Source organism: Bradyrhizobium sp. USDA 4538 (assembly GCF_024171045.1).
GTDB classification, from domain to species: domain Bacteria; phylum Pseudomonadota; class Alphaproteobacteria; order Rhizobiales; family Xanthobacteraceae; genus Bradyrhizobium; species Bradyrhizobium australafricanum.
Genome location: NZ_JALJZE010000001.1, coordinates 2586038 through 2643097, shown reverse-complemented (window position 1 = coordinate 2643097; position 57060 = coordinate 2586038). Strand labels below are relative to the sequence as shown.

The following is a 57060-nucleotide window of genomic DNA, read 5'->3' as shown; positions in this document are numbered from 1 at the left end:
GTTGCGAAAATTCCGGCAGTTTTTCTCGAAAATATCAGCGATCCCCGCCTGATCGAGCGGATCGCGGCCGAGACCGGCGCCCGGGTCGGCGGCACCCTGTATTCGGACGGTTTGACGGCCGAAAAGGGCGATGCACCCACTTACATTGATATGGTCAGGCACAATATAAAGGCCCTGATCAGCGCGCTCGCCGAGTAGGGCAGGGGCCTCCCTGCCTGGATTGAGCGCGGCCCCAAGTTCCTTCGGAGTTGTTATGGCTGAAGCTTCGCAAAAAATTCCTGTGACCGTGCTGACGGGCTATCTCGGCGCCGGCAAGACCACGCTGTTGAACCGCATCCTGTCGGAAAACCACGGCAAGAAATACGCCGTCATCGTCAACGAATTCGGCGAGATCGGCATCGACAACGACCTCATTATCGGCGCCGATGAGGAAGTGTTCGAGATGAACAATGGCTGCGTCTGCTGCACGGTGCGCGGCGACCTCGTCCGCATCATGGACGGCCTGATGAAGCGCAAGGGCAAGTTCGACGCCATCATCGTCGAGACCACCGGCCTTGCCGATCCCGCGCCGGTCGCGCAGACCTTCTTCGTCGACGAGGACGTGCAGAAGAACGCCCGGCTCGACGCGGTCGTGACCGTCGCCGATGCCAAATGGCTGAGTGACCGCCTCAAGGACGCGCCGGAAGCCAAGAACCAGATCGCGTTCGCCGACGTCATCGTGCTGAACAAGACCGACCTGGTCTCCAAGCCCGAGCTCGCCGAGGTCGAAGCCCGCATCCGCGGCATCAATCCCTATGCCAAGCTGCACCGCACCGAGCGTTGCCAGGTCGGGCTGACCGACGTGCTGGAGCGCGGCGCGTTCGATCTCGACCGCATCCTGGAGATCGAGCCGGATTTCCTCGAGGCCGGCGACGATCACGACCATGATCACGATCATCATCACCATGATCATAATCACCACCACCATGATCACGAGCACGGCCATGCCGGGTTGAAGCATTATCACGACGAGGACATGCAATCGCTGTCGCTGCGTTCGGAGAAGCCGCTCGACCCGACCAAGTTCATGCCCTGGCTGCAGCAGCTCGTCGCCACCGAGGGCCAGAAGATCCTGCGCTCGAAGGGCATCCTCGCCTTCACCGGCGATGACGACCGCTACGTGTTCCAGGGCGTCCACATGATGCTGGAGGGCGACCATCAGCGGAAATGGAAGGACGGCGAGAAGCGCGAGAGCCGCGTCGTGTTCATCGGTCGCGAACTGCCCGAGCAGGCGATCCGCGACGGCTTCGAGCAGTGCATCACCACGTGATGAAAGAGTTCGATCCGGGCGAGGCCCCTTCTTCCATCGTTTCGATCACCGACCGCGTCAAGCCGCTGCCGCTCGGCGCGGCGGTGAGCTCGGTGCATTTCCTCGGCGACCGCGCGTTCTTCGTCGGCTCCGAGGAGGGCGTTGCGATCGCGACCGCCGACGGCGAGATCACGCGGACGCAGACGCATTTCGGCGCCATCCTGTGCGCCGCCTCCGACGGTAAGCGGCTCGTCACCGGCGGTGACGACGGCAAGCTGATCGCGATCGACGCCAAGGGCGAGACCTCTGTCATTGCGACCGACGCCAAGCGGCGCTGGATCGACAACGTCGCCCTGCACAGCGACGGCACGCTGGCATGGTCGGCGGGCAAGACCGCGTTCGTGCGCAATCCGAAGGGCGAGGAAAAAACCTTCGAGGTACCGTCGACCGTCGGCGGGCTAGCCTTTGCGCCGAAGGGCCTGCGGCTTGCGATCGCGCATTACAACGGCGTGACCTTGTGGTTTCCCAACATGGCGGCCAATCCGGAGTTTCTGGAATGGGCCGGCTCGCATCTCGCCGTCATGTTCAGCCCGGACAACAAATTCCTCGTCACCGCGATGCACGAGCCCGCGATGCATGGCTGGCGGCTCGCCGACAACCGGCATATGCGGATGAGCGGCTATCCCGGCCGCGTGCGCTCGATGTCATGGAGCGTCGGCGGCAAGGGGCTCGCGACCTCGGGCGCCGACACCGTGATCGTCTGGCCGTTCACCAGCAAGGACGGCCCGATGGGCAAGGAGCCGGCGATGCTGGCGCCGATGCCGGCGCGGGTCGCCGTGGTCGCCTGCCATCCGAAGAACGACATCATGGCGGTCGGCTATGCCGACGGCACCGTGCTGATGGTCCGCCTCGAGGACGGCGCCGAGATCCTGGTGCGCCGGAACGCCGGCACGGCGGTGTCGGCGCTCGGATGGAATGCCAAGGGCACGCTGCTCGCCTTCGGCACGGAAGATTGTGACGCGGGCATCGTGGAAATGTAAGAGATCGCGGCAGACGAAGCGTTTTCGAGCGAAGTGAGTACCGGTTCGCATGAAGAAAACGCGTCAAAAGACGAAGCTCGCGCCGGGGCCGCAGCGTCATGCGATTTCTCACCACGTTCCAGCTCGCCGACTTCATCGACACGCTGGTCAGCCTGACCACGGCCTTTGTATTCGGCACCCTGATCGGCGCTGAGCGGCAGTACCGACAGCGCACCGCGGGTCTGCGCACCAATGTGCTGGTCGCGGTCGGCGCTGCCGCCTTCGTCGACCTCGCGATGCATCTGGCCGGCGCCGACGGCGCGGTGCGGGTGATCGCCTATGTGGTGTCGGGGATCGGCTTCCTCGGCGCCGGCGTCATCATGAAGCAGGGCATGGACGTGCGCGGCCTCAACACCGCGGCCACGCTATGGGCCTCGGCCGCGGTCGGCTCCTGCGCCGGTGCCGACCTCGTGGCGCAGGCGGCGGCGCTGACCGTGTTCGTGATCGCCGGCAACACGCTGCTGCGTCCGCTGGTCAACGCCATCAACCGCATCCCGCTGAACGAGAAGGCCTCGGAGGCGACCTACTACTTCAAGCTCGCGGTCACTCCCGAGGCATTGCCCGACATGCGCGACCGCCTGGTCGAGAAGCTGGAGGCAGCGAACTACCCTGTTGCCGATGTCGACGTGGTCGAGGCCGGCGACGACTTCCTCGAGATCGTGGCGACGCTGGTCTCGACCGCGGTCGAACCCAACGAGTTGAATGCCGTGGTGGTCGACCTGCAGCATCAGCCCGGCGTGCGGCACGCGACCTGGGAGGTCAGCACCACGGATTGAGCCGAGGTTCCCGCAGGCACCGCTTCGGAACCATGCCGTGGCGGGATCGTTGACCCCGCGGACAAGGCGCAGGTGAACGAGATGGCTGTGGATCGGACCAGGTTGCGAATCGACATGCTGATCGCCTCGACGCTGGTGGCAGCGGGCGTTGCGATCGCGGTGCTTTCGCTGCACGCGATCAATGCCGCTCCGCCGCAGGAGATCGCGCAGGCGACCCAGCCGCTGCAACCGACGCCGACGCCCGAGCCGCAGCAGACGGCGCCGCCGGCCGAGTCGAAGCCGGGCGGCGAGCGGCCGACCACGCCGGCGCCGCAGCCCGCGCGTCCCGACGATGAGGCACGGAAGTCCGGCGCCAAGCCGGTGCTGCCGCCCGCGCCCGCGGAGAAGACCGCGCCGCCGATCGAGAAAAAGTAAGCGCGCCGCGGCCCGCATTGTGACGCGGATTTGACGGACGCTGCCGATTATACGGTCTCGCCTCCGCCGCCGGCGCCCTCCATAATCTGTCGTCTCGCCAACGACAGATGGGGCCTGCCATGAAGATCGAGGACGTCCGGCGCACCGCCTATTCGATGCCGCTCACCAACCCGTCGTTTCCGCCGGGCCCCTACCGGTTCTTCGACCGCGAATATTTCATCATCACCTACAAGACCGACCCGGAAGCGCTCGCCGCCGTGGTGCCGGAGCCGCTCGAGGTCGCCGAGCCTGTCGTGAAGTACGAGTTCATCCGCATGCCGGACTCGACCGGCTTCGGCGACTACACCGAGACCGGGCAGGTGATCCCGGTGCGCTTCAGGGGCGAGGAGGGCGCCTACACCCACGCGATGTATCTCGACGACGAAGGCCCGATCGCCGGCGGCCGCGAGCTGTGGGGATTTCCGAAGAAGCTCGCAAAGCCCAAGATCGAGGTCGAGAGCGATGTGCTGGTCGGCTCGCTGCATTACGGCTCGGTGCTCTGCGCCTCCGCCACCATGGGCTACAAGCATCGCAGGGTCGATCACGACACCGTCTTGAAGTCGATGACGGCGCCGAACTTCATTCTGAAGATCATCCCGCATGTCGACGGCAGCCCGCGGATCTGCGAGCTGGTGCGGTTTCATCTGGAAGACATCACGCTGAAGGAGGCCTGGACCGGCCCCGCCGCGCTCGGCCTGTTTCCGCACGCGCTGTGCGACGTCGCCCGCCTGCCGGTGCGCGAGGTGGTCTCGGCGCTGCATTTCAAGGCAGACCTGACCCTCGGCCTCGGCTCGGTCGCGTTCGACTACATGGCGAGATGACGAAGTCATTCCGGGGCAGCGATAAACCATGGTGCGCACTCGCGCACCTGCGAATCTCGCGCAACAATTTCGAGATCCCGGGTCTGCGCGCCGAAGCGCGCATCCCGGGATGACCTTTCGGGTCAGCGCACCAGAATATTCTTGAACTGCCAGGGATCGCTGGTGTCGATGTCTTCCGGAAACAGTCCCGGACGATCCGTCAGCGGGGTCCAGTCGGTGTAGAAACCCTTCACCGGGCCGAGATACGGCAGCTGAATTTCCAAGAGACGATCGAAGTCCATCTCGTCGGCCTCGACGATGCCTTCGTTCGGGTTTTCCAGCGCCCACACCATGCCGCCGAGCACGGCGGACGTCACCTGCAGGCCGGTGGCGTTCTGATAGGGCGCGAGCTTGCGGGTCTCCTCGATGGAGAGCTGCGAGCCGTACCAGTAGGCATTGTTGTCATGGCCGAACAGCAGCACGCCGAGCTCGTCGATGCCGTCGACGATCTCGTTCTCATCGAGGATGTGGTGCTTTTCCTGCATCTTCGCTGCGCGGCCGAACATTTCATGCAGCGACAGCACGGCGTCATCGGCCGGGTGATAGGCATAGTGGCAGGTCGGCCGATAGATCGCCGTGCCCGATGCGTCACGCACCGTGAAGTAATCGGCGATCGAGATCGACTCGTTGTGGGTGACGAGGAAGCCATACTGCGCGCCGCGGGTCGGGCACCAGGTGCGCACGCGCGTGTTGGCGCCGGGCTGCATCAGATAGATGGCGGCGCCGCAGCCGGCTTCGTGGGTGTGCGCATTCTCGGGCATCCATTTCTCATGGGTGCCCCAGCCGAGTTCGGACGGCTGCACGCCTTCCGACAGGAAACCTTCCACCGACCAGGTGTTGACGAAGACGTCAGGCTCCTTCGGCGATTTGGAGCGCTGGGTGTCGCGTTCGGCGATGTGGATGCCCTTCACGCCGGCCTGTCGCATCAAGTCCGCCCATTCGGCCTTGGTCTTCGGCTTCGGGGCATTGAGCTTCAGATCCGCGGCGACGTTGAGCAGCGCCTGCTTGACGAAGAATGAGACCATGCCGGGATTGGCGCCACAGCAGGAGACGGCCGTCGTCGAGCCTGCGGGGCGCGCCTTCTTGGCGGCCAGCGTCACTTCGCGAAGCGCGTAGTTGGAGCGCGCTTCCGGGCCCTTCGACGAATCGAAATAGAAGCCGAGCCAGGGCTCGTTGACGGTGTCGATGTAGAGAGCGCCGAGTTCGTTGCAGAGCTCCATGATGTCGGTCGAGCCGGTATCGACCGACAGATTGACGCAAAAGCCCTGGCCGCCGCCTTCAGTGAGCAGCGGGCTCAGCAGGTCGCGATAATTGTCCTTGGTCACGGCCTTCTGGATGAATTTGACGTTGTGCTTCTCGCAATGCGCCTTGCGGCCCTCGTCCTTGGGGTCGATCACGGTGACGCGCGACTTGTCGTAGTCGAGATGCCGCTCGATCAAAGGCAGCGTGCCTTTGCCGATCGAGCCGAAGCCGATCATGACAATGGGACCTGTGATCTTCGCGTAGATCTGCGAGGCGGGGCTCATCATTTTCTCCAGGAGAGTGCCTAGCGGCGGACAGAGTGGATCAGGGGGTGCGACGCTTCGCGGTGACTTCGATCTCGACCTTCATCTCGGGCTTGTAGAGCCCCGCGACGATCAGCATCGTTGCGGCCGGGCGGATGTCGCCGAGGACCTCGCCACAGACCGCGAAATGGGCATCCACGTCACGGGCGTCGGTGAGGTAGTAGGTCGCGCGGACGATGTCGGCCATCGCAAAGCCTCCCTCCTTGAGGGCGGCCTCGATGGTCTTGAAGCAGTTCCGTGACTGGCTCGTGACATCTGCCGGCATGGTCATCGTGGCGTAGTCATAGCCGGTGGTTCCTGCGACGAAGGCGAAGTCGCCATCGATCACGGCACGGCTGTAGCCGGCGGTCTTCTCAAAGGGCGAGCCGGTGGAAATCAGGCGGCGGGACATGTTGGACCTCGACTGAAAATGGCTTTGCGCGGGGTTTACGGGCATTTTCGGCGCCCGCGCAACCCCTTGGTTCAGGCCTGGCGCGGGCGGCGTTAGCGGGACTGCTGCGTGGCGTCCGGCGGCGATGGCGGCGTGCCGGTCCAGCGCCGGACCAGGATATCCCTGACGATCATCACCGAGATCAGAATAAGCATGACCGTGGTGACGAGGCCGCGCCAACGCGGGCGCGCGCCATCGGTGATGGGAAGGTGCTCCGACATGGCGGCCCGCCTTACGCCGCGTGCGGCACGGCGAGCGGTGCCTTCCGGGTCCGGGATCGCGTCCGCGATGCCTTGGCCTCGGGCAGCGGCGCGCCGGTCGGCGTGATCATGCCCCAGGCGCCATCCAGCGCGCCCGCGACAAGCTCGACGCCGAGCAGCCGCTCGCGCTCGAATGTGCCCGGCAGCGACAACTCGCCGGTCTTGGCCGCGGTGAAGCCGAAGCGGGCGTAGTAGGGCGCATCGCCAAGCAGGATCACGGCGCCGTGGCCGCGCGCCTTGGCGACCGCCAGCGCACGCTGCATCAGCGCGGCGCCGACGCCGAGGCCGCGGCAGTCGTCATCGACTGCCAGCGGCCCCAGCATCAGCGCGCTGCGGCCCCCCGCGCTGACGTGCCACGACCGCACGGTTCCAACCAGCCGGCCGTCCTGGCGCACGGCCGCAAGGCTCAGGCCTTCGGCGGGCGCGCGTCCGTCGCGCAGGCGCTGGCAGGTGCGCGTATGGCGATTACAGCCAAAGCAGGCATCCAGCAGCGCTTCGCGTGCGACGACGTCCGAGCCACGCTCCGCACGGATCGCGAACGGGGCGGCATCTCGGATGAGGGCAACGGGGGTGTTCCGTTTTGCAGTCATGGCACGTCAGTCCCCGCTTGCAACGGCATGTCGTACGCCGCGGCAAGCGTCGTTCAGGAAAATCAAAAATGATCGGGGAGGAGCCGGCGGGGCCGGCTCCCGGTTTATCAGGCCTCGAAAAGGAGGCGGGTCAGATGTGGTAGGTCTTCAGCGGCGGAATGCCGTTGAACGCCACCGACGAGTAGGTCGACGTATAGGCGCCGGTGCCTTCGATCAGCAGCTTGTCGCCGATCTCGAGCGTCACCGGGAGCGGATACGGCAGCTTCTCGTACAGCACGTCGGCGCTGTCGCAGGTCGGGCCCGCGAGCACGCACGGCGTCATGTCCGCCCCGTCATGCGGGGTGCGGATGGCGTAGCGGATCGACTCGTCCATCGTCTCGGCGAGACCGCCGAACTTGCCGATGTCGAGATAGACCCAGCGCACCTCGTCCTCGTCGCTCTTCTTCGAGATCAGAACGACTTCGGTCTCGATGATTCCAGCATTGCCGACCATGCCGCGGCCCGGCTCGATGATCGTCTCCGGAATCTGGTTGCCGAAATGCTTGCGCAGCGCGCGGAAGATCGACCGGCCATATTGCAGGACCGGAGGAACGTCCTTGAGGTACTTGGTCGGGAAGCCGCCGCCCATGTTGACCATGGTGAGGTTGATCCCGCGCTCGGCGCAGTCACGGAACACGGTCGACGCCATCGCGAGCGCGCGGTCCCACGCCTTCACCTTGCGCTGCTGCGAGCCGACATGGAACGAGATGCCGCACGGCTCCAGGCCCAGGCGCTTGGCGAGGTCGAGCACGTCGACCGCCATCTCCGGGTCGCAGCCGAACTTGCGCGACAGCGGCCACTCGGCGCCGGCGCAGTCATAGAGGATGCGGCAGAACACCTTGGCGCCGGGGGCGGCGCGGGCGATCTTCTCGACCTCGGCGGCGCAATCGACCGCGAACAGGCGAATGCCGAGCGCGAAGGCACGCGCGATGTCGCGCTCCTTCTTGATCGTGTTGCCAAAGGAGATGCGGTCCGGCGTCGCACCGGCGGCCAGCGCCATCTCGATCTCCGCAACTGTCGCGGTGTCGAAGCAGGAGCCGAGCGAGGCCAGCAGCGACAGCACTTCGGGCGCAGGATTGGCCTTCACCGCGTAGAACACGCGGCTGTCCGGCAGCACCTTGGCGAAGGTCTGGTAATTGTCGCGCACGACTTCGAGGTCGACGACGAGGCACGGCTCGGTGTCGAGTCCATCCTGGCGGCGGTGGCGCAGGAATTCCTGGATACGTTCAGTCATGGCACTCTCCAACGGCCCCAGCGACGGGATCCGCATCAACGTGACGTCGGGTAAGAGCGCTTCGGCCACATCGCGCGATGGAGGCGCGTTGAGGCCAAGAGACTCAAACCAGACTGTGCTGCCGTGGATTGGTTGGGAGAGTTTCCCGCCCGATCACCTGGCAATGAAGGACAAGCCTTTTCAGTAGCCCGGGCCGGCGTTGGACCGCCGGTAGAGACCAAAAAAGCCCGATCCGTCGTTGCTTTAAGTCGCGTCCCCCGTTGAGAGCGGGGTGCGCCGGTTCGCCTCCGGCTGCCAGTCACGGTTGCAAAGAGTGGTGAGACCTTCAACGGCATCCCTGGAGAGAGATGCTGGTCGCCTCGTGTCCTGATGGACGTAAGCGACCCTCGGTTCTTCCACCCCTTGGCGGCTGTCCGGCCTCTTGTCCGGATACCTACCGACTGACACACGACCACAGGCACGTGCGAAATTGGGCAAGGCAGGAAATAAGTCTTTTGACTTCGTGGCGCAAGAATTTTTTTGCGATAGCGGCAAATTTCCCTAACGCGTGCTTGCGATGTCGCGCGCAGCACGCGTCGGACGCGCTGAAGATGAACGGCTGTTAAGAATGACTAACGAAGCGTGTGTGCGTTTTAGCCTTGTGCCGCAGTGCTTTCTTGAATCGCTCAAACTCACGCGCGACGCGTGAACGGCTCGACGCGCTGAGCTGCGCGGATGAAGGCGATCATGATCAGCACGCCGATGCCGAACAGCACCGCCTGCAGGATGTGCGCGGCGACGTCGTCGAGCCCGAGCAGAATCGCGAGCGCCCAGCCGCCGGCGAACGCCGCGCCGAACACTTCTGCGCCGATCAGGATCGCCGCCGAGATCACGGTGATGACGCTTGGCCAGGCGATGGTGCGGTTGCCTGAGGTGGAGGGCTGCATGGTCATGAAATAGGTCCTGTTCAGGGGGCGCAATCTCTCCGAAAAGTGCCCATCTATCAAGCGCAAAAGGCCCAAAAATGCCGTATCGCGTGATATAGATTGGGCAGCATTTTCAAGGCGAAAAACGGGACATTCGATGTCAGAAACCAGCGCAGACGCCAAGGCTCAGGCTCTTGCCAACCCCCTCCTGAAGGCATGGCAGACGCCGCTCGAGACGCCGCCGTTCGCCGAGATCAAGCCGGAGCATTTCCTGCCCGCCTTCGAGCAGGCCTTCGCCGATCATTCCGCGGAAGTGACTGCGATCACCCACGATCCGGCGCTGCCCGACTTCGACAACACCATCACTGCGCTGGAGCGCTCCGGCAAGCTGCTGTCGAAGGTCTCGGCGGTGTTCTACGACCTGGTCTCGGCGCATTCGAGCCCGGCGATCCTGGAGATCGACAAGGAGGTGTCGCCCCGGATGGCGCGGCACTGGAATCCGATCATGATGAACGCTGTGCTGTTTGGCCGCATCGCCATGCTGCACGAGAAGCGCGCCTCCCTCGGCCTGACTGGCGAGCAGATGCGGCTGCTGGAACGTACCTACACCCGCTTCCGCCGCTCCGGCGCCGGCCTCGACGATGCGGCAAAGGCCCGCATGGCCGAGATTAACGAGCGCCTCGCCCATCTCGGCACCTCGTTCAGCCATCATCTGCTCGGCGACGAGCAGGAGTGGTTCATGGAGCTCGGCGAGGCCGACCGCGCCGGCCTCTCCGACACATTTGTGGCGGCTGCCAAGGCTGCGGCGGAAGAGCGCGGCATGCAAGGCAAGGCGATCGTGACGCTGTCGCGCTCCTCGGTCGAGCCGTTCCTGCAGAGCTCGTCGCGGCGCGACCTGCGCGAGAAGGTCTACAAGGCCTTCACGGCGCGCGGCGACAATGGCAACGCCAACGACAACAACGCGACCATCGTGGAGATCCTCAGGCTGCGCGAGGAGACCGCCAAGATCCTGGGCTTCCCCACCTACGCCGCCTACCGCCTCGAGGATTCCATGGCCAAGACGCCGGAGGCCGTACGCGGCCTCTTGGAGCGGGTCTGGAAGCCGGCGCGAGCACGGGCGCTCGCCGACCGCGACGCGCTGCAGGCGCTGATCGCGGAGGAGGGCGGCAATTTCACCCTGACGTCCTGGGACTGGCGCTATTACGCCGAGAAGCTGCGCCAGCGCCGCGCCAATTTCGACGATTCCGCGATCAAGCCCTATCTGGTGCTCGACCACATGATCGAGGCTGCGTTCGACTGCGCCACCCGCCTGTTCGGCGTCACCTTCGAGGAGCGCAAGGATATCCCGGTGTGGCACCCGGACGTCCGGGTCTGGGAGGTCAAGGGCCGCGACGGCCAGCACAAGGCGCTGTTCTACGGCGACTACTTCGCGCGGCCCTCGAAGCGCTCCGGCGCCTGGATGACCTCGCTGCGCGACCAGCAGAAGCTCGACGGTGCCGTCGCGCCGCTGGTCATCAATGTCTGCAACTTCGCCAAGGGCGCCGATGGCGCGCCGTCGCTGCTGTCGCCCGACGACGCGCGGACCCTGTTCCACGAGTTCGGCCATGGCCTGCACGGCATGCTGTCCAACGTGACCTATCCGTCACTGTCCGGAACCAGCGTGTTCACCGACTTCGTCGAGCTGCCCTCGCAGCTCTATGAGCACTGGCAGGAGCGGCCCGAGGTGCTGCAGCGCTTCGCCCGCCACTACCAGACCGGGGAGGCGCTCCCGGACGATTTGCTCAAGCGCTTCCTCGCCGCGCGCAAGTTCAACCAGGGCTTTGCCACCGTGGAGTTCGTCTCCTCGGCGCTGGTCGACCTCGAATTCCACACCCAGCCGGCGGCGGCGAGCTGGGATGTCCGCGCCTTCGAACAGAAGGAGCTCGAGAAGATCGGCATGCCCGCCGAAATCTCGCTGCGGCACCGGCCGACCCAGTTCGGCCATATCTTCTCCGGCGACCACTATGCGTCGGGCTACTACAGCTACATGTGGTCGGAGGTGATGGACGCCGACGCCTTCGGCGCCTTCGAGGAGGCCGGCGACATCTTCGATCCCGCGACCGCCAAGCGGCTGCATGACGACATCTATTCGTCGGGCGGCTCGCGCGATCCGGAGGAGGCCTATGTCGCCTTCCGCGGCCGCGAGCCCGAGCCGGACGCGCTGCTGCGCCGCCGTGGCCTGCTCGAAACGCCTGAGGCGGCCTGAGGTGCGGCCGTCGTTGAACCGGCTGATCGGCTGGCTCGTGCTTGCGGTGTCCGTCGTGCTCGGCACGGCGGCCGCCGAGGCCCATCCGCATGTCTGGATCGTCGCCAGGAGCGAGCTGATCTACGCGCCCGACGGCAACATCACGGGGGTCCGGCACGCCTGGACGTTTGACGACATGTTCTCGACCTACGCGCTGCAGGGCATCGAGACCAAGGTGAAGGGCGCCTACAGCCGCGAGGAGCTGGCGCCGCTGGCGCAGACCAATGTCGAATCGCTGAAGGAATACGCCTACTTCACCTTCGCCAAGGGCGACGGCAAGAAGCAGAAGTTCACCGAGCCGGTCGACTATTTCCTCGAATACAAGGATTCGGCGCTGACGCTGCACTTCACCTTGCCGGTGAAGACGCCGTTCAAGGCCAGGCAGCTCGCGCTCGAAGTGTTCGACCCGACCTATTTCATCGACTTCCAGTATGCCGAGAAGGAGCCGGTCAAGCTGGTCGGCGCCGCGGCGGGCTGCAAGATGCAGTTCGAACGGCCGAATAGCGACGGCACCGCAGCCGCGCAGAAGCTCGGCGAGCAGACCTTTCTCGACGGCGGCAACGGCAATTTCGGCATGATGTTCGCCAACAAGGTCTCGGTGGAGTGCCCATGACGCCGACCGTCTCGCGCATGACGCGCGGCCTCGTCGTCACAGCCGCCGTGGTCGCTGCAATAGCATTGCTTGATGGCGCCGTTCATGCGCTGCTGGCGCAAAATCCGTTCGGCGCGCCGCGCGCGGCGGAGCCGCAGGGCGGCCTGGTCGGCTGGCTGCTGGCGAAACAGTCGGAGTTTTACCGCGAGATCTCCCAGACCATCCGCGCCGCGAAATCCGACGGTTCGGCGGTCTGGACGCTGCTTGCGATCTCCTTTGCCTACGGAATCTTCCATGCCGCCGGCCCCGGCCACGGCAAGGCGGTGATCTCGTCCTACATGGTCGCCAATCGCGAGACCGCGCGGCGCGGCATCGTGCTGTCGTTCGCCTCGGCGCTGATGCAGTCGGTGGTCGCCGTTCTGATCGTGGGCATCTGTGCCTGGCTGCTCAACGCGACCGCGAAGACGATGTGCGGGGCGGAGAAGGCGATCGAGATCGCAAGCTACGCGCTGATCGCGGCGTTCGGCGCCCGGCTGGTGTGGGTCAAGGGCGGCAGCTTCTTCCGCGCCCTGCAGGCGCCGCGGCCGGCGCTGGCGATGGCCGGCGCGCATCATCACGACCACCATGATCACGATCACCACGACCACCGCCATGATCACCATCACCGTCACGCGCATGACGATCACGGGCATCATCATGATCACGGTCACGATCACGGGCATGACGCGCAGCACGTCCGTGACGAGCATTGCGGCCATTCGCACGGGCCGACGCCGGCCGAGCTCGCCGGTCCCGGCGGCTGGCGGCGGGGGCTCGGCGCGATCCTCACGGTCGGGATCCGGCCCTGCTCGGGCGCGATCCTGGTGCTGGTGTTCGCGCTGGCGCAGGGCCTGTTCTGGGCCGGCATTGCCGCGACCTTCGTGATGGGGCTCGGCACCGCCATCACGGTGGCGGCGATCGCGCTGGTCGCGGTGTCGGCGCGCGGCGTGGCCGAGCGGCTGAGCGCGGCGCGCGACGGCGGCGGCATGGTGATCATGCGCGGCCTGGAGTTCGCCGCCGCGGGCCTCGTGCTGCTGTTCGGGCTCGGGCTATTGTTCGGCTACGTCGCGGCCGAGCGCGCGACGTGCCTTTGAAGTCACCTCGCCCCGCTTGCGGGGAGAGGTCGAAATTCGCGTGCGCGAATTTCGGGTGAGGGGGAGTCTCCGCACGCTCGCTTCCATCGAATTTGCGGAGACGGCCCCTCACCCCAGCCCTCTCCCCGTAAGAACGGGGAGAGGGAGAAGAAACAGGCTCAACTCGTCAGATAGCCCCTGATCGCCGGCAGCAGGAAGATCGCGATGTTGATCGCGAAACCGATGCTCCAGAGGATCGAGCGCAGCGTCGGGCGGTTGCCGATATAAGTGAAGACGTAGGCGATCCGCACGATCAGGAACAGCACGGCAAGCTCGTCGATCAGCCGCAGCGGGCCGACGCGGAATTCGGCGAGCAGCACGGCGAAGGCGAAGAACGGGAAGGCTTCGATGCCGTTCTGGTGCGCGCCGAGCGCCCGCGAGCGGATCGGATCGTCGTAGAAGTCGGGATCGCGCGGTCTGGCATTGTCGAAGCTACGGAAGCCGGTCCACTTCACCGATACGATCGTCAGCAGCGAGAGCATCAGCGTCCCGAAGACGCACCATTCGGCGATCGTCATGGTTCCCCCTTATTCCGCACGGGAACGTAGCCAACCCGCACTCGGCTTGACAAGGTTGGAGCAACGCGCGAAGCCCAAAGCTCCCAGGCGAAGGATATCTAGCGCAAGGCCATGAGCACGGTGATCCCCTTCGAGAGCGCGAAGCCTGCCGGGGCGCCGAAGCCGGAACGCGTCGGCGTGCTGCTGGTCAATCTCGGCACGCCCGATACGGCGGATGCCGCCGGCGTGCGGGTCTACCTCAAGGAATTCCTGTCCGATCCGCGGGTGATCGAGGATCAGGGCCTGCTCTGGAAGCTGATCCTCAACGGCATCATCCTGCGGGTCCGTCCGGCCCGCAAGGCGCGCGACTATCTGAAGATCTGGAACACCGAGAAGAACGAGTCGCCGCTGAAGACCATCACGCGCTCGCAGGCCGACAAGCTGGCGGAGGCGATCGCCGATCACGACCACGTCGTGGTCGACTGGGCGATGCGCTACGGCAACCCTTCGATCAAGGAGCGCATCGAGGCGCTGGCGGCGCAGGGCTGCGGTCGGCTCCTGGTGGTGCCGCTCTATCCGCAATATTCCGCCGCGACGTCGGCGACCGTCTGCGACGAGGCGTTTCGCGTGCTGGCCGGCATGCGCGCGCAGCCGATCCTGCGGGTGACGCCGCCTTACTACGACGATCCCGACTACATCGAGGCGCTCGCGGTCTCGATCAATGCGCATCTCGCGGCATTGCCGTTCCAGCCCGAGATCATCGTCGCCTCGTTCCACGGCATGCCGAAGGAATATGTCGACAAGGGCGATCCGTATCAGGCGCAATGCATCGCCACGACCAATGCGCTGCGCAAGCGGCTCGGGCTCGATGCCGACAAGCTGATCCTCACCTTCCAGTCGCGCTTCGGCAAGGCCGAGTGGCTGCAGCCTTATACCGACAAGACCGTCGAGAAGCTGGCCAAGGACGGCGTGCGGCGCATTGCCGTGGTCACGCCCGGCTTCTCCGCCGATTGCCTGGAGACCCTGGAGGAGATCGCGCAGGAGAATGCCGAGATCTTCCGGCACAATGGCGGCGAGCAGTTTGCGGCAATCCCGTGCCTCAACGACAGTGACGGCGGCATGGACGTGATCCGCCAGCTCGTGCTGCGCGAGCTGCAAGGCTGGATCTAAGGAGGCTGGATTTGATTGTTAACGATCCGTGACACCTGGCACGGGCATTCGTTGGCATCTGGTCATCCGACAGCAGCTTCCTATGTGCTAGGGAGAACAACAGCCGGCTGAACCGGCGGAGCGGTCCTGCCGACCAATGCACGACCGTGACTGGCGACGGTCTCGCCGGCCCTGGAGGACTTTATGACTGGCTTCGACGTTTTCGCGATCGCGTTTGTTCTTCTCGTCATCGTTACGCTGTTCGCCGGGATCAAGACCGTTCCGCAGGGTTTTGACTGGACCATCGAGCGGTTCGGCAAATACACCCGCACGCTGTCGCCCGGCCTCAATCTGATCGTGCCGTATTTCGACCGCATCGGGCGCAAGATCAACATGATGGAGCAGGTGATCGACATCCCCGAGCAGGAGGTGATCACCAAGGACAACGCCACCGTGACGGTGGACGGCGTCGCGTTCTATCAGGTGTTCGATGCCGCCAAGGCGAGCTACGAGGTCGCCAATCTCAACCAGGCGATCACCGTCCTGACCATGACCAACATCCGCTCGGTGATGGGCTCGATGGATCTCGACCAGGTGCTGTCGCATCGCGACGAGATCAACGAACGCCTGCTGCGCGTGGTCGACGCCGCGGTGTCGCCCTGGGGCGTCAAGGTCAACCGCATCGAGATCAAGGACATCGTGCCGCCGGCCGACCTCGTCGAGGCGATGGGCCGGCAGATGAAGGCCGAGCGCGTCAAGCGCGCCGACATCTTGCAGGCCGAGGGCCAGCGGCAATCCGAAATCCTGCGCGCCGAGGGCGCCAAGCAGGGCCAGATCCTGCAGGCCGAGGGCCGCCGCGAGGCCGCCTTCCGCGATGCCGAGGCGCGCGAGCGGCTCGCCGAGGCCGAGGCCAAGGCGACCCAGATGGTGTCGGAATCGATCGCCAAGGGCGACGTCGCCGCGCTGAACTATTTCATCGCCGACAAGTACATCAAGGCGTTCGGCCAGCTCGCGGAATCGCCGAACCAGAAGGTCTTGATGCTGCCGATCGAAACCTCGAGCGTGCTCGGCTCTCTGGCCGGCATCGGCGAGATCGCCCGCGCCACCTTCGGCGAGAGTGCGGCGTCCGCTACGGCCGCAGCACGGCGTGGCGGCTCGGTGCCGCCGGCCGGCCCGACGGCGCCGCCTCCGGTGCCGCCGCAGCGGTGAGGGCGTGACGGCGTCGCGCCCGCAATGGTAGAGGTCACGTCATGGCCGAGATGTTTTCGACATTGGGTACCTGGAACTGGCTGATCTTCGGCTTCATCCTGATGGCGCTGGAGCTTGCGGCGCCCGGGGTTTTCCTGTTCTGGCTCGGGCTCGCGGCACTGCTGGTCGGCCTGCTGTCGTTCGCCTTCACGCCGTCCTGGCAGATACAGCTCCTGATGTTCGCAGTGTTCGCCGCCCTGGCGGTGCCGGCATGGCGGCATTTCGCGAAGGGCGCGACGGCGGCAAGCAAGACCAATCCCTTCCTCAACCGCCGCAACGAAGCCCTGGTCGGCCGCGAATTCACGCTGGAGAAGCCGATCGTTGACGGTTCAGGCACGGTGCGGATCGACGATACGGTGTGGCGCGTCGCCGGCCCCGATGCGCCGGCCGGCAGCCGGGTGAAGGTCGTCCGCGCCGACGGCGCCAGCCTGACGGTGGCGATCGCTTAGTCTGGCCTGAGCCATCGACGACGACTCGGCCCCGAGCGTCGGATGCTGCTTCGGGCGAGTAATCCGTAGCCCGGGTGAGCCAACGGGTCGCGCGCATGCGCGCCCGATGACAGGCTCCGCGATACCCGGGGAAACCGGTCCCGCATGTCGCTCCGCTCATGCGGGCTACACACTGACGGCCGCCGAGGTCTAGCTGCCGCCCTGCTTGCTCCAGCGCTCGGCGAAGCGGTTGAGCGGCGTGAATGTCGCAAATAGCTCGCGGCCGAGCGCGGTGAGGCCGTAACCATCCTCCGTCAGCTCGACGAAGCCGGCCTCGCGCAGCTCCGTCAATCGCGTCTGCAGGATCGTCGGCGAGGCCTCGTCGCAGGCCGTGCGCAGCGCGCGCGAGGTCAGCGCGCCCTCGCGCAGCTCCCAGATGATGCGCAAGGTCCAGCGCCGTCCCAATAGATCGAGCAGCGCCATGATCGGGCGGCCGGTCCGCGAGCCGCGGACGCCGGGTCTTGTGATTGGGCCCTGCTTCGGCATGTCGCGAATTCCTTTCGAATTCCTCTTGCGAGTCGCTACAGATATTGTAGCATATCGCTACATTAAATGTAGCAACGGGATCAGCCCATGTCACGCCTCGCGCCGCTCGATCCGCCCTATCCGGCGGACGTTCAACAGCATTTCGATCGCATCATGCGCGGCAAGCCACCGCTGGTACTGTTCCGCGTGATGGCCGGCCATCCGCGCGCCTGGGAGAAGTTTCGCGGCGGCAGCCTATTGGACCGCGGGCCGCTTCCCTTGCGGGCGCGGGAGATCGTGATCGACCGCACCTGTGCGCTCAATGCCTGCGAATATGAATGGGGCGTCCACGTCACGGCGTTCGGCGCGGCCGCCGAACTGACGGAGCAGCAGGTCCACGCCACCGTGCGCGGTGCGGCCGATGCCGGCTGCTGGTCGCAGGCCGAACAGGCAATGATCGCGGTAGTCGACGCGCTGCATGCCCGCGCGACATTGAGTGAGGAGGAATTCGCGGCGCTGTCGGCGCACTACGATGAGGACCAGATCCTGGAGATCATCCTCTTGTGCGGCTTCTACCGCACGGTCTCCTACCTCGCCAACGCGCTGGCCCTGCCGCTGGAGGAAACCGCGGCGCGGTTTCCGAGGTAATCATCGTCATTGCGAGGAGCGAAGCGACGAAGCAATCCATTTCTCGCAAGAGGAGAGATGGATTGCTTCGCTTCGCTCGCAATGACGGGGGAAGCTTGCGCTACGCCACGCCGGCGCGCAGCAGATCGTGCAGATGGATGATGCCGACCGGCTTCTTGGCGTCGGTCACGATCAGCGTCGTGATCTTCGAGGCGTTGAGCAGTTCCAGCACTTCGCCGGCCAGCGTGTCGCGGCTGATCGTCTTCGGCGTCCTGGTCATGACCTCGTCGACCGACAGCGTCAAAAGGTCGGGGCGCATCTGCCGGCGCAGATCGCCGTCGGTGACGATGCCGACGAGATGGCCGTGGCGGTCGACGATGCCGACGCAGCCAAAACCCTTGGAGGTCATCTCGACCAGCGCATCCGACATCTTGGTGCCGAGCGGCTTCAGCGGCAGCGCGTCGCCGCCATGCATCAGGTCGCGGGCATATTTCAGGAGCGCGCCGAGCTTGCCGCCCGGATGCAGCACGCTGAAATCGGTCGAGGTGAAGCCGCGGCCCTCGAGCAGCGCGATCGCCAGCGCATCGCCGAGCGCCAGCATCATCAGCGAGGACGTGGTCGGCGCCAGATTGTGCGGGCAGGCCTCGCGGGCCTTCGGCAGCGTCAGCTGCACGTCGGCGGCCTTGCTCAGCGTCGAGTCCTTGTCGGCCGTCATCGCGATCAGCGGAATGCCGAAGCGGGCGGCATAGGCGATCAGGTTGCGCATCTCCGGCTGCTCGCCGGACCATGACAGCGCCAGGATCACGTCATCGATCGTGATCATGCCGAGATCGCCATGACTCGCTTCGGCGGCGTGCACGAAGAACGCCGGCGTGCCGGTCGAGGCAAAGGTCGCGGCGATCTTGCGCCCGATATGGCCGGACTTGCCGAGCCCGGTGACGATCAGTCGTCCCTTGGCATTGCCGATCAACTCGGACGCGGCCGCGAACGGCGCGCCGAGGTCGGACTTCAGTGCCGCGGAGAGGGCTGCGACGCCGCTTGCTTCGGCATCGAGGGTGCGGAGCGCCGATTGAACGGCGCCGTCATCGGGGCCGGATGATTTGGTCATCAGCGGTTTCGGTTTGGCCATTTAGGATTCCAAGGGAGGGTTTTGCACCCGGGCGTCTCCCTTAGCACGTTCGATTCCGCGATGCGACGCGCGGCGGCCGATCCTCAACGGCTCATTAACCATAATTGTTTTAACTCCATTAACGACGTTTTCCGCCGCCCGGCGGAGTGCGTCCGACAAGTATTTGAATTCGTTGGAGTTTTTCCATCGTGTTGCGGCGGCCAGCAAGCGGCCCAAACCGGCGTGGACGCCTTGTCCGCGCGGTTTTGCCATGTCCGGCCGTGACCGCTCTGGCGCTGACCGTGACCACAGGGCTCGCTGCGGCCCAGACCGTGACGCCCGATCTGTTCAGTCCCAATCGCCAGAGCCAGGTGATCACACAGGATTCGCCGCTGCGCCGGACCACGGCCGACGCCATGGATCCGCTCAACGGCCTGAGGCTGCCCGACGCCGATCGCGATCGCCGTTCCTCCTCGTCTTCATCGACATCAACATCGACGACGCGGATCGGGCAGGTCCCGACCTACGGGCTCCCCGCGGCGAACGGCGCCTCGACGTCGGGTTACGACTCGCTCAACCGCAAGCGCCAGAAGCCGAAATACTATCCGGGTCAGGCCAAACCGAAGCCGCCGGCAGGACCCGGCTCGTCGCAGCCGACGCCGGTGCCATTGAACGGCACGGGGCAGCTGCGGCTGTCGATCCCGCCCTCGGAGACCGCCAACAAGACGCCGCTGCCGCCGGCGATGGCCGGTACCATCGTCGGCCAGCCGCCGCGCAAGCGGCTCAGGATCGACGACGATCCGTTCGGCGCGGTCGGCGACTACGCCGGCTCGTTCATGGTCAAGACCGCGGTCGAGGCGATGGCCGGCTACGACACCAATCCGGGCCGGCTCTACTCGCCGCAGGGCAGGGCGTTCTATATGGTCGCGCCGGAATTCCTCGCGGTCTCCGACTGGGAGCGTCACGCCGTCGTCGCCGATTTGCGGGGCTCCTTCACCGGCTATGGCTCCGGACTGACGCCGAACGCCGATGGTACGCCGCTATCGGCGCCGCTCGACATAGACCGTCCGAACTTCACCGGTCATATCGACGGCCGGCTCGACGTCTCCAAATACACGCATCTGCTGGGACAGGCCCGCCTGCTGGTCTCGACCGACAATCCCGGCAGTCCGAACGTGCAGGCCGGCCTCGCCAGATATCCGATCTACACCACGGTCGGCGGCACCTTCGGCATCGACCAGAATTTCAACCGCATGCAGGTCTCGCTCGGCGGCACCGTCGACCGCACCGACTATCAATGGTCGAAGCTCACCGACGGCACCTCTTCGTCGAACGACGACCGCAACTTCACCCAATACGGCGGCGTCGGCCGTGTCAGCTATGAGCTCAATCCGGCCGTGAAGCCCTTTGTCGAAGTCGAGGGCGACAGCCGCTTCCATGATCTCTATCTCGACCGCAACGGTTACGCGCGCAATTCGTCGGGCGGTTATGCCAAGGTCGGCACATCGTTCGAGTTCACCCGGCTGTTGTTCGGTGAGATCTCGATCGGCTATGCCATGCGCGACTATGTCGACCCGCGGCTTAGCCGACTCGAAGGCCTGCTCACCACGGCCTCGCTGACCTGGACCGCGACGCCGCTGACCACGGCAAAGTTCTATTCCGACACCCAGATCGGCGAGACCACGCTGCCCGGCACCTCGGGCGTGCTGTCGCGCACCTACACCGTCGAGGTCGATCACGACTTCCGCCGCTGGCTGACCGGCATCGGCAAATTCACCTACGGCACGCTCGATTACCAGGGCGACAACCGCACCGACAAGATCTACGTGTTGTCGGGCGACCTGATCTACAAGCTGACCCGCAGCCTCTGGATCAAGGGCACGCTGAGCCGGAACTGGCTGGATTCGAATCAGCCGGGACAGAGCTCGGCGTCGACGGTGGTGATGCTGGGCGTGCGGGTGCAGAATTAGCGGTGAGGATGCGCGAGTCGCATCTCAAATGAGGTGTCGTGCTCCGCGAAGGCGGGCACCCAGTACGCCGCGGCCTGTCCGTTCAAGCCTTGACGTCTCTGGAATACTGGATCGCCCGCTTTCGCGGGCGATGACAGTTCAGTGTGTGGCTGCAGTGGCGTGGCGGCTGACGCGCTTACCCCGGCAGATCGGTCTTCCCCATCAGGAAGGTGTCGATCGAGCGCGCGCACAGGCGGCCTTCTCGGATCGCCCAGACCACGAGCGACTGGCCGCGGCGCATGTCGCCGGCTGAGAAGATCTTCGCGCGCGAGGTCTGGTAGTCGTGCAGAGAGGCGCGGACGTTGCCGCGCTGATCGAGCTCGACGCCCAGCGTCTTGAGCAGGCCCTCGTGCACCGGATGGACGAAGCCCATCGCCAGCAGCACGAGCTCGGCGTCGAGCGTGAACTCGGTGCCGGGCAGCGGCTTGAACTTATCGTCGACCTTGACGCAATGCAGCTTCGTCACCTTGCCGTCGACGCCTTCGAACTTCGTCGTCAGCACGGCGAATTCGCGCACCGCGCCTTCGGCCTGGCTCGACGACGTGCGCATCTTCAGCGGCCAGTTCGGCCAGGTCACGCCCTTGTTCTCGTGCTCGGGCGGCGCCGGCATGATCTCGAGCTGGGTCACCGACTTTGCGCCTTGCCGGAACGAGGTGCCGATGCAGTCCGAGCCGGTATCGCCGCCGCCGATCACGACGACATGCTTGCCGCCGGCGAGGATGTCGGCGGCACCGTTCAGCGGCTCGCCGGAGACGCGGCGGTTCTGCTGCGGCAGGAAGTCCATCGCGAAGTGGATGCCGGAAAGCTCGCGGCCGGGAATCGGCAGGTCGCGCGGGGCTTCCGCGCCGCCGGTCAGCGCCACGGCGTCATACTGCTTGGCGAGCTCTTGCGGATCGATCGCACCGGGCGTCGAGCCGCCCACGGCCTTGCCGTAGTGGAAGGTGACGCCCTCGGCTTCCATCTGCGCCACGCGGCGATCGATGATGCCCTTCTCCATCTTGAAGTCGGGAATGCCGTAGCGCAGCAGGCCGCCGGCCTTGGCGAACTTCTCGTAGACGTGCACCTCATGGCCGGCGCGCGCGAGCTGCTGCGCGGCGGCCATGCCGGCGGGACCCGAGCCGATCACGGCGACCTTCTTGCCGGTCTTCTGCGCGGCGATTTCCGGCTTCAGCCAGCCATTGTCCCAGGCGCGGTCGACGATCGCGCATTCGATGGTCTTGATGGTGACCGGGTTGTCGTCGATGTTGAGCGTGCAGGACGCCTCGCACGGCGCCGGGCAGATGCGGCCGGTGAACTCGGGGAAATTGTTGGTCGAGTGCAGGTTGCGCGAGGCTTCTTCCCAGTTGCCCTGATAGACGAGGTCGTTGAAATCGGGGATCTGGTTGTTGACCGGGCAGCCCGGCGTGCCCGGCGCGGTCGAGCCCGTGCCGTGGCAATAGGGGATGCCGCAATTCATGCAGCGCGCAGCCTGGTCGCGCGTGTCCTTCTCGCTCAGCGGAATGACGAATTCCCTGAAGTTCTTGAGTCGATCGGCGACCGGCTCGTACTTGCGGTCATGCCGCTCGATCTCGAGAAAACCTGTGATCTTACCCATTGAAACCCGATGCCCCTGCATCATGTGTTCGTCTGTTCTGTTTGACCCTCATCCTGAGGAGCGGCGCGTGCGCCGCGTTTCGAAGGATGGAGGCCCGTGTGGCGGCCTCATGGTTCGAGACGGCGCTGCGCGCCTCCTCACCATGAGGGTCTTTCAGGCTTACGCGCCGATCGCGATCTTCGGCTCGGCGTCGGCGTTGGCCTTCATTTCCTTCAGCGCGCGGCGGTACTCCACCGGCATCACCTTGCGGAATTTCGGCAGCCAGCTCTTCCAGTCGGCGAGGATCTCCGCCGCCTTCTTCGAACCGGTCAGCTTGGCGTGACGCGTGATCAGGACGTGCAGCCGCTCCACATCGGAGTCGAGCAGGTTCTGGAACACGTCGACCCGGCCATGCGCCTCGAGATCGCCGGAGTGGTGGTAGGTGTCGGCGTTGATCATCTCCTCCGACAGCACCGGCTCGAGCTCGACCATCGAAAGATTGCAGAGCTTGTCGAAGTCGCCGGCCTCGTCCAGCACATAGGCGATGCCGCCGGACATGCCGGCCGCGAAGTTGCGTCCGGTCTTGCCGAGCACCACGACGATGCCGCCGGTCATGTATTCGCAGCAATGATCGCCGGCGCCCTCGACGACCGCGACCGCGCCGGAGTTGCGCACCGCGAAGCGCTCGCCGGCGATGCCGCGGAAGTAGCACTCGCCCGCGATCGCGCCGTACATCACGGTGTTGCCGACGATGATCGACTCTTCCGGCACGATGCCGGAGATCTTCGGCGGCTTGACGATGATGCAGCCGCCCGAGAGGCCCTTGCCGACATAGTCGTTGCCTTCACCCTCGAGCTCGAAGGTGACGCCCTTGGCGAGCCAGGCGCCGAACGCCTGTCCCGCCGTGCCCTTCAGGCCGACATGGATGGTGTCGAGCGGAAGACCGGCATGGCCGTAGATCTTGGCCACCGCGCCCGACAGCATCGCGCCGGCGGAGCGGTCGGTGTTGTTGATCTCTTCCTCGATCTTGACCGGGGCGCCGCGATCGAGCGCGGCCTGCGCCTTCTCGATCAGCCGGCGGTCGAGCACGGCTTCCAGATGGTGGTTCTGGCTCTCCGAGTGATAGATCGTCTGGCCCGTCTCCTCCTTCTGCCGCACGAACAGCTTGGAGAAATCGAGGCCCTTGGCCTTCCAGTGCGAGACCAGCGCGGTCTGGTCCAGCATTTGGACCTGGCCGACCATCTCGTCGAACGTCTTGTAGCCGAGCTGCGCCATGATCTCGCGGACTTCCTCAGCGACGAAGAAGAAGTAGTTGATGACGTGCTCGGGCTGGCCGGTGAAGCGCTTGCGCAGCACCGGATCCTGGGTCGCGACGCCGACCGGGCAGGTGTTGAGGTGGCACTTGCGCATCATGATGCAGCCCGCCGCGATCAGGGGGGCGGTGGCGAAGCCGAACTCGTCGGCCCCGAGCAGCGCGCCGATCACGACGTCACGGCCGGTGCGGAAGCCGCCATCGACCTGGACCGCGATGCGGCTGCGCAGCTGCTGGCGCACCAGCGTCTGATGGGTCTCGGCAAGACCGATCTCCCACGGCGAGCCGGCATGCTTGATCGAGGTCAGCGGCGAGGCACCGGTGCCGCCCTCGAAGCCCGCGATCGTGACATGGTCGGCGCGCGCCTTGGCGACGCCTGCGGCAACCGTGCCGACGCCGACCTCCGACACCAGCTTCACCGAGACCTGGCCGTCCGGATTGACGTTCTTGAGGTCGTAGATCAGCTGAGCGAGGTCTTCGATCGAGTAGATGTCGTGATGCGGCGGCGGCGAGATCAGGCCGACGCCCGGCGTCGAATGCCGGACGCGGGCAATCGTCGCGTCGACCTTGTGGCCGGGCAGCTGGCCGCCTTCGCCGGGCTTGGCGCCCTGCGCCATCTTGATCTGCATCATGTCGGAGTTGACGAGGTATTCCGTCGTCACGCCGAACCGGCCCGAGGCGACCTGCTTGATCGCCGAGCGCATCGAGTCGCCGTTGGGCATCGGCTTGAAGCGATCGGACTCCTCGCCGCCTTCGCCGGTGTTCGACTTGCCGCCGATCCGGTTCATCGCGATCGCGAGCGTGGTGTGCGCCTCGCGCGAGATCGAGCCGAACGACATCGCGCCGGTCGAGAACCGCTTGACGATGTCCTTGGCCGGCTCGACGTCCTCGAGCTTGACCGGCTTGCGCTTGTCGTCCTCGGCGCCCTTGATCCGGAACAGGCCGCGCAGCGTCAAGAGACGCTCGGACTGCTCGTTGAGGATCTTGGCGAACGCCCGGTAGCGCTCCTGCGAATTGCCGCGCACGGCATGCTGCAGCGTCGAGACCGATTCCGCGGTCCAGGCGTGGTCCTCGCCGCGGGTGCGGTAGGCATATTCGCCGCCGACATCGAGCGCGCTCTTGTAGATCTGGCCGTCGCCGAACGCGTCGGTGTGGCGCCGCACGGTCTCCTCGGCGATCTCGCCGAGGCCGACGCCCTCGATGCGGGTGTGGGTGCCGGCGAAATACTTGGCGACGAAGTCCGCCTTCAGGCCGACCGCGTCGAAGATCTGCGCGCCGCAATAGGACTGGTAGGTCGAGATGCCCATCTTGGACATCACCTTGAGCAGGCCCTTGCCGATCGACTTGATGTAGCGCTTGACGATCTCGTAGTCGTCGAGCGCGCCGGGCAGCCGGTCCTTCATCGCGAGGATGGTTTCGAACGCGAGATAGGGGTTGATCGCTTCGGCGCCGTAGCCGGCGAGGCAGGCGAAGTGATGCACCTCGCGCGGCTCACCGGATTCCACGACGAGGCCGACCGAGGTGCGCAGGCCGGTGCGGATCAGGTGATGATGCACGGCGGCGCAGGCCAGCAGCGACGGGATCGGAATCCGGTCGGTGCCGGTCATGCGGTCCGACAGGATGATGATGTTGATGCCCTCGCGCACCGCGCCCTCGGCGCGTGCGCAGAGCTCGTCGAGCACCTGCTCCATGCCCGCCGCGCCGAACCCGGCGTGGAAGGTGGTGTCGAGCGTGCGCGACTTGAAATGGGTCTCGGCGACGTCGGAGATCGAACGGATCTTTTCCAGATCGGCGTCGGTCAGGATCGGCTGCCGCACCTCGAGGCGCTTGGTCGAGGCGACGCCCTGCAGGTCGAACAGGTTCGGCCGCGGCCCGATGATCGAGACGAGGCTCATGACGATTTCCTCGCGGATCGGATCGATCGGCGGGTTCGTCACCTGCGCGAAGTTCTGCTTGAAGTAGGTGAACAGCTGCTTCGGCTTGTCGGACAGCGCCGAGATCGGCGTGTCGTTGCCCATCGAGCCCGCGGCTTCCTCGCCGGTGGCCGCCATCGGCGTCATCAGGATCGCGATGTCTTCCTGGCTGTAGCCGAACGCCTGCTGCCGATCGAGCAGCGGCAGGTTGGAGCGCACGCCCTTGGCCGGCGCATCCGGCAGCTCCTCGAGCTGGATCTGGGTGCGATGCAGCCAGTCGCTGTAGGGATGGCTCTTGGCGAGGTCGGCCTTGATCTCGTCGTCGGGAATCAGGCGGCCCTGCTCGAGGTCGACGAGCAGCATCTTGCCGGGCTGCAGCCGCCACTTGGTGACGATCTGGTCCTCCGGAATCTTCAGCACGCCCATTTCGGACGCCATCACGATGCGGTCGTCCTTGGTGACGAGGTAGCGCGCCGGGCGCAGGCCGTTGCGATCGAGCGTGGCGCCGATCTTGCGGCCGTCGGTGAAGGCGATCGCGGCCGGGCCGTCCCACGGCTCCATCAGCGCGGCATGATATTCGTAGAAGGCGCGGCGCTGCTCATCCATCAGGGGATTGCCGGCCCAGGCTTCCGGAATCATCATCATCACGGCGTGTGGCAGCGAGTAACCGCCCTGCACCAGGAATTCGAGCGCGTTGTCGAAGCAGGCGGTGTCGCTCTGGCCTTCATAGGAGATCGGCCACAGGCGGCTGATGTCCTTGCCGTAGAGCTCCGAATGCACGGACGCCTGCCGAGCCGCCATCCAGTTGACGTTGCCGCGCAGCGTGTTGATCTCGCCGTTATGGGCGATCATCCGGTACGGATGCGCCAGCGACCAGGTCGGGAAGGTGTTGGTCGAGAAGCGTTGATGCACCAGCGCCAGCGCGCTGTCGAAGTCGGCCTCATGCAGGTCGGGATAGTACTTGCCGAGTTGGTCGGCGAGGAACATGCCCTTGTAGATCACGGTGCGGCACGACAGCGAGCACGGATAGTAGCCCGCCATGCCGCGGTCGCGGCGCTGATAGATCGCCTGCGAGATCGACTTGCGCAGGATGTAGAGGTGGCGCTCGAAATCGTCCTCGGTCTTGGCCGCACCATTGCGGCCGATGAAGACCTGCATGTGGTAGGGCTCGGTCGGCTTCACGGTGACACCGAGCGAGGAATTGTCGCTGGGCACATCGCGCCAGCCGAGCAGCTTGAAGCCCTCGTTCTTGATCTCGTCGGCGATGATGCTCTTGATCACGTTCCGCCACGCGGCATCGCGCGGCATGAACAGCGCGCCGATGGCGTATTCGCCGGGCTGCGGCAGCTTGAAGCCGAGCTCTGCGGTCTTGCGCGCGAAGAAGGCGTGCGGGATCTGCACCAGGATGCCGGCGCCGTCACCGGCGCGCGGGTCGGCGCCGACGGCGCCGCGATGCTCGAGGTTGCACAGGATGTTCAGCGCGTCGGAGACGATCTGGTGCGACTTCTGGCCCTTGATGTTGGCGATGAAGCCGACGCCGCAGGAATCCTTTTCCAGGCTCGGATCAAACAGGCCTTCGGCTTCCGGGCGCCAAGTATGCAACTCACGCGCGGGCTCGGCGGCTTTCGAGTCCGCGGTCGCCGACAGCGTTCCTGCCACGATGTTTTCGCGCTCGAATTCCGACCCGCTCATGTGTCCTCTCCCTTTCGTAAGGGCCCCACCATATTTGGCGCACCTTGGACGTTGCGGCACCCACCGGGCCACCGCTCGTCCGCCGCGAGCCGCATTTTCCTAAATTCAGACGACGGGCGTTTCAACGTCCCCTGAGGGACGGCCCTGCCTGCAGCATTCTCGGAGCTCGGGGCGCCGAGGTCTCGTTGCAATCCCTATGCCGGGATGGCCTCGAAATTGAGACAGCTTTACTGTCCTAACTTAGACCTTGCCAAATTTTTGTCTATCACACAAGCGCGAGGAAGTCCTCGCCCGCATGCTCGGATCGAACGGCTCGGCGGGCATGAGGCGCCCCCGATTCGAAGCAAACACGCCGTGATCTGGCCCAAGGAGGGACCAAGGACCGCCGAATTTGAAACTGAAGTTTTGCCCCGGGCAAGCCGGCAAGAGAGCGGAAACGCTCCAGGGCGGGGCAGACAGGAGTTACGGCGATGAAGTTGTTCACAGGTTCGGTTGCTGCCGCCGCCCTCGCGCTCAGCGCAGCCTCGGCCGAGGCCCAGCTGGCGACGTCCGCCCGGATCGGCAGCCCGCTTCTGGTCAGGGTATCCGACATGGACGGGCCCTATGCCGCCATGCCCGAGGTTCCGCCGCCGCCGCGCTTTGGCCGGGTCCCGAGCCTGTTGCCGCCGGTCGAGGTCTATACCGTGCTCCGCGAGAACGGCTATCTGCCACTTGGCGCGCCCCGGCAGCGCGGGTTCGTCTACACGATCTCGGTGATCGACCAGGGCGGCGACGACGGCCGGCTGGTGATCGATGCCCGTGACGGGCACATCATCCGCTTCACGCCGGCCTCCCGGCTCGGCGACAATTACGAAGAGGAAATGAGCGCGACCGATGGTCCCGTCGGGCCGATGCCGCGGCCGATCCAGGCCCGGGTGCCGCGCCCGCCACTCCCGATCCCGCATGTTGCCAGCCGCGTGCCGGTGCCGAAGCGGAACCCGCTGGGGGCCAAGGCCCAGGTTCCGGCGGCTCAGGTTCCGGCGACCCAGACTCCGGCGGCTGCCCAAGCGCCGGCGGCAGCCCAGGCTCCGGCCCCGGCGGCCCAGGCCGCCGTCCCGCAGGCGGCCACGCCGCAGCCTGCTCAGGCAGCCACACCCGCGACGGCCGAGCAGGCCGCAGCCCCGAAGCCGGCTGAGGCCCAGGCTGCGCCGCAAGCCGTCCAGCAAGCCGAGGCTCCGACCGTCGGTCAGGGTGCTCCGCCGCCGGCGCCCGCGCCCGCGATCCTGCCGACCCAGGCAATGCCCAAGGTGCAGGGATTGGAGTGAGATCCGTAGCCCGGATGGGGAGCGAAATCCGGGGACGTTCCCGGCGGCACGACCCTCCCGGATTGCGCTTCGCTTCATCCGGGCTACGGACTGACGGCAACAAAAAACGCCCCGGTTTCCCGGGGCGTTTTCGCGATCAGCCAATATCTGCTGACGCGGGGTTTGTTGCTTAGGCGGCGACCTTGCCGCCCGAGCCGTCAACGACCTGCGGAGCCTTCTCGCCCCCGCCGATCGGAATGCTGCGGGGCTTCTTGGCCTCGGGAATCTCGCGGACGAGATCGACGTGGAGCAGACCGTTCTCGAGCGAAGCGTTTTTCACCTGCACGAAGTCGGCAAGCTGGAAGACGCGCTCGAAGGCGCGGGAGGCGATGCCGCGATAGAGCACTTCGGCGCCGTTGCCGGAGTTCTCGTTGGCGGTTTTCTCGCCCTTGATCGTCAGCGTGTTCTCCTTCGCGACGATCGAAAGCTCGGCCTGCGAGAAGCCGGAGACTGCAACGCTGATCCGGTAAGCATTCTCGCCGGTGCGCTCGATGTTGTAGGGGGGATAGCCGGGGCTGCCGTCCGAGGTCACCTGATCGAGCAGGTTGAAGAGGCGGTCGAAGCCGACGGTGGAACGATAAAACGGAGTGAGGTCGTAGCTACGCATAGGAATAGTCCTCCATTGAGCGACTGTTTCAGTTACCCGCCCGCCATCGGGCCGGGCTTAGATGTGTGCAGCCTGATGTTTCGGTTCCGAAGCACTGGTAGCGGCCTGCACGAAGGTGATATGGGAGGGGTCACGTCGCGTTCAAGAGGCGGAAACCGCGTCGCATTTTTCGGCGCCGGCGTCCTTGATCTCCACCCTGTCTCACCACTCCGGTCCCCTTCATGACGCTCGTCTCGATTCCCGCCAACCCGGTTCCGGACGACGTTGTCAGTGGCACCATCAAGACACCAGACGGGGCCGAGCTGCGCTTTGCGCGCTGGGCGCCGCCGCCCGGCCGCAAGGGCACGGTCTGCGTGTTCGGCGGGCGCGGCGAGATGATCGAAAAATATTTCGAGACCGTGCGCGATCTGCGCGACCGCGGCTTTGCGGTGGCGATGATCGACTGGCGCGGGCAGGGCCACTCGTCGCGGCGGCTGCGCGATCCCCGCAAGGGCTATGTGCGCGACTTCGCCGACTACGAGGTCGACGTCGAGACCTTCGTGCAGCAGGTGGTGCTGCCGGATTGCCCGCCGCCCTATTTCGCGCTGGCGCATTCGATGGGCGGTGCGGTGATGCTGCGCCTCGCGCATGCCGGCAAGCGCTGGTTCGACCGCATGGTGCTGTCGGCGCCGATGATCGACCTGCCGCGCCGCCGCGTGTCGTTCTTCCCGAGCGCGCTGCTTCGGATCATGCGGCTGGCCGGGCAGGGCGGCCGCTATGTTCCCGGCGGCAGCGACGAACTGGTCGGCCTCGCGCCCTTCATCGGCAATCCCGTGACCAGCGATCCGGTGCGCCATGCCCGCAACTCGGCGATCCTGGAAGAAGATCCGACGCTCGGCATCGCGGCGCCGACGATCGCCTGGGCCGACACCGCGTTCACCGCGATGCGCACCTTCCGCGGCACGTCGTATCCGTCGGAAATCCGCCAGCCGATCCTGATGCTGGCGGCGAGCAATGACGAGGTGGTGTCGACGGCCGCGATCGAGGAGTTCGCTTATCACTTGCGCGCCGGCTCGCATCTCGTGATCGCCGGCTCCAAGCACGAGATCCTGCAGGAGCAGGACCGCTACCGCGGCCAATTCTGGGCGGCGTTCGATGCGTTCGTGCCGGGCACGCCGCTGTTCAAGTGAAACATGGCGTTTTCGAGCGAAGGGGAAACCGGTTCGCGTGAAGAAAACGCGTCCAACAAAAATCTAGCGCTGTAGCAGCGCGACGATCCGGTCAGGAAAGCGCTTGTCCACGAACAGCGTCCTGACCTCGGCGACGCTGAGATAGCGGTTCTTGCCTTCGCCCTTGCCCATGATGTCGAGCAGCACCGGCCACTCGCCGAGCATCAAGAGCGGATAGTAGCAGTGCAGGATGCCGTAGGACGGCGGATGCTCGTCCTTGGCGCGCTGGAAGTTCGCCGCCATGAACGTCTTGATCTCGGCGGCCGACAGCCCGCGTTCGACGCTGCCGTCGGGTGCCTTGTAGTCGCTGCCGAAGGTCGCGAGCCGCGCGATCTCGTCCTCATGGACCACCGCGTGCTGGTCGAGGATGCGCGAGCCGGCGCCGTGCTTGTCGAGCGGGCCGTTGCGCAGCGCGTCGAGAATGGCGCCCTGGAACAGGCTGCGCAGCTGGCTGAAAGGACCGAGGCCGTTGGCGATCTGCGCCACCATGAAGATCTTCGCCCGCGCGGTGAATCCCTCGAACCCGGTCTTGCCGGTTGCGCGCCCGATGGTCCCGGTCAGTTCAGGCAGCGGCACGATATGGCCGCCGACATAGTTGCCGGCGACGAGCGCCCGCAGGAACGGGCAGGGATTGTCGGGGGAAATCTGCGGGGCGGGCGCCGCGCTTGCAGCCGTATCGGACATCAAACCACATCCTGAAAAGCTTCAGCTTAAAAAGCATCCATTACCGGTGGATGAATTCGCTCAGGAGTCGACGGCGAATTTCGAGGTGGATGCAACCAGAGCGAGTTTGCCGAACGGCAGGCCGGCTTTCAAGAGGCCGTCGCGATAATGCGCGATGTCGGCCGGGTTCTTCCAGTGGAAATTGCGCAAGTGACGCTCGACCGTCAGCTCGGGATGGTTGGCGAGCAGGGCCTCGGCCGCCTGCGCGGCCTCGTCGGCGCGGCCGAGCTGGGCGAGCGCTGCGGTGCGCACCGCAAGGCACTGCAGATGGTTCGGGTTCAGATACAGCCCCTCGCGCGACCACGACAGCGACGCGTCATATTGCCCGAGCAGATAATGGCTGAATGCGTTCAGCGCCGCCCATTGGTAGCGCGGGTCGCTGTTGCCGCGCTGGACCGCCGTCGAGAACAGATCGACCGCCTTGCGATGATCGCCGATCACCATGTGGCAGATTCCCAGAACGCCGCGCGCGCCCATGTCGTAGGGGTTGAGCTCGATCGCCCGCTTGATGGCGTCCATCGCGGCTTCGTAATGGCCCTGCATCGCGTGCAGATAGGCCAGCAGCGAAAACGCGAACGAGGAGCGCGGGTCGAGCCGCACGCTGCTCTCGGCCAGGCTGACCGACGAGGCCCACAATTCGCGCGTGCTCGGAATCCAGCCGAACTGGATGCTCTGGATCTGGATCAGCGCCAGATAGGCGCGCGCGATCGACAGCGCGGGGTCGAGCTCGATCGCCTCCTTGAACAGCGCGATCGCGGTTTCGCAATCGTCCTTGGTCTGCTGATAGTAGTGCGACAGCCCCTTCAGGAAGCGATCCCACGCCGTCAGTTCGGCGTTCGGCGAGCGCGCCGGTGCCGATGCTTCGGCGCGATAGATCTCCTGCGCGACGGCGGCGGAGAGATTCGCGGTGATCTCGTCCTGCATCGCGAACAGGTCGCCCATGTCGCGGTCGTAGCGGCCGGTCCACAGCTGCTCGCCCTTCTCGGGCGCGATCAGCTCGGCGGAGACGCGGATCTTGTTGCCGGCGCGCCGTACCGAACCCTGGATCAGATAGGTCGCGTCGATCTCGCGCGCGATCAGCCGCGTCGAGACGTTCTTGCCCTTGTAGGCGAAGGTCGAGTTGCGGCTCAGCACGCGGTAGAAGGATTGCAGCGACAGCGCATGGATCAGGTCCTCGGTCAGGCCGTCCGAGAAATATTCGTCGGCGCCGCCGCTCAGATTGTCGAACGGCAGCACGCCGACGATTGCGGTCCGGTATTGCCCCGGCAGATGCGGGCCGTCGTCCGGAACCTGCTCCTGGGCATCGGATCCGGCCGGCGCCCAGGTCCAGACATTGACCGGCTCGGCGATGTTCTTGAAGCGGTGCGGGCCGGCGTCGACGAGGGTGACGGCAAGCCGCCGTCCCGCTTCGGTGCGGGCCTTGTCCGACACCGCGATGCCGCCGGGCGTTGCGACCGTCTCGAGACGGACTGCGATGTTGACGTCGTCGCCGAACACCTCGTCCTCGTCGGCCATGACGTCGCCCATGTGGACGCCCATCCGGAAGTGCATGGCGCGGTCGGCCGGCAGATGTTCGTTGCGCTCGGCCATCAGGGTCTGCATCGCGACGGCGGCCTCGATCGCGCCGATGATGCTCGGAAATTCCAGCAGGAAGCCGTCGCCGGTGTTTTTGACGATTCGGCCGCCATGGTTGAGGATGATCGGGTAAATCGCGCTGCGGTGCGCCTTGAACGAGGCATGCGTCCCCGCCTCGTCGGCACCCATCATGCGGGAATAGCCGGCGATGTCAGCGCAAAGAATGGCAGCTAGCCGTCTTTCCATGTCTCCTGTGCCCTGGAATGGCCACTTAGCCGAGGTGACCGAATCCGATACTTACAAGACAGGCCGGGTCCGGCGGAAGCCCGGTTTGCAGGCACCTATAATGCATAGTAGCAGGAATTGGCATGCGACCAACGGATCGTACAGTCGTTTCTCTACTGAATTCGTGTGTCGCTGGGATGGCGCCGGCTGGCTGATCATCCTTTCCGGGCGGTTACTTGCATAGGTTAATCTCACTGCCATGCTGGGAATTCACGAACTTTGGCTGTTTGTCCTGTCCGGGCTGCTGCTCAACGTCACACCGGGGCCGGATACCGCTTATATCATCGGGCGCACGATTCAGCTCGGATGGCGCGGCGGAGCCGCTGCGGCGATCGGAATCAGTTGCGGTTGCCTGGTCCATGTGCTGGGCGCGGCGATCGGCCTGTCGGCGCTGCTGATGGCCTCGTCGACCGCGTTCCTGGCCGTCAAGCTGGTCGGCGCGGCCTATCTGGTGCTGACCGGCCTGCAGATGCTGCTTTCGCGCGCCAAGCCGATCGCCGAGATCGCCGGGCAGGGCGGCGAGACCTCGATCTCGCGCGTGTTCTGGCAGGGGGCGCTGACCAATATCCTCAACCCCAAGGTGGCACTGTTCTTCCTGGCCTTCCTGCCGCAATTCGTGGCGGCTGATTCGCCGCACAAGACGCTCGCCTTCCTGGTGCTCGGGCTGATCTTCATCACCGGCGGCACGCTGTGGTGCCTTGGCCTTGCGGCCTTCGCGGCGCGGGCTGCCGGCCGCATCAGGCAATCGGCCGGCGTGATCGCCTGGATCAACCGCTCGCTCGGCGCGCTCTTCATCTACCTCGGCGTCCGCGTCGCGACGCTGGAGGCGCGCTAGCTCGCGCCTTGGCGCTCTGGCTTTGCCGCTCTAGCCGTGGATCTTGAGCAGTGCACTGCCGGCGAGATAGATGCCGAGCAGGATCATCGAGATCAGGAACCAGCGGCGGAACACTTCGGGGTGCATTCGTGTGCGAACCGCCTGGCCGATGAACATGCCGGTGAACGACGCCGCCATCGCGACAGCGCCCGGCAGCGCGGTGGCCGCCGTCAGCAGGCCCGATGCCGTGAGGTTGAACGCGAGCGCCACGGTCGCAGTGGTGAAGAACACGCCGAGCGCCTGCACCAGTTCGTCCTTCTCCATGCCGATCGCCTGCATGAACGGCATCGAGGGGATGACCTGAACGCCGGTCGCCGCCGAGATCAGCCCGGTGATGACGCCGACGATGCCGCCGATCCATTTCTCGTCGCGCTGCGCGACCTTGAAGCTGAAGCGGCTCAGGCCGACGATCGCGTAGATCACCAGCAGCACGCCCAGCACCACGGTGCCGTAGGCCGCGTAAGGCCCGGTCAGCAGCCCGGCATTGATCCAGATGCCCGCCACGGTGCCGAGCATCAACGGCCACAGCCGCTTGATGATGTCGCGCAGATAGGGGCCGACGAAGGTCTGCCAGATATTGGTGACGATCGCCGGCACGATCACGATAGCAATCGCCTGGCCCGGCGCCATCGTGGTTGCGAGCAGCCCCATCGCGACCGTCGGCAGGCCGAGGCCGAGCGTCCCCTTGACGAAGCCGGCGAGCAGGAAGGCGAAAGCGATGAAGATCAGGAGATGGTCGACCATGGCGGCACATTGACCGATCGATGCGAACGGCACAATCTGGAGGTTACGGAGTTAGCCTTCGGACGACCCGAAGGTATGGGGTGGGAAACGTCATGCGGTTCGACCTGACCGATTTGCAATTGTTCATCGCGGTTTCCGATGCGCGCAGCATCACCCAGGGCGCGGCGCGCGCGAACCTTGCGCTGGCTTCGGCCAGCGAGCGGATCAAGGGCCTCGAGGAAGCGCTCGGCGTCGCGCTGCTCAAGCGCGGCCGCCGCGGCGTCGAACTTACTGCGGCGGGCGAGAGCTTGCTCGGCCACGCCCGCATCGTGATCCACAATGTCGAGGCGCTGCAAAGCGATCTCGCCGCCTATGCCAGCGGCGTGCGCGCCAACGTGCTGCTGCTCGCCAACACCTCGGGCCTGTCGGAGCATCTGCCGCGCGCGCTCGCGGCCTTCCTGCACGAGCATCCCGATATCAGCGTCGATGTCGAGGAGCGCGAGAGCACCGATATCGCGACCGCGATCGCCAGCGGCGCCGCCGATCTCGGCTTCGCCGCGGAGCACGCGCTGCCCGACAGCGTCGAGCGCTTCCTGTTCAGCGAGGACCGCTTGATGCTGGTGGCGTCGCGGCGCGGCGATCTCGGCGGCCGCCGCCAGATCGACTTCCAGGAAGTGGTCGGCCGCGATTTCGTCGGCCTCACGGCAACATCCGCGCTGCAGGTTCATATCTCGCGGCATGCCGCAAAGCTCGGCGCGCGGCTGCGCTTCCGCGCCCGCCTGCGCGGCTTCGACGCGATCTGCCAGATGGTCGCCGCCGATGTCGGCATCGCCGTGATCCCGGAGACCGCGGCGCGGCGCTGCGCGGCGTCGATGCCGATCACGACGATAAGGATCCGCGACGCCTGGGCCAACCGCCGGCTGACGATCTGCGCGCGCAGCTTCAAGGCGCTGCCGCGGGCGGCCAAGCAACTTGTGGACTATCTGCGCGCCGAAGCGCAGCGCTGACGGCTGGCTCATTTCGTCGTCACCACGCCGGCGTCCTGGATCACCTTCGCCCATTTCCTGATGTCGGCGGCGATGAAGTCGCGGAAATGCTCCGGCGTGTCGCCGGCCAGCGTCAGGCCTTGCTCGGCGAGCTTCTGCTTGACCATCGGATCGGCCATCGCCGCGGTGGCGAGCTGGTTCAGCCTTGCGACGATCGCGGGCGGCGTGCGTGCGGGCGCGACCATGCCGTACCAGTTCTCGATGACCAGGTCGGGCATGCCGGCCTCGGCGGTGGTCGGCACGTCGGGCGCGGTCGGCGCGCGTTCGCGCCCACCGAGCGCGATTGGCCGCAGCGCGCCCGCCTTGATCTGCGGCAGGATCACCGGCAGGTCGAGGAAGGTCATCTGCACCTGCTGACCCAACAGGTCGTTCACCGCCGGCGCGGCGCCGCGATAGGGCACGTGCACGATGTCGATCTTGGCCGTCAGCTTGAACAATTCGCAGGCGAGATGCGGCAGGCTGCCGGGGCCGGAGGAGGCGAAGTTCAGCTTGCCCGGCTGCGCCCTGGCGAGCGCGACCAGTTCGTTCATGTTCCTCGCCGGCACGTTGGCGGCGACCACCAGCATCTCCGGCACGGTCGCGACCAGCGTCACCGGCGCGAGATCCTTCAGCGTGTCGTAGGCAACCCTCTCCATGCTGGGGCTGATCGCCAGCGCGCCGGCGCTCGCGATCGCCACCGTGTAGCCGTCGGGCGCCGCCTTCGCGACCGCGTCGGTGCCGAGCACGCCGCCCTGGCCGGCGCGGTTGTCGACGATCACGGGCTGCCTTGCGAGCTCCGAGATCTTCTGCCCGATCACCCGCGCGATGATGTCGTTCGGCCCGCCGGGCGGGAACGGCACGATCAGCCGGAGCGGCTTGGTCGGGAAATCCTGGGCGAAAGCCGTGACGGGCGCGAGAAGCAGGAGAAGGGCTGCCAGCAGCCTGCCGCGCATCGTCATGTCGCCCATCCCTGACTTTTCTGGTTGCGGTCAGGATGGGCGCAGATCAGACGCCCGGCAACTCAAGAATCAGGCAGGGAACTCAGGCGTTCAAAAGCTTCATCGCCGCTTCGTGCACGCGCGGGTCGCCGGCCGCGATGATTCGGCCGCCGCTTTGCGCCGGCTTGCCGTCCCAGGTGGTGACGACGCCGCCGGCGCCGGTGATGATCGGGATCAGGCCGGCAATGTCGTAAGGCTTCAGCTCGGTCTCGACCACGAGGTCGAGATGACCGGCGGCGAGCATGCAATAGGAGTAGCAGTCGCCGCCATAGCGCGACAGGCGCGCCGTATTCTCGATACGGCCGAAGCGGGCGCGGTCATCCGGATTCATCAGCAGCGGGCTCGTGGTGAAGACGGTCGCTTCCTTCAGCGAGGCGCAGCGCCGCACCGAGAGCCGCCGTTCGCCCGACGGGCCGGAGTAGTGCGCCGAGCCGTTGTCGCCGGAGAAGCGCTCGCCGATATAGGGCTGGTGCATCATGCCGAATACCGGCGTACCTTTGTGCAGCAGCGCGATCAGCGTGCCCCAGATCGGAAAGCCGGCGATGAAGGATTTCGTGCCGTCGATCGGATCGAGCACCCAGACATAGTCGGCGTCCTCGCGCTCATTGCCGAACTCCTCGCCGACGATGCCGTGCTGGGGGAAGTTCGACTTGATCAGCCGCCGCATCACGGCTTCCGCCGCCCGGTCGGCCTCGGTGACCGGATCGAAATCGTTCGAGCTCTTGTTGTCGACCGAGAGCGAGGTGCGGAAGAACGGCAGGATGGTTTCGCCGGATGCGGTCGCAAGGCGGCCGATGAAGGCGGTAAAGTCGATGACCGTCACGGCATGTCCCTGAACTGCGCAAACGACGCGGTAGAAATCGGATGCGTTCTTGCCTAGCTCAATCCGGCGCGGCGCGCACGATTAACGGAGTGTTATCCAGCCCGGTGACGCGGTTCCGGACTTTCGATTTGGCTTCGGATTCGAAAGCGCCCCGGGGTCTCGGTCTCGATCACGAAGTTGCGAATTCTGGTATACAAGCTATGCGCAGAGCGCCGACCGCTCGGGGCTTTCCTTGTAAGATATTGATCCTACATACGGAAAGCCGCTCCTGCCGGCCTGTTGCAGTTTCGCCAGACTTTCCAACATTACCCAAGAAATGTTTCGAAAGTTCTTGCGTTTTGTGCAGCGCGGTCGCATATTGTTGCGGTGCGGTAGCGCCTCGCGCTATCGCTGCCCTCCTTGGGCGTTTCCTCCCTAGACTTGGGCCGCTTGTTCATTCAAGCGGCCCTTTTTTCTTGGCTCATTGCTTCCGCGCGTGAACACGGAATCCAGTTTCGCGTGAGGCCCAGTCGCCGACTGAATTCCATATTCACGGCTTCGGTTGGCAACCGCAGTCCCGGCCGAACCGAGCGCTACTCCGCGGCCGCCTGGAACGGGCCGAGATCTCCGAACGGGATTTTCGCCAGCGCATCCGCCAGGGTGGCAAAGTCGGCGGCCACCTGCGCGAAGCGCGGGCCGCGCTCGCGGCGGCGCTCATCCATATAGACCGCGCGGTTGAGCTCGATCTGCACGGTGTGCAGGCCGCTCGCCGGATTGCCGTAATGCTCGGTGATGAAGCCGCCGGCATAGGGCTTGTTGCGGCCGATCGAATAGCCGAGCGAGCTCATGGTCTCCTCGACGAGGTCGGGCAATAGCGGCGCACAGCTCGTGCCGTAGCGGTCGCCGATCACGACGTCGGGCCGGCGCGGCTCGTCGCGCGACACGCCGACCGACGGCATCGAGTGGCAGTCGACCACGATCACCGCGCCGAACGCCTGGTGCGCCTTGTTGATCAGCCGGCGCAGTGCGCGGTGATAGGGCTTGTAGAGCACCTCGATCCGGCGCAGCGCCTCGTCGACGTCGAGCCGCTCGCGATAGATCTCCTGGCCGTCGCCGACCACGCGCGGGATGGTGCCGAGGCCGCCGGCCACCCGCATCGAGCGCGTATTGGCAAAGCTCGGGAGCCGCCCGGTGAACATGCGCGGGTCGAGCTCGTAGGGCTCGCGGTTCACGTCGACATAGGAGCGCGGGAAGTTGACCCGCACGATCGGAAAGCCGCGATCACTGAGGCCCGCGATCAGCTCGTCCATGAAAGAGTCTTCGGAGCGGCGCAGCGACACCACATCGATTCGCGACGCGTCGAGGAATTCGGCCGGATAGACCGAGCCCGAATGCGGGGAATTGAAGATGATCGGCGCGCGCCAGGCCTGCGGCTCAACGATCTCGAACGGGGGCGACAACTCGCCAGCAAATTCGGTCATTCCCTTGGCGCCGTCCCTTGCGTCCGCCTCGCCCCCGCAGCAACTGAGTCTGCCGGAAAAGCGGAGATTTATGGGCACGCATTGTCGGTAATCGCGATCATTCTGCCAAGTGAAAAGAGTGTGGTTTCAGCTGGAACGCGTCTTAAAAGCAGCAAATGCGGCACCCGGTTGATTCGATGTCTGGTTCGGTCCACAAATGGGTGGCGCGCATTTGCCGCTGGCTTGACGCAAATTTCACCCGAAATTTACCGTCTGTCGGGCTTACTGTTCGGACTGCTCCTCAAGCCGGATTCGACGATTCCTGCCATGCCGAAAATACTTCTCGCCGAAGACGACACCGATATGCGCCGCTTCCTGGTCAAGGCGCTCGAAAACGCGGGTTTCAAGGTCTCGCCGCACGACAACGGCATGTCGGCCTACCAGCGGCTGCGCGAGGAGCCGTTCGAAATGCTGCTCACCGACATCGTGATGCCCGAGATGGACGGTATCGAGCTGGCGCGCCGTGCCTCGGAACTCGATCCCGATATCAAGATCATGTTCATCACCGGCTTTGCCGCGGTGGCCCTCAATTCCGATTCGGAGGCGCCGAAAAACGCCAAGGTGCTGGCCAAGCCCGTGCACCTCAGGGAATTGGTCAGCGAAGTGAATAAGTTGCTGGCGGCCTGATTCGCCAAAAAACCTTCACTTTGTATCCTTGCCTGCCCCGCCGCCGTCCGTTATAGGGACCCGATCCAAATACGCTTTGGGTGCGTAGCTCAGCGGGAGAGCACTACCTTGACATGGTAGGGGTCACAGGTTCGATCCCTGTCGCACCCACCATCCTTCGCGCGCGAAGCGAGAGAAGGATGCCGCGCCGAAGCCCAACGGGCGGAGGCGGGCCTGCGGCCGCGAGCTTCGGCTCGGCAAGCCACGCTTTGGAATGACGTGGCGGCGACTTCTGATTCAACCAGTCAAACAGCCAAGCTCTCGGTGTCATCATGCGTGCATGCAGGTGATCCGGTATTCCAGAAACAACAGTGCTTGAACCGAGGGGCCGCGGCTCCCTCCAGGCGTCGTCCCTGCGAAAGCAGGGATCCATACGCCGCGGCGGACGTTGTCGGCGGGACTCGTCGTTCCAACGATGCCCAACAATCAGCATTCGTGGTTATGGTCCCTGCCTTCGCACTAGGGGATGCACACATCTGGTGCGACGGATTGACTCGGGTCAGAGATTGGGGATTCCAGAATCGGGGGTCTCGGTGACTTCTATTACGGCACTTCGGCTTGGGCGGAGGTGCCAGCATGTTGTCGCGGATTGACTGGACGTTGGGCCGGTTCGAGGATGGTCGTCTCGATAAAGGGGGGCGGCGCTCATCGGACGCATGGTCGCGGGCAAGGATGTATGCCTTCGGCGGCTTTCCAAGGGAGACCGCGCGCTGGAGGTGCGGTTCAACCGCTTTCTCGGTAACTCCAAGGTGACGAAGGAGCGCATCATCGAAAGCTGGAGCGAAAGCACGGCTGCGGCGGTTACAGGCCGCCATGTTTTGGCGATCCAGGACACCAGCGAGATCCACTTCAACACCACGCCGCAACGCCGGCGCGGGCTCGGGGAGATCGGCAAGGGCAATCACCACGGCGTGCTGCTGCACCCGATGCTGGCGGTGGATGCGGACAATGGCACCTGCCTGGGACTTTTGAGCGGCGAGGTGTGGACGCGTGAAGGCCCTCGGAGCGTCTCGCATGACAGCCGCGACCTGTCGGACAAGGAATCGCAGCGCTGGATTGCCACCGCCCTTGCGGCCAAGCCGCTGCTTACCGGTGCTGCAATGGTGACCCTGCTTGGTGACCGCGAGAGCGACATCTTTGCTCTTTATGCCAGCGCAGCCGAGCAAGACTACCGCGTGATCGCCCGCAGCATGCATGATCGCAAGCTGGCCGACACGACGGGTTTGTATGCGGCGATCGACGCCATGACGGCGGTAGAGCGTCGCATCATCGAGTTGCCTGCGCGTGCGGGGCGGCCTGCACGTCCGATGGACCTCGAACTTCGCTTCGGCGCAATCGAGCTGGCCCGGCCGCAAAGCAAGTTCCTGCGCCATTTGCCGAAAAGCCTGCATCTGGCCATCGTTGACGTCCGCGAGATCAATGCCGATCCCAACGTCGAGCCGTTGCACTGGCGTCTTCTCACCTCTCACGAGGTCACCAGTTCAGACGATGCCTGGCGCATTGTCGCCTGGTACAAGCAGCGCTGGATCATCGAGCAGTTCTTCCGCGTCCTCAAGACGCAGGGCTTCAAGCTCGAGGATAGCCAGATCGGCACCGCCGGCCGGCTTCTCAAATTGGTTGCCATCGCTGCCAAGGCCGCGATCATCACCATCCAGCTCCTGCAAGCGCGCAACGGGAGCCAGCAGTCGCTTCACGTTGCCTTCAATCCCAGCGAGATCGATGCGTTGACCGCCCTCAATCAGCAGCTTGAAGCCAGGAACAGACGACTGAAGAACCCGCATCCGTCCGATCGTCTTGCCTGGGCGGCCTGGATTATCGGCCGCATTGGAGGATGGGACGGCTATCCGTCCTCCAAGCCACCAGGCCCCATCACCTTCAAAAACGGTCTCGATTACTTCCGCGCCGTCGCTCTCGGATGGAGCCTCAGAAATGTGTGCATGCCCTAGTGCCTTCGCAGGGACGACACCGAGTGTGTTGCGCTGTCGGTCATGCCTTCGCATTCTCGCGCCATCATTGCCGGAGGACACCGACCACCAGGTGTGAATTTGTCGCCGCTACGGAGGGCGGTCGGATGGAAGCCGGTAGCGCCACGTTTCGCCAGCGAGAACCCCGCGCTGCCGACGCACAACGGAGGGCCATTCGGAGCGAACCACGCTGAGGACCGCAGCATCGGCGGACGGCTCTTCATCGGCTGCGAAATATGCGCGAAGTCTGCCTTCGCAGCGGAAGCCGAGGTTGGCGTAGAGATCAAGCATATGCCTCCGGCGCCAGTCCAGATGCACCTCGGCCCGCTCGACGACGAGCACCTCGAACGCATACCGCGTCATCAGATGTGCAACGTGACTGACGAGCACGGCCTCGTCCAGTCGTCCGACGGTCCAGATCGGAGCGAAGGTCGCCCGCTTCTCGTGCCGGTCGATCGCGCCGAACCCGGAAACGCCGAGAAGGTCTCCCGATCCAGCGGCCTCGATTGCGAACGCGGCCGCGGTGTCGACCTGGTCCCATGCCGTCGCCAGGCGTGCGGTATTCGGCCGGTCAGATGTCCCGCGATCGAGCCGCCGCAGCATGGCTGCCTCGCGAAGCTGCTGCGCGCGCGAAGTCTCCGGGCCGGTGATCCTGGTCAACAGGATGCGGTCGGTGGCGAAGCTTGCATGGTTGCTCGACGGGTACATGCCGTATTGACGCACCCGATGCGCATGCCGTCAAATGACCGGAACGCCAGTTCATATGCAAATTGGTCATGCCCCTGAATCCAAGACATGTTGACCTGTTTCGAGAGGTCGTGCGCCACAACGGAATCACCAAGGCCGCCTTGAGCCTTCGGGTGGGGCAGCCTTTCATCAGCCGCGCGATCGCACGTCTCGAGCGCGAGATCGGCTTTGCGTTGTTCGAACGCGGGCGAGGCGGCGTCACGCTGACGCCGGAAGGCGAGATATTCCTGCGCGAGGTCGAGAGAAGCCAGGCCGGCCTCGAATATCTGGCGCGCGCCGCGCGCGGCATTCGCGAGCGTGGCAGCGGGACGCTCAGGATCGCATGTCTTCCGGCGTTCACCTATTCGTTGATGCCGCAGATCGTCAGCAGCTTCCTGAGGAAGAATCCCGACATCGTCGTATCCGTGGCCGTCCACAGCCCCGAGCGCGTCTGGAGCCTGGTGGCCTCGGGACAATGCGACGTCGGGCTGGCGCGGCCGCAGGCGGGGTTTGCCGCGGTCGACGACGAGCTCCTCATGACAACGGAGGCGGTCTGCGTCCTGCCCCGCCAGCACCGGTTGCGCTCGAAGCGATCGATCTCAGCGCAAGACCTGCGGGGGGAGCCCATGATCGCAGCTTCCCCGAGCGCACCGCATCGATCCCGCTTTGAACGCATCCTCGATGAGGCCAAGGTTGAGATCAAGACGGTCGCGGAGATCCAGTACAGCATGCAGCGTTGTGCCCTGGTTGCGCAGGGACTGGGTTTCTCGATCGTCGACCCGATCGTGGCCCGGGATTTTGCAAGCTCCAGAATCGTCCTCAAGCCGTTCGTGCCGCGGCTGGAGATCGCCACCATGTTGCTGCTTCCTTCGCAGCGGCCGCGAAGCCGTCTCGCACTTCAATTCTGCGATCTGCTGCGCGCTGAAACCGCGCAGTACAGGAAATCCGCGCGCGTGCAGGCTTGAGCAGCAGCGGCAGGGTTTTCTCTCGCATCGCGCTCGGCATGACCTCGCGGGACGGCGCGAGCCGCCTGCGGCGCTTCGCTTGCTCGGCGCGCTGTGCTCGCCGAAACATTCGTCGGGCAGTCGTGACTTTCGTCATCTCGACGCGCAGATGTGAATGCTGCAGCGTGCGCGCCGCATGCACGCAGCGCTCGTGTTCGATTCGTACGGCTGCATTCACGTCGCACGCGGTGGGTTGCCGCATGATTGGGCAAGAGCGCTCGCAATGCGATCATGCGTGGGATAATCGATATGTCATCTACCGTGCTTAGGTCACGCCTTTGCAGCGACATGCGTTTCGTCCAGGCGCGGAGATCGAGAAAATTTTCCGAAGACTCTGCGATGATGCGTTGCCCGATCGCATCGCATGAACGCAATTTTGGATTTCTGCACGACGCGCGTTGCCGCCCCTCTGGTTCTCGCGCAGATTGTTCTCTAGATCAGTCGAGCCGATCCGTGACGGAGCATCCGAGCGGGACACGGCAATGACGCGACAATGATGAACGCCATGTGCGAGCACGACTGCCAGAGGAACCTGCGTCAACCCTATCGGGAGCGGCCGGCGTAAGCCGTCGATGTCCGAATCCCGAAATGCCTCTTCCTTGTCTTCCCCGAAATTCGCCGGTCTGTGAGCGGCCGGCGACGCAACCTTGGGAATGCGCCTCCGTTGAGCCAACGTTCGTCGTTCGCGCCAACGGGGCACGAAAGTACATGCAAGAAGACGACAAGACGCCGGCACACGCAGCGCAGCTCCTGGAACACGCTCCCTTGCCGCGCGAGCCGCGGGACATCAGGGATATAGCCCCCGCGCCGCCGCGGCTGTTCTCGACACGACCCTATCCGCCCTCGGAGCAGTTCGAGGTCTGGAAAACGCGGATGGCTTCGCTGGTCGACGTTGCGCCACCGGAAGGTCATAGCCCTGCGCACGGGTTCCTGGTGGAGTACCTGACCTGCAACATGGCCGATGTCGTCTTCACGTCGGGGCGATTCGCCGCGCAATCATTCGCCCGCGTCATCAAACCGTCGCATGGCGCGCCCGTCGATATCTGGTGGCTGTACCGGGTGCGCTCCGGAGAAGCCCGCTTCGAGACCGCAGAGCGGCGGATTCACGCCATGCCGGGCGCCATGTTCCTGATCTCGCTCGACGAGGATTTCCGCGGCACCATCACGGACTATGACGGCTTGGTGCTGGGCTTGCCGCGCAGATCGTTCGCCGATATGGCCGATCAGCTCGACGGTATCTGCAACATTCTGCTCGAAGGCAATCTGATCGAGTTGCTGGCGGATTATCTCGACCGACTCGAAGCGCGCATCACCCTCATGTCTTCGGAGGAGTTGAGGCAGGCGGGGCGGGCGACCGCGCAGATGATCGCCGCCTGCATCCAGCTCTCCTCGGATCGGCTGGAGCGCGCGCGCGGCGCGGTCGAGCCGGTGCTGTTCGAGCGTGCGCGTCTTTATATAGAGACGCATCTCGCCGACTTCGATCTGACGCCGGACCGCATTGCGCAGCAATTGCGCATCTCGCGTTCTGCCCTCTACCGTGCATTCGAGAGCGTCGGCGGCGTTGCCGGCTATATCCTGCGCAAGCGGCTGCGCGCGGCGCATGCCGAACTTGTCACATCCGCCGACAGGCAGGTGCAGGAGATCGCCTATCGCCACGGCTTCAAACTGGCGTCCGATTTTGCCCGCGCCTTCCGCCGCGAGTTCGGCGTCAGCCCGCGCGAGATGCGCGAACGCATGCGTCGTCGATCAACTACCGGTTGAAGGTGCGATAAAGTACCTCACGGTGTATCGGCCGATCATTCAACTTGTGAGACGATCTGCGTGTTATTTGGACGGCCTGCTGAGTGACGCTGGCAAAATTGTGTCTATCATTTTGCAACATGACGACTCGGGGCACATTGATGGGGCAGTCGAACGAGCGCTGGGTGGCAAGATGCGCTCGTTGAGTTCGACACATCATCGGCCAGGACCGGAAGGCGAGCGCACGTCGCGCGGTCTTCACATCTCCACATGCGCTCCCAAGGGACGCGCATGTCGGTACAGTCCGCGGCATGGCTCCCCCGACGTCTTTTCAAGATGTCGCAAAGGGGACGCACCATGGCCATCGCACGCAATTCAACCGAATCGCTGACGCGTCAGGGCCGCGCCGGCTTCGTCCGGAGCTGGGTCGCAACGGGCGATGCGGGCAGCCGTTCGCTGCGGCGGCGGTTGCTGGCGGTGTTGCGGTTGGCGCACCGGGTTTTGGGTGTGAAGCGCGATCGGCTGGGACTTGGTGCGCTCGGCGGCGGCGGGCGAGCGTCGGCCGTTGCCGTGACGCTTGGTGCATTTGCTGTCGTCGTAGTAACCGCCTCGGCCGCGAGCGCCGGAAGCGTACAGCTTGGTGGTGGAACTGCGACCGGCACCGATTCCGTGGCGATCGACACCAATTCGTCGGCCAGCGGCCTGCGCGCCATCGCGATCGGGAGTGGAGCAAACGCAGCCGGGCTGGATGCAGTTGCCCAGGGCACCGGCACCAGCGCCGGCGCCCAGAACGCCATCGCGATCGGTTTTCAGTCGATCGCTTCACAGCTAAACTCTCTCTATCTCGGGTCGCGTACGGCCGCGGGAACCGGCGCGCTCGCTACGAGCGCCATCGGCATCGGCACGGATGTGACAGCATCCCAGGTCGACGCCATTGCGGTTGGACGTTCATCCGTTGCGTCTGCACAGTACTCGGTGGCGCTTGGCCTGAACGCGAAGGCAACAGGCACTGGCGGTGCAATGGCGCTGGGCCAGGGCACGGTCTCGAGCGGCGTCAATTCGGTCGCGCTCGGTGTTCAAGCCAATGCCACCGGCGCCGGCACGAGCGCCCTGGGCACATTCGCCAGCGCCACCGGGGGCAATGCCACCGCGGTCGGCGTCAGCTCCTTGGCGAGCGCCAACTATTCGTGGGCCGGAGGCTGGGCATCCGTTGCCTCGGCGGACAGCGCGACTGCTCTTGGCAAGCAGGCGACCGCGTCGGGGATCAACTCATTCGCCGGAGGCAGCTCCAGCAACGCAGCCGCAGATTTTGCCGTGGCTGTGGGCAATCAGGCGCAGGCTCTGAGTACCGGGGGCTCGGTTGCGATCGGATCGGGCGCGGTCGTCAACAGTGCAGCGACGGGCGGCATCGCGATCGGCAACAATGCGGCATCCGCCGGCATCAGTTCGATCGCGAACGGCGTTGGGGCCAGCGCGGCGGGAGCGTACTCAACTTCGGTTGGTGCCGGCTCTAGCGCCAGCGGCGCCCGTGCGTTTGCCGGTGGCCGTTCGGCTGTAGCTACAGGCGATGATTCCGTCGCCATTGGCGTGACGGCCAACGCGACAGCGCCAAGCGCGACCGCACTCGGAGCGGGCGCATCGGCTCTCGCCCTAAATGCAGTCGCCGTCGGCACCGCCGCTACTGCGGACTCAGCCAACGCGGTCGCCATCGGCACCAGCGCGACCGCAACCGGCGGCCAGGCGGTTTCCATCGGTGCGAACAACGTCGCCTATGGCGATGGCGCCGTGGCGATCGGCGATCCCAGCTATGCCAGCGGCACCGGCGCCTTCACCGGCGGCGCGAACAACATCGCCAACAGTGACGGTACGGCGAGCGCCACCGCCGCCAACCAGGCCAACGGCGCCGTCGCGATCGGCAACAACAACAAGGCGATCGGGCAGGGCTCCGTGGCGCTCGGCAATGGCTCCACCGCGGGCGCCGCCGGTCTTGCGGGCAATATCGCATTGGGCAACGGCGCCACAGCGGCGGCAAGCTCCGGCGATGTCGCGCTCGGCTCCGGCAGCGTCACCGCTGCCGCTGTCAACACGCCGAACACGGTGATCAACGGCACCACCTACAGCTTCGCCGGAACGACAGCGGTCTCGACTGTCAGCGTCGGTGCGGTCGGCGCGGAGCGCACCATCACCAATGTCGCGGCGGGCCGCATCAGCAACTCTTCGACCGATGCGATTAACGGATCGCAGCTCTGGGCCACCAACCAGGCGGTCGACGGCCTCGCCACCACCGTCAACAACATCAACACCGGCGGCGGCATCAAGTATTTCCACGCCAACTCGACGCTGGCCGATTCCTCCGCCGCGGGGACGAATTCGGTTGCGATCGGCCCGGTGTCGACCGCGACCGGCAGCGGCTCGGTGTCGATCGGCAACGGCGCGACCGCCGCAAATGCCAACGACATCGCGCTCGGCTCCGGCAGCCAGACCAGCACGGCGGTCCAAACCGCCAACATGGTCATCGGCGGCACCACCTACAGCTTCGCCGGTACCACCCCAACCTCGACGGTCAGCGTCGGCTCGGTCGGCAATGAGCGCACCATCACCAACGTCGCGGCGGGACGGGTCAGCAACGGCTCGACCGATGCGATCAACGGCTCGCAGCTGTTTGCCGCGACGTCCGCGATCGACAGCCTGTCGACCGTCGTCAGCAACGGCCTGACGCATTATTATGGCGTCAACGACGGGGGCACCCAGCAGGCCAACTACAACAACAACGGCGCGACCGGCGTGAACTCGATGGCGGCCGGCGTTGCCGCGTCGGCGACGGCGGCGAATGCCACGGCGCTCGGATTCAACACCCAGGCGACGGTGGATGGCGGCGTCGCGATCGGCTCGGGGTCGATTTCCAACCGCGCGCTCGCGCCGGCGTCCGGCACGATCGGCGGCACCATCATCCCCTACAACACCACCGATCTAGCGCTGCTCGGCGCGGTGTCGGTCGGCAACGCGACGAGCTACCGGCAGATCACGAACGTGGCCGACGGCACCCAGGACAGCGACGCCGTCACCGTGCGCCAGCTGACCGGTGCGCTGACGTCGTTCGCGACCACGACGACGAAATACTTCCACGCCAACTCGACGCTCGCCGACTCGCTCGCGGTCGGCAACAATTCGGTCGCGGTGGGCCCTGCGACCGTGGTCAACGGCGACAACGGCATCGGCATGGGCTTCGGCGCAACCGTGGCGCAGACCGCGCCCGGCGGCATCGCGATCGGCCAGAATTCGGTGTCCAACTTCGCCGATTCGATCGCGTTCGGCACCAATGCCCAGGCCAGCGGCGTCCAGTCGGTGTCGATCGGCGCCGGATCCCAGACCACCAACCCGACAAGCGTTGCGCTCGGTCCGAACGCCAAGGCGACGGCGCAGGCCGGCGACGTCGCGCTCGGTGCCAATTCGACCACCTCCACTGTGGTCGCGACTTCGAGCACCTCGATCGGCGGCACCACCTACAACTTCGCCGGCACGACGCCGACCTCGACCGTCAGTGTCGGCAGCGCCGGTGCGGAGCGCACCATCACCAACGTGGCCGCGGGCCAGATCACCCAGACCTCGACCGACGCGATCAACGGCTCGCAGCTCTGGGCCACCAACACCTCGCTCGCCGCTCTCTACACCACGGTGAGCAACATCTCGACCGGCGGTGGCGGCGTGAAATATTTCCACGCCAATTCGACCGCGGCGGATTCCATCGCGACCGGCGCGGAGAGCGTCGCAATCGGGCCGCAGTCGGTCGCGAGCGGCGCCAATGCGATCTCAATGGGCAACGGCTCGGCCGCGTCGGCCGACAACTCGGTCGCGATCGGCGCCGGCGCCAAGGCGACGCAGGCCAACTCGCTGGCGCTCGGCGCCAACGCGACCACCACGGCCAATCTGAGCGATGCGGCCTATACGCCGGTCGTCGGCAAGACCGTCGCGGGCGTTGCGACCGGCGAAGTGTCGGTCGGCTCGTCCGGCGCCGAACGCCGCGTCACCAATGTTGCCGCCGGCTCGGCGGCGACCGACGCGGTCAATGTCAGCCAGCTCCAGGCGGTTGCGTCGAGCTCGATCCGCTACGACTCCGACGGTTCCGGCAACACCACCAACAAACTGACGCTGAACAGCGGCAACGGCGCGCCGGTGACCATCAGCAACGTGGCGCCCGGCGTCCTCGGCACCGATGCGGTCAACGTCAATCAGCTCAACAGCGCGTTCCAGCAGCTCAACGGCCAGATCGGCGAGGTGCGGCAGGACGCCTGGCGGGCGGCCGCGATCGGCATGGCCGCCGCATCACTGCGCTATGACGACCGGCCCGGCAAGGTGAGCGCCTCGGCGGGCGGCGGCGTCTGGCGCAGCCAGGGCGCGCTCGCCTTCGGCATCGGCTACACCAGCGAGAACGGCAAGCTGCGCACCAACGCCGCGGCAACCACCGCCGGCGGCGACTGGGGCGTCAGCGCCGGCGTGAGCCTGACGCTCAATTGACCCTGACGGCGACGAGGCGGCTGGCGTGTCTGGCCTTGATGATCTGGCTCGGGGCGGCGGCGAGCGCCGCCGCGCAGGGCGCGCCGCCTGGCGCCTACGCCGTGAAGCCGTCGGACGTCGTGGTGCCGGAGGGCGAGACGCTCGGCGAGTTCAGGCGGATGATCCAGCCGTTCAAGAACTGGACCCTGATTTGCGACGAGAGTCTCAAATCGAAGCGCCGCGTCTGCAACGTCACGCAATCGATCGTCAACGCGCAGGGCGCGGTCGCCTTCAACTGGTCGCTGATCGCGACCGCCGACGGCAAACCGCTGATGGCGATGCGGATACCCGCGGCCGCCGGGGTCGGCGCGCAGATCGAGCTCGCGCTGGGCGACAGTCCGGACCGCATCGTCGCGCAGACCGATCGCTGCGATGCCAGTTTCTGCTTCGCCACGGTCGCGATCGGCAACGTGCTGAGGCGGCACATCCGTGCGGCGACGCCGTGCCGCGTGTCCTATCAGCTGCCGCAAGGGCCGATCGTGCTGGAGGCGCCGCTGGACGGACTGTCCGGTGTGCTGGCGAAGCTGAAATGAGACAACAGGCTGCATGCGGATCCGGAAGCCGGAGCGACGCATCGAAGTGCGGGACGAGAAGATGAATACGCCGATGCGACTGAAGACCCCCATCCTGATTTTCACGGCGGTCGTCGTGGCGGCGCTCAGTGCGGCCGGCGTCGTGGGCTATGCCCAGCAGATGCAGCCGGCCCAGTCGCAGCCGATGCCGCTGCAGCCGGCGACGCCCGCGCCGGCCAAAAAGCCCGCCGCCGCCGCGAAGCCGCAGCCGCACAAGCAGCGTCCGCAGGAAGCGCCGACGCCGCCGTCTGCCGCGGCATCCGTTCCGCCGCAGCAGGCGGGCCAGCAACCGACCGTGTTCGACGAGCACGCGCGGCAGGGCAACATCGTGACCTGCGCCAATCTGTTCGGGACGCTCGGCCGCGGCCTCGCGATGAACTCCAGCTACACCGCGCAGTCGCAGTGGGACGCCAAGGCCGGCAATTCGCATTCGGTGCAGTCGCTGGTCGCGCTCGCACCTAACCAGGCCAGCCAAGCCACCCCCGCCGTCAATCAGCAGGCCGCCGGCATCGTGTTTGCCGCGCCGGTCGGATCGTCCTGCGAAGGCAATCTGGTGCGGGTGACGCCGCGGACGGAGAATTGCTCGACGGTTGCCGCCGAACTCGCCAAGCTCAACGGACAGACCGGCACGCTCGGTGATCTCGCGACGATGGCGCTGCCGAACGGCGCGCAGGTGGTGCTGATTCCGTTAGGCAACGCCTGCGTCGCGGTGACCGCGCTGCGGGTCGCCGGGTAACGCTGCCGCTCAACCCGGTCGACCCTTGCCGGCGCCGGTCAGCCCGGCTGGCCGCGCCGCGTCGGTCTGGCCGATCTCACCAATGACGCCAGCGATGATGCCAGCGCGGATAGCCGCCGCGATAGTAGGCGTATGCCGGCCGCACCACGTGGCGATAGCGATAGCCGTAATAGGCCGGCCGGTATCCGCTATAATATGTCGTGGTGTAACCGCCGCCCCAACGATACGGCGCAGCGTAATAGCCGTCGTCATAGGCGTAGCTGCCGTACCCGTAATAGGCGGGCGAATAGCCGTAACCGTAGCCGTAGCCGGGGTAGCCGTAACCATAGGAATAGCCGGGATAGCCATAGGCTGACGAGGCGAGGCCGCCGACGACTGCGCCGGCAATCAATCCGCCTGCGAGCGCGGCACCCCACCCGCCGTGTCCCCACCGTGCTTCGGCGGGCGCCGGGGCTGCGATGGCGCTCACCCCAAGCGCACCGACGGTTGCAAGAACAAGGCCTGTCTTCCTCATGGGATCCTCCTCGATGATAGTTGCCCAGCCGGTCAACGGGGCAGGGGGGCATTGGTTGCGAATGGCCGCGCGCCTGCAATGAACCTGGGCCTGCAACAAGCCTGGCGGCGAGGTGGGCGCAGTGGTGCCGCCGTTGACGGGGAATCAAATGTTCAAGGGCGAACGGAACCGGTTCCGATCCTCCGCCGGTCGCAGCGAATGATGATCCGCGTGAACGGGCCGAACATCGACGTGACGGCGAAACCACGCTCGATTTCAAAACGGGAAAGCGCGGCCATCGGTTCCTGCAGCTTGATCGCTCGGCAGTTCCCTTGGTGCGAAATGTCGCGTCGCGCCGGCATCTAGGAACGGTGCGGGCGGCGACGCTGTTTCCTCACAAGGCAGGTTCACCGGTGAGTCGCGCGCGCCGCTGCGTCGTGTCGCTCGCCGGCTTTGTTGGAACGCGGCCACGGCGTGGAGCGCGCCAGCCATTTGGCGCCAGCTTCGCAATCCGGCCAGCCGCTAGACTGCAGGAGGAATCGGTAATGCAGAGCAAGATGATGAAGAGCAAGTTTCTGCTGACGACGGCCGTGCTGTTGGCCGGCGTCAGTCTCGCTTCGGCGCAGAGCATGCGCGAGGGCGGGGGCGGCATGGGTGGTGGCGGAAGCGTCGGCGCGGGCGGTGGCGGTAGCGAACACGGCCGCTCCGCAGGCTCGCCGGCCGGCAGTTCCGGCGGCGCAATGCATGGCAGTCCCGGGGCATCGCGAAGCGAAGGGCGAAGCGAAGGCATGACGGCCGGTCGCGGCCAGGGTGGCGCACGAGAAAGCCAGGGCGCACGAGAGAGCGGCAGGGCTGAAGGACAGATGGGCCGCGGTGCGGCCGAGCGCAGCCAGACCACCGGCCAGGCCCGCGAGAGCGGCCGCGCCGAGCAGGGTCAGCGCAGCCAGAGCAAGCAAGACCAGAGCAAGCAAGAGCAGACCGTCGGCCAGAGCCGAAACCAGCGCGAGCAGATGGGCCGATCTGAATCCCGCGAACGCGGCAGCGCCACGACGCGGCAAAGCCAGCAGCAGGAGAATCGCGCCAACACCGCGAACCGCAGCCAGGGCACCACGACCGGTCAGGGGACGGCTCAGGACAAGGCTCAAGGCAAGACTCAAGGCAAGGCGGGCACGACGACCGGCCAGAGCACGACCACGGGCCAGGCAAAGGGCGCCAACACGACCACCGGCCAGGGCACAACGGCGGCCCCGAATACGCGAGCCGGCCAGACCACGGGCGCGGCCGCTCCGCAGTCCGGCACGACGCAAAACCGGATGAACTCCGGACAGACCACCGGTCAGGCCCAGGGACAAACCGGGACAACCGCTCAGACCCAGGCCCAGTCGAACGCCACGGTCCAGACCGAGGCTGGGCGCACCGTGACCGCGCAGCAGCAGAGCACGATCCAGCGCTCGGTGCTGTCGGCGCGTAACGCACCGCGCGTCAATGTCAGTACGATCAACTTCGCGGTCAATCCGGGCGTGGTGGTGCCGCGGAGGTTCAACGCGGTGTCGGTCGCAACCTTCCCGGCGCTGATCGATGCGTTCCCGTATTATCGCGACGATAGTTTCTTCGTCGTCGAGGATGAAGTCGTGTTCCTCGATCGCGAGCGCCGCGTCGTCGACGTGGTCCCGGTCGGACCGCGGACGCGCTTCAGCCATCGCGGCGGCGGTGGTGGCGCTAGCGTTGCGATGATGGACCTGAACACGCAGCAGATCCGCGAGGTGCAGCAGGTGCTGATCGACCGCGGCCTGCTGGTCGGCGAGGCCGACGGCGTATTGGGATCGCGGACCCGCGAGGCGCTGATCACCTTCCAGCGTCAGGAAGGCATCACGACCAGCGGCAGCGTCGACACGCGCACGGTGACCGCACTCGGCCTGTCCGACAGAATCGGTCAGGGCGCGGGCGCATCGTCGACGGTCGGCCAGAGCCGCACCCAGCAGAACACGACTGGACAGACGACCGGTCAGACCAACGCGCCGCAGAACCAGTCGACCGGCCAGACCGGCACTCAGCAGCCTGCCCAGCAGAACACGACCGGGCAGACCACGGGTCAGGCGAACTCGCCGCAGAACCAGTCGACAACCGGCCAGAGCGGAAATCAGCCGTCCGCTCAGCAGCAGGCCCCGCAGCAGAATACGACGGGCCAGGCTGCACCGCAGAACCAGTCGACCGTCGGTCAGGGCAACGGCAATCAGTCAAATGCCGGCCGGGACACGCAGTCCAGCCAGCCCAACCAGAACAACAACCCGCCGTCGTCAGGCTCAGGCCAGAGCCCGCAGACGCCAGCGCAAAACTCCGATCGGAAATAGGATCTCTGTGCAGGAGCCCCGCTGCAGAGCGGGGCTCTTTTTTTGCGATCTTGCGATCAGTCTTTTAGTTCGGAATTCGGCACCAGGCCGAACCGGCCGTGCAATCCGCGCCAGAGGCCGGCGCACAGAACGCTCAGAAGCTTGCGCATCGAACTCCCCTCGACATCAACCATCGTGCGATCCTGCTGATGCCGGTGGCGAAAGGACAGAACCAATTCTGAGCAGGTCTGCGCAATCTTTAAGCAAGACACTGTCGCCGCCGCGCCGCGCGCGCGGAAAATTCTCATGAGATTCAATTGCCGGCCCGCTGGCACGCCTCGTGCATCAATCGCATCGAGTTGGCCGCTAGGGTTCCGACCTTGCAACGCAAGGTGCTGGTCCGAGAGCAGCCGCTTGCGGGGGAGACATCCCCGCAGGTGCACGGCGGGATAAAAGCCCGGGAGACCTCGTCAGCCAAGGGATTGGCGGAGCGATGGTCTTTTCGCCAGTCCCTTTTTGTGAATTTCGCAAGAGGGATCGGCAATGAACAAATTCGTTTTCTTCCTTCGCTCTGTTGTCATCGGCTGCGCGGTCGTGCTGGCGGCTGCGCCTGCGGCCGACGCCGCGCCGAAGAAAAGCTTCAAGGTCGCCTGGTCGATCTATGTCGGATGGATGCCGTGGGGCTATGCGGCCGACACCGGCATCGTCAAGAAATGGGCCGACAAATACGGCATCGCGATCGAGGTCAAGCAGTTCAACGACTACGTCGAATCGATCAACCAGTACACTGCCGGCGGCTATGACGCCGTCACCATCACCAACATGGACGCACTCTCGATTCCGGCAGCCGGCGGCGTCGACACCACCGCGGTCGTGATGGGCGATTTTTCCAACGGCAACGACGCGGTGATCCTGAAGAACAAGACCGATCTCGCCGCGATCAAGGGCCAGACGGTCAATCTGGTCGAGTTCTCGGTGTCGCATTATCTGCTGGCGCGCGCACTCGAGACTAGCAAGCTGAGCGAGAAGGACGTCAAGGTCATCAACACCTCCGACGCCGATATCGCGGCCGCCTACAAGACGCCTGACGTCAGCGCGGTGGTGACCTGGAATCCGATCGTAACCGAAATCCTCGGCTCGCCCGACGCGAAGAAGGTGTTCGATTCCTCGCAAATCCCCGGCGAGATCATGGACCTGATGGTGGTGAACACAGCGGTTGCAAAGGACAACCCGGATTTCGCCAAGGCGCTGGTCGGCATCTGGTACGAGACGCTGTCCAAAATGACGGCGAACGACGCCGCGGCGAAGGCCGCCAAGGAGGCGATGGCCAAGGCCTCCGGCACCGACCTCGCCGGCTTCGACAGCCAGCTCTCGACCACAAAACTGTTCGACAAGGCAACCGACGCCGAAGCCTTCACGCGCAGCCAGACCGTCGGCGTGACCATGGATCGGGTGCGCAAGTTCCTGTTCGAGAAGGACCTGCTTGGCAAGGGCGCGAAGTCGGCCGACGCGGTCGGCATCGAGCTCGCCGACAAGTCGGTGCTGGGCGACAAGTCGAACGTCAAGCTGCGCTTCGATCCGACCTACATGGACGAGGCCGCCAAGGGCAAGCTCTGACGCCAAGCTCTGACGCGCAGTGCGTCGCCCCAAGCAGGAGCTGACCATGCGACTTGTGAACATACGGCCGGGACGGCAGACGCGGTTCTATCTGCTCGCGCTGCCGTTCGTATTGGTCGCAATCGCCTACTTCGCCGGCTCCAGCGCGCGGCTCGCGCAGAACGCGAATGACAAGCTGTTGCCGGCGCTGCCGAGCATGGTGCAGGCCGTCAAGCAGATGGCGTTCGAGGTCGACCCGCGCACCGGCGGCTATCTGATGGCCTCCGACACGGTCGCCAGCCTGGGGCGGCTCGGCTCGGCGCTGGCGATCTCGACGGTGGCGGCGCTCGTGCTCGGGATCGTGATCGGGCTGTTGCCGGGCGCCAACGCCCTGCTCGGGCCGTTCGTGTCTGTCACCTCGATGGTGCCGCCGCTGGCGCTGTTGCCGATCCTGTTCATCGTGATGGGGCTCGGGGAGAATTCCAAGATTGCGCTGATCGTGATCGGGACGCTGCCTTGCATGATCCGCGATCTCGCCATGAAGGTGCAGGAGCTGCCGCGCGAGCAGATCGTCAAGGCACAGACGCTCGGCGCCTCGACCTGGCAGATCGCGCTGCGCGTCGCGATGCCGCAAACCCTGCCGCGGCTGATCGACGTGTTGCGCCTGCAGCTCGGGCCGGCGTGGCTGTTCCTGATCGCAGCCGAGGCGATCGCATCCGATTCCGGGCTCGGCTACCGGATCTTCCTGGTGCGCCGCTATCTCGCGATGGACGTCATCATCCCCTACGTCGCCTGGATCACGCTGCTGGCGTTCCTGATCGACGTCGGCCTGCGCGTCATGCAGCGAAGGTTGTTTCCGTGGTTTGCTTCGGTGAGGGCGGAATGAGCGCGATCCGCTTCGACGACGTCTGGAAGGAATATGGCGACCACATCGTGCTCGAGCGCATCACGATGGAGGTCGAGCCGCGCGCCTTCATTGCGCTGGTCGGCCCGTCCGGCTGCGGCAAGACCACGCTGCTGCGCATGCTGCTCGGCGAGGAGCAGCCGACCCGCGGCCAGATCCTGGTCGACGGCAAGCCGTTGCCTGGCGAGCCGGACGCCGACCGTGGCGTGGTGTTCCAGCGCTACTCGGTGTTTCCGCATCTGACGGTTTTGCAGAACGTCATGCTCGGGCGCGAACTGCGCGACGCCAAATTCACCGGCCGGCTGTTCGGTGCCGCGCGCCGCGCCGCCGCCGACGAAGCGATGAAGCTGCTCGCCGAGGTCGGGCTCGCCGGCCAGGAGAGCAAATATCCGTCCGCTTTGTCGGGCGGCATGCAGCAGCGGCTCGCGCTGGCGCAGGCGATCATGCGCGGGCCGAAGATCCTGCTGCTCGACGAGCCGTTCGG

50 protein-coding genes, 1 tRNA gene and 1 riboswitch (2 of these 52 only partly in view) are annotated in these 57060 nt (G+C 65.5%); of the genes, 30 read left to right on the top strand and 21 right to left on the bottom strand.

The features are described 5' to 3' along the window. The 6 genes from J2R78_RS11650 to J2R78_RS11625 all read left to right on the top strand — a co-directional run. Positions 1–198 carry the final stretch of a metal ABC transporter substrate-binding protein gene (locus J2R78_RS11650; RefSeq protein ID WP_253604471.1) on the top strand. The gene continues 675 nt to the left of window position 1, outside the view, so 198 of the gene's 873 nt are visible here — the last part of the coding sequence; the start codon falls outside the window, past its left edge; its stop codon occupies positions 196–198. A 55-nt stretch (positions 199–253) separates the two neighbouring features. Then, on the top strand, positions 254–1309 hold the full coding sequence (locus tag J2R78_RS11645) for a GTP-binding protein (RefSeq protein ID WP_225163849.1): 1056 nt from the start codon (positions 254–256) through the stop codon (positions 1307–1309). Continuing rightward, positions 1309–2328, top strand: coding sequence for a WD40 repeat domain-containing protein (locus J2R78_RS11640; protein WP_253604470.1), 1020 nt, complete (start codon positions 1309–1311; stop codon positions 2326–2328). Before J2R78_RS11645 ends, J2R78_RS11640 begins: the two co-directional genes overlap by 1 nt. Positions 2329–2426: 98 nt before the next feature. Further along, entirely contained in the window at positions 2427–3143 is a 717-nt protein-coding gene (locus J2R78_RS11635; RefSeq protein ID WP_038384367.1) for an MgtC/SapB family protein, read from the top strand. Between the two features lie 81 nt (positions 3144–3224). Further along, entirely contained in the window at positions 3225–3557 is a 333-nt protein-coding gene (locus J2R78_RS11630; RefSeq protein ID WP_253604469.1) for a hypothetical protein, read from the top strand. A 119-nt stretch (positions 3558–3676) separates the two neighbouring features. Beyond that, a complete protein-coding gene (locus J2R78_RS11625) occupies positions 3677–4417 on the top strand; it encodes an acetoacetate decarboxylase (RefSeq protein ID WP_253604468.1) in 741 nt (246 codons plus the stop codon). Positions 4418–4539: 122 nt separating this feature from the next. Here J2R78_RS11625 and J2R78_RS11620 read toward each other — a convergent pair whose 3' ends face one another. From J2R78_RS11620 to J2R78_RS11595, 6 genes are all read right to left on the bottom strand, one after another. Then, entirely contained in the window at positions 4540–5982 is a 1443-nt protein-coding gene (locus J2R78_RS11620; RefSeq protein ID WP_028341360.1) for a homospermidine synthase, read from the bottom strand. Between the two features lie 40 nt (positions 5983–6022). Further along, a complete protein-coding gene (locus tag J2R78_RS11615; RefSeq protein ID WP_253604467.1) occupies positions 6023–6412 on the bottom strand; it encodes a RidA family protein in 390 nt (129 codons plus the stop codon). A 92-nt stretch (positions 6413–6504) separates the two neighbouring features. After that, positions 6505–6672, bottom strand: coding sequence for a hypothetical protein (locus tag J2R78_RS11610; protein WP_229192890.1), 168 nt, complete (start codon positions 6670–6672; stop codon positions 6505–6507). A gap of 11 nt (positions 6673–6683) precedes the next feature. Continuing rightward, on the bottom strand, positions 6684–7301 hold the full coding sequence (locus tag J2R78_RS11605) for a GNAT family N-acetyltransferase (RefSeq protein ID WP_168857867.1): 618 nt from the start codon (positions 7299–7301) through the stop codon (positions 6684–6686). A gap of 130 nt (positions 7302–7431) precedes the next feature. Further along, entirely contained in the window at positions 7432–8574 is a 1143-nt protein-coding gene (locus J2R78_RS11600) for a type III PLP-dependent enzyme (protein WP_253604465.1), read from the bottom strand. A 671-nt stretch (positions 8575–9245) separates the two neighbouring features. Further along, positions 9246–9506, bottom strand: coding sequence for a hypothetical protein (locus J2R78_RS11595; RefSeq protein WP_028332864.1), 261 nt, complete (start codon positions 9504–9506; stop codon positions 9246–9248). 130 nt (positions 9507–9636) lie between these two features. Here J2R78_RS11595 and J2R78_RS11590 point away from each other — a divergent pair, with 130 nt between their 5' ends. From J2R78_RS11590 to J2R78_RS11580, 3 genes are read left to right on the top strand one after another with little or no spacing between them, the layout of a single operon-like run. Continuing rightward, complete coding sequence (locus J2R78_RS11590) at positions 9637–11724, top strand: M3 family metallopeptidase (RefSeq protein ID WP_253604463.1); 2088 nt, start codon at positions 9637–9639, stop codon at positions 11722–11724. 13 nt (positions 11725–11737) lie between these two features. Beyond that, complete coding sequence (locus tag J2R78_RS11585) at positions 11738–12376, top strand: DUF1007 family protein (protein WP_253609804.1); 639 nt, start codon at positions 11738–11740, stop codon at positions 12374–12376. Continuing rightward, positions 12373–13488 carry a nickel/cobalt transporter gene (locus J2R78_RS11580; protein ID WP_253604461.1) on the top strand — a complete coding sequence of 372 codons (1116 nt, stop codon included), beginning with the start codon at positions 12373–12375 and terminating at the stop codon, positions 13486–13488. The genes J2R78_RS11585 and J2R78_RS11580 overlap by 4 nt, the downstream gene beginning before the upstream one ends. Before the next feature lie 158 nt (positions 13489–13646). Here J2R78_RS11580 and J2R78_RS11575 read toward each other — a convergent pair whose 3' ends face one another. Next, on the bottom strand, positions 13647–14045 hold the full coding sequence (locus J2R78_RS11575) for an MAPEG family protein (protein WP_016842609.1): 399 nt from the start codon (positions 14043–14045) through the stop codon (positions 13647–13649). 111 nt (positions 14046–14156) lie between these two features. On the opposite strand from J2R78_RS11575, the gene hemH reads away from it, so the two are divergent. The 3 genes from hemH to J2R78_RS11560 all read left to right on the top strand — a co-directional run bounded on the left by hemH (position 14157) and on the right by J2R78_RS11560 (position 16870). Beyond that, the gene (gene hemH / locus J2R78_RS11570; protein WP_253604460.1) at positions 14157–15194 is read left to right on the top strand and encodes a ferrochelatase; all 1038 of its coding nucleotides are present in this window, start codon (positions 14157–14159) and stop codon (positions 15192–15194) included. A gap of 183 nt (positions 15195–15377) precedes the next feature. Continuing rightward, entirely contained in the window at positions 15378–16382 is a 1005-nt protein-coding gene (locus J2R78_RS11565) for an SPFH domain-containing protein (protein ID WP_076827695.1), read from the top strand. A 41-nt stretch (positions 16383–16423) separates the two neighbouring features. Further along, the gene (locus J2R78_RS11560; protein WP_028332871.1) at positions 16424–16870 is read left to right on the top strand and encodes an NfeD family protein; all 447 of its coding nucleotides are present in this window, start codon (positions 16424–16426) and stop codon (positions 16868–16870) included. A gap of 189 nt (positions 16871–17059) precedes the next feature. On the opposite strand, the gene J2R78_RS11555 is transcribed toward J2R78_RS11560, so the two are convergent. After that, on the bottom strand, positions 17060–17395 hold the full coding sequence (locus tag J2R78_RS11555) for a helix-turn-helix domain-containing protein (protein WP_253604459.1): 336 nt from the start codon (positions 17393–17395) through the stop codon (positions 17060–17062). 87 nt (positions 17396–17482) lie between these two features. Here J2R78_RS11555 and J2R78_RS11550 point away from each other — a divergent pair, with 87 nt between their 5' ends. Continuing rightward, positions 17483–18022, top strand: coding sequence for a carboxymuconolactone decarboxylase family protein (locus J2R78_RS11550; protein WP_253604458.1), 540 nt, complete (start codon positions 17483–17485; stop codon positions 18020–18022). Positions 18023–18122: 100 nt separating this feature from the next. On the opposite strand, the gene J2R78_RS11545 is transcribed toward J2R78_RS11550, so the two are convergent. Next, entirely contained in the window at positions 18123–19130 is a 1008-nt protein-coding gene (locus J2R78_RS11545) for an SIS domain-containing protein (RefSeq protein ID WP_057016246.1), read from the bottom strand. 260 nt (positions 19131–19390) lie between these two features. Between J2R78_RS11545 and J2R78_RS11540 the strand changes: the two genes are divergently transcribed. Further along, the gene (locus J2R78_RS11540) at positions 19391–21079 is read left to right on the top strand and encodes an outer membrane beta-barrel protein (RefSeq protein WP_253604456.1); all 1689 of its coding nucleotides are present in this window, start codon (positions 19391–19393) and stop codon (positions 21077–21079) included. Between the two features lie 175 nt (positions 21080–21254). On the opposite strand, the gene J2R78_RS11535 is transcribed toward J2R78_RS11540, so the two are convergent. Together J2R78_RS11535 and gltB are read right to left on the bottom strand one after the other, a co-directional pair. Further along, complete coding sequence (locus tag J2R78_RS11535; protein ID WP_225163834.1) at positions 21255–22712, bottom strand: glutamate synthase subunit beta; 1458 nt, start codon at positions 22710–22712, stop codon at positions 21255–21257. A 159-nt stretch (positions 22713–22871) separates the two neighbouring features. Further along, entirely contained in the window at positions 22872–27608 is a 4737-nt protein-coding gene (gene gltB / locus J2R78_RS11530) for a glutamate synthase large subunit (RefSeq protein WP_253604454.1), read from the bottom strand. A gap of 470 nt (positions 27609–28078) precedes the next feature. Here gltB and J2R78_RS11525 point away from each other — a divergent pair, with 470 nt between their 5' ends. After that, positions 28079–28912: a hypothetical protein gene (locus J2R78_RS11525; RefSeq protein WP_253604452.1), complete on the top strand. Its 834-nt coding sequence runs from the start codon at positions 28079–28081 to the stop codon at positions 28910–28912. Between the two features lie 169 nt (positions 28913–29081). On the opposite strand, the gene J2R78_RS11520 is transcribed toward J2R78_RS11525, so the two are convergent. Then, complete coding sequence (locus J2R78_RS11520; protein ID WP_092087522.1) at positions 29082–29558, bottom strand: Hsp20 family protein; 477 nt, start codon at positions 29556–29558, stop codon at positions 29082–29084. Between the two features lie 221 nt (positions 29559–29779). Here J2R78_RS11520 and J2R78_RS11515 point away from each other — a divergent pair, with 221 nt between their 5' ends. Then, a complete protein-coding gene (locus tag J2R78_RS11515) occupies positions 29780–30727 on the top strand; it encodes an alpha/beta fold hydrolase (RefSeq protein WP_253604450.1) in 948 nt (315 codons plus the stop codon). 63 nt (positions 30728–30790) lie between these two features. Here J2R78_RS11515 and J2R78_RS11510 read toward each other — a convergent pair whose 3' ends face one another. Both J2R78_RS11510 and J2R78_RS11505 read right to left on the bottom strand, forming a co-directional pair. Beyond that, entirely contained in the window at positions 30791–31450 is a 660-nt protein-coding gene (locus tag J2R78_RS11510; RefSeq protein ID WP_253604448.1) for a hypothetical protein, read from the bottom strand. 60 nt (positions 31451–31510) lie between these two features. Next, on the bottom strand, positions 31511–33310 hold the full coding sequence (locus J2R78_RS11505) for an adenylate/guanylate cyclase domain-containing protein (protein ID WP_057016253.1): 1800 nt from the start codon (positions 33308–33310) through the stop codon (positions 31511–31513). Positions 33311–33548: 238 nt separating this feature from the next. Between J2R78_RS11505 and J2R78_RS11500 the strand changes: the two genes are divergently transcribed. Then, a complete protein-coding gene (locus tag J2R78_RS11500; RefSeq protein WP_253604447.1) occupies positions 33549–34184 on the top strand; it encodes a LysE family translocator in 636 nt (211 codons plus the stop codon). Between the two features lie 30 nt (positions 34185–34214). Here J2R78_RS11500 and J2R78_RS11495 read toward each other — a convergent pair whose 3' ends face one another. Then, positions 34215–34967 (bottom strand): sulfite exporter TauE/SafE family protein, encoded by a 753-nt coding sequence (locus J2R78_RS11495; protein ID WP_253604445.1) that lies wholly within the window; start codon positions 34965–34967, stop codon positions 34215–34217. Positions 34968–35059: 92 nt separating this feature from the next. Here J2R78_RS11495 and J2R78_RS11490 point away from each other — a divergent pair, with 92 nt between their 5' ends. Then, a complete protein-coding gene (locus J2R78_RS11490; protein WP_076827672.1) occupies positions 35060–35953 on the top strand; it encodes a LysR family transcriptional regulator in 894 nt (297 codons plus the stop codon). Between the two features lie 8 nt (positions 35954–35961). On the opposite strand, the gene J2R78_RS11485 is transcribed toward J2R78_RS11490, so the two are convergent. From J2R78_RS11485 to J2R78_RS11475, 3 genes are all read right to left on the bottom strand, one after another. Then, positions 35962–36930 carry a tripartite tricarboxylate transporter substrate binding protein gene (locus J2R78_RS11485; RefSeq protein WP_253604443.1) on the bottom strand — a complete coding sequence of 323 codons (969 nt, stop codon included), beginning with the start codon at positions 36928–36930 and terminating at the stop codon, positions 35962–35964. A gap of 82 nt (positions 36931–37012) precedes the next feature. Beyond that, entirely contained in the window at positions 37013–37792 is a 780-nt protein-coding gene (gene hisN, locus J2R78_RS11480) for a histidinol-phosphatase (protein ID WP_225648361.1), read from the bottom strand. 572 nt (positions 37793–38364) lie between these two features. Beyond that, positions 38365–39252 (bottom strand): N-formylglutamate amidohydrolase, encoded by an 888-nt coding sequence (locus tag J2R78_RS11475; protein ID WP_253604441.1) that lies wholly within the window; start codon positions 39250–39252, stop codon positions 38365–38367. Between the two features lie 306 nt (positions 39253–39558). Here J2R78_RS11475 and cpdR point away from each other — a divergent pair, with 306 nt between their 5' ends. The 3 genes from cpdR (at position 39559) to J2R78_RS11460 (ending at position 41903) form a co-directional block, all read left to right on the top strand. Next, a complete protein-coding gene (cpdR, locus tag J2R78_RS11470; protein WP_016843340.1) occupies positions 39559–39918 on the top strand; it encodes a cell cycle two-component system response regulator CpdR in 360 nt (119 codons plus the stop codon). A 78-nt stretch (positions 39919–39996) separates the two neighbouring features. Beyond that, a tRNA-Val gene (locus J2R78_RS11465) sits at positions 39997–40071 on the top strand. A 542-nt stretch (positions 40072–40613) separates the two neighbouring features. Further along, the gene (locus J2R78_RS11460; protein WP_225642830.1) at positions 40614–41903 is read left to right on the top strand and encodes an IS4 family transposase; all 1290 of its coding nucleotides are present in this window, start codon (positions 40614–40616) and stop codon (positions 41901–41903) included. 108 nt (positions 41904–42011) lie between these two features. On the opposite strand, the gene J2R78_RS11455 is transcribed toward J2R78_RS11460, so the two are convergent. Continuing rightward, positions 42012–42524 carry a GNAT family N-acetyltransferase gene (locus J2R78_RS11455; protein ID WP_253604439.1) on the bottom strand — a complete coding sequence of 171 codons (513 nt, stop codon included), beginning with the start codon at positions 42522–42524 and terminating at the stop codon, positions 42012–42014. Between the two features lie 173 nt (positions 42525–42697). Here J2R78_RS11455 and J2R78_RS11450 point away from each other — a divergent pair, with 173 nt between their 5' ends. The 5 genes from J2R78_RS11450 (at position 42698) to J2R78_RS11430 (ending at position 51253) form a co-directional block, all read left to right on the top strand. Continuing rightward, positions 42698–43612 carry a LysR substrate-binding domain-containing protein gene (locus J2R78_RS11450; RefSeq protein WP_253609803.1) on the top strand — a complete coding sequence of 305 codons (915 nt, stop codon included), beginning with the start codon at positions 42698–42700 and terminating at the stop codon, positions 43610–43612. A 747-nt stretch (positions 43613–44359) separates the two neighbouring features. Further along, entirely contained in the window at positions 44360–45412 is a 1053-nt protein-coding gene (locus J2R78_RS11445) for an AraC family transcriptional regulator (RefSeq protein WP_253604438.1), read from the top strand. Between the two features lie 336 nt (positions 45413–45748). Further along, entirely contained in the window at positions 45749–49906 is a 4158-nt protein-coding gene (locus tag J2R78_RS11440) for an S-layer family protein (RefSeq protein ID WP_253604437.1), read from the top strand. Continuing rightward, positions 49903–50478 carry an invasion associated locus B family protein gene (locus tag J2R78_RS11435; RefSeq protein WP_253604436.1) on the top strand — a complete coding sequence of 192 codons (576 nt, stop codon included), beginning with the start codon at positions 49903–49905 and terminating at the stop codon, positions 50476–50478. Before J2R78_RS11440 ends, J2R78_RS11435 begins: the two co-directional genes overlap by 4 nt. A 13-nt stretch (positions 50479–50491) precedes the next feature. Next, the gene (locus J2R78_RS11430) at positions 50492–51253 is read left to right on the top strand and encodes a hypothetical protein (RefSeq protein WP_253604435.1); all 762 of its coding nucleotides are present in this window, start codon (positions 50492–50494) and stop codon (positions 51251–51253) included. A gap of 76 nt (positions 51254–51329) precedes the next feature. On the opposite strand, the gene J2R78_RS11425 is transcribed toward J2R78_RS11430, so the two are convergent. Further along, a complete protein-coding gene (locus J2R78_RS11425; RefSeq protein ID WP_253604434.1) occupies positions 51330–51767 on the bottom strand; it encodes a hypothetical protein in 438 nt (145 codons plus the stop codon). Between the two features lie 152 nt (positions 51768–51919). After that, positions 51920–52045, bottom strand: coding sequence for a hypothetical protein (locus tag J2R78_RS44745; RefSeq protein WP_256558566.1), 126 nt, complete (start codon positions 52043–52045; stop codon positions 51920–51922). A 246-nt stretch (positions 52046–52291) separates the two neighbouring features. Here J2R78_RS44745 and J2R78_RS11420 point away from each other — a divergent pair, with 246 nt between their 5' ends. From J2R78_RS11420 to J2R78_RS11405, 4 genes are all read left to right on the top strand, one after another. Beyond that, on the top strand, positions 52292–54097 hold the full coding sequence (locus J2R78_RS11420) for a peptidoglycan-binding protein (RefSeq protein WP_253604433.1): 1806 nt from the start codon (positions 52292–52294) through the stop codon (positions 54095–54097). 334 nt (positions 54098–54431) lie between these two features. Then, positions 54432–54542, top strand: a riboswitch (guanidine-I (ykkC/yxkD leader). A gap of 77 nt (positions 54543–54619) precedes the next feature. Beyond that, positions 54620–55693: a putative urea ABC transporter substrate-binding protein gene (locus J2R78_RS11415; protein WP_225647375.1), complete on the top strand. Its 1074-nt coding sequence runs from the start codon at positions 54620–54622 to the stop codon at positions 55691–55693. Between the two features lie 46 nt (positions 55694–55739). Next, positions 55740–56558, top strand: a complete 819-nt coding sequence (locus J2R78_RS11410) for an ABC transporter permease (protein ID WP_253604432.1) — start codon at positions 55740–55742, stop codon at positions 56556–56558. Then, positions 56555–57060: the 5' portion of an ABC transporter ATP-binding protein gene (locus tag J2R78_RS11405; RefSeq protein ID WP_168858506.1), read on the top strand. It continues 328 nt past the right edge of the window; the window shows 506 of its 834 coding nt (coding positions 1–506); it begins with the start codon at positions 56555–56557; its stop codon lies off the right edge, out of view. Before J2R78_RS11410 ends, J2R78_RS11405 begins: the two co-directional genes overlap by 4 nt.

Coding starts and splice junctions, on each gene's coding strand:
- J2R78_RS11645 (WP_225163849.1), top strand. CDS start 254: ATGGCTGAAGCTTCGCAAAAAATTCCTGTGACCGTGCTGACGGGCTAT.
- J2R78_RS11640 (WP_253604470.1), top strand. CDS start 1,309: ATGAAAGAGTTCGATCCGGGCGAGGCCCCTTCTTCCATCGTTTCGATC.
- J2R78_RS11635 (WP_038384367.1), top strand. CDS start 2,427: ATGCGATTTCTCACCACGTTCCAGCTCGCCGACTTCATCGACACGCTG.
- J2R78_RS11630 (WP_253604469.1), top strand. CDS start 3,225: ATGGCTGTGGATCGGACCAGGTTGCGAATCGACATGCTGATCGCCTCG.
- J2R78_RS11625 (WP_253604468.1), top strand. CDS start 3,677: ATGAAGATCGAGGACGTCCGGCGCACCGCCTATTCGATGCCGCTCACC.
- J2R78_RS11620 (WP_028341360.1), bottom strand. CDS start 5,982: ATGAGCCCCGCCTCGCAGATCTACGCGAAGATCACAGGTCCCATTGTC.
- J2R78_RS11615 (WP_253604467.1), bottom strand. CDS start 6,412: ATGTCCCGCCGCCTGATTTCCACCGGCTCGCCCTTTGAGAAGACCGCC.
- J2R78_RS11610 (WP_229192890.1), bottom strand. CDS start 6,672: ATGTCGGAGCACCTTCCCATCACCGATGGCGCGCGCCCGCGTTGGCGC.
- J2R78_RS11605 (WP_168857867.1), bottom strand. CDS start 7,301: ATGACTGCAAAACGGAACACCCCCGTTGCCCTCATCCGAGATGCCGCC.
- J2R78_RS11600 (WP_253604465.1), bottom strand. CDS start 8,574: ATGACTGAACGTATCCAGGAATTCCTGCGCCACCGCCGCCAGGATGGA.
- J2R78_RS11595 (WP_028332864.1), bottom strand. CDS start 9,506: ATGACCATGCAGCCCTCCACCTCAGGCAACCGCACCATCGCCTGGCCA.
- J2R78_RS11590 (WP_253604463.1), top strand. CDS start 9,637: ATGTCAGAAACCAGCGCAGACGCCAAGGCTCAGGCTCTTGCCAACCCC.
- J2R78_RS11580 (WP_253604461.1), top strand. CDS start 12,373: ATGACGCCGACCGTCTCGCGCATGACGCGCGGCCTCGTCGTCACAGCC.
- J2R78_RS11575 (WP_016842609.1), bottom strand. CDS start 14,045: ATGACGATCGCCGAATGGTGCGTCTTCGGGACGCTGATGCTCTCGCTG.
- hemH (WP_253604460.1), top strand. CDS start 14,157: ATGAGCACGGTGATCCCCTTCGAGAGCGCGAAGCCTGCCGGGGCGCCG.
- J2R78_RS11565 (WP_076827695.1), top strand. CDS start 15,378: ATGACTGGCTTCGACGTTTTCGCGATCGCGTTTGTTCTTCTCGTCATC.
- J2R78_RS11560 (WP_028332871.1), top strand. CDS start 16,424: ATGGCCGAGATGTTTTCGACATTGGGTACCTGGAACTGGCTGATCTTC.
- J2R78_RS11555 (WP_253604459.1), bottom strand. CDS start 17,395: ATGCCGAAGCAGGGCCCAATCACAAGACCCGGCGTCCGCGGCTCGCGG.
- J2R78_RS11550 (WP_253604458.1), top strand. CDS start 17,483: ATGTCACGCCTCGCGCCGCTCGATCCGCCCTATCCGGCGGACGTTCAA.
- J2R78_RS11545 (WP_057016246.1), bottom strand. CDS start 19,130: ATGGCCAAACCGAAACCGCTGATGACCAAATCATCCGGCCCCGATGAC.
- J2R78_RS11535 (WP_225163834.1), bottom strand. CDS start 22,712: ATGGGTAAGATCACAGGTTTTCTCGAGATCGAGCGGCATGACCGCAAG.
- gltB (WP_253604454.1), bottom strand. CDS start 27,608: ATGAGCGGGTCGGAATTCGAGCGCGAAAACATCGTGGCAGGAACGCTG.
- J2R78_RS11525 (WP_253604452.1), top strand. CDS start 28,079: ATGAAGTTGTTCACAGGTTCGGTTGCTGCCGCCGCCCTCGCGCTCAGC.
- J2R78_RS11520 (WP_092087522.1), bottom strand. CDS start 29,558: ATGCGTAGCTACGACCTCACTCCGTTTTATCGTTCCACCGTCGGCTTC.
- J2R78_RS11515 (WP_253604450.1), top strand. CDS start 29,780: ATGACGCTCGTCTCGATTCCCGCCAACCCGGTTCCGGACGACGTTGTC.
- J2R78_RS11510 (WP_253604448.1), bottom strand. CDS start 31,450: ATGTCCGATACGGCTGCAAGCGCGGCGCCCGCCCCGCAGATTTCCCCC.
- J2R78_RS11505 (WP_057016253.1), bottom strand. CDS start 33,310: ATGGAAAGACGGCTAGCTGCCATTCTTTGCGCTGACATCGCCGGCTAT.
- J2R78_RS11500 (WP_253604447.1), top strand. CDS start 33,549: ATGCTGGGAATTCACGAACTTTGGCTGTTTGTCCTGTCCGGGCTGCTG.
- J2R78_RS11495 (WP_253604445.1), bottom strand. CDS start 34,967: ATGGTCGACCATCTCCTGATCTTCATCGCTTTCGCCTTCCTGCTCGCC.
- J2R78_RS11490 (WP_076827672.1), top strand. CDS start 35,060: ATGCGGTTCGACCTGACCGATTTGCAATTGTTCATCGCGGTTTCCGAT.
- J2R78_RS11485 (WP_253604443.1), bottom strand. CDS start 36,930: ATGACGATGCGCGGCAGGCTGCTGGCAGCCCTTCTCCTGCTTCTCGCG.
- J2R78_RS11475 (WP_253604441.1), bottom strand. CDS start 39,252: ATGACCGAATTTGCTGGCGAGTTGTCGCCCCCGTTCGAGATCGTTGAG.
- cpdR (WP_016843340.1), top strand. CDS start 39,559: ATGCCGAAAATACTTCTCGCCGAAGACGACACCGATATGCGCCGCTTC.
- J2R78_RS11460 (WP_225642830.1), top strand. CDS start 40,614: ATGGTCGCGGGCAAGGATGTATGCCTTCGGCGGCTTTCCAAGGGAGAC.
- J2R78_RS11455 (WP_253604439.1), bottom strand. CDS start 42,524: ATGCTGCGGCGGCTCGATCGCGGGACATCTGACCGGCCGAATACCGCA.
- J2R78_RS11450 (WP_253609803.1), top strand. CDS start 42,698: ATGCCCCTGAATCCAAGACATGTTGACCTGTTTCGAGAGGTCGTGCGC.
- J2R78_RS11445 (WP_253604438.1), top strand. CDS start 44,360: ATGCAAGAAGACGACAAGACGCCGGCACACGCAGCGCAGCTCCTGGAA.
- J2R78_RS11440 (WP_253604437.1), top strand. CDS start 45,749: ATGGCCATCGCACGCAATTCAACCGAATCGCTGACGCGTCAGGGCCGC.
- J2R78_RS11430 (WP_253604435.1), top strand. CDS start 50,492: ATGCGGATCCGGAAGCCGGAGCGACGCATCGAAGTGCGGGACGAGAAG.
- J2R78_RS11425 (WP_253604434.1), bottom strand. CDS start 51,767: ATGAGGAAGACAGGCCTTGTTCTTGCAACCGTCGGTGCGCTTGGGGTG.
- J2R78_RS44745 (WP_256558566.1), bottom strand. CDS start 52,045: ATGGCCGCGCTTTCCCGTTTTGAAATCGAGCGTGGTTTCGCCGTCACG.
- J2R78_RS11420 (WP_253604433.1), top strand. CDS start 52,292: ATGCAGAGCAAGATGATGAAGAGCAAGTTTCTGCTGACGACGGCCGTG.
- J2R78_RS11415 (WP_225647375.1), top strand. CDS start 54,620: ATGAACAAATTCGTTTTCTTCCTTCGCTCTGTTGTCATCGGCTGCGCG.
- J2R78_RS11410 (WP_253604432.1), top strand. CDS start 55,740: ATGCGACTTGTGAACATACGGCCGGGACGGCAGACGCGGTTCTATCTG.